Origin of the sequence: Paraburkholderia sp. C35 (assembly GCF_003121405.1) — a bacterium.
In the GTDB taxonomy this organism is placed as follows: Bacteria; Pseudomonadota; Gammaproteobacteria; order Burkholderiales; family Burkholderiaceae; genus Paraburkholderia.
This window is the reverse complement of record NZ_QBUY01000040.1, coordinates 1-46,594: the sequence shown is the minus strand read 5'-3', so window position 1 is coordinate 46,594 and position 46,594 is coordinate 1. Positions and strand designations below refer to the sequence as shown.

General features: G+C 61.6%; 38 protein-coding genes and 1 pseudogene. 16 read left to right on the top strand and 23 right to left on the bottom strand.

The genetic code is table 11. From position 1 onward, the window contains the following. The 4 genes and pseudogenes from DK391_RS22755 to DK391_RS22740 all read left to right on the top strand — a co-directional run. A pseudogene (locus tag DK391_RS22755) lies at nt 1-1,510 on the top strand (hypothetical protein); the annotation flags it as partial. Between the two features lie 634 nt (nt 1,511-2,144). Further along, entirely contained in the window at nt 2,145-3,722 is a 1,578-nt protein-coding gene (locus DK391_RS22750; RefSeq protein WP_239482921.1) for a ShlB/FhaC/HecB family hemolysin secretion/activation protein, read from the top strand. A 70-nt stretch (nt 3,723-3,792) separates the two neighbouring features. Next, on the top strand, nt 3,793-5,646 hold the full coding sequence (locus DK391_RS22745) for a peptide transporter (RefSeq protein ID WP_109480244.1): 1,854 nt from the start codon (nt 3,793-3,795) through the stop codon (nt 5,644-5,646). 7 nt (nt 5,647-5,653) lie between these two features. Continuing rightward, nucleotides 5,654-7,417 carry a methyltransferase domain-containing protein gene (locus DK391_RS22740; RefSeq protein WP_109480243.1) on the top strand — a complete coding sequence of 588 codons (1,764 nt, stop codon included), beginning with the start codon at nt 5,654-5,656 and terminating at the stop codon, nt 7,415-7,417. 6 nt (nt 7,418-7,423) lie between these two features. On the opposite strand, the gene DK391_RS22735 is transcribed toward DK391_RS22740, so the two are convergent. Both DK391_RS22735 and DK391_RS22730 read right to left on the bottom strand, forming a co-directional pair. Next, nucleotides 7,424-8,374 carry a GGDEF domain-containing protein gene (locus DK391_RS22735; protein WP_109480242.1) on the bottom strand — a complete coding sequence of 317 codons (951 nt, stop codon included), beginning with the start codon at nt 8,372-8,374 and terminating at the stop codon, nt 7,424-7,426. Between the two features lie 258 nt (nt 8,375-8,632). Continuing rightward, on the bottom strand, nt 8,633-10,243 hold the full coding sequence (locus tag DK391_RS22730) for a diguanylate cyclase (protein ID WP_109480241.1): 1,611 nt from the start codon (nt 10,241-10,243) through the stop codon (nt 8,633-8,635). 170 nt (nt 10,244-10,413) lie between these two features. On the opposite strand from DK391_RS22730, the gene DK391_RS22725 reads away from it, so the two are divergent. From DK391_RS22725 to DK391_RS22715, 3 genes are all read left to right on the top strand, one after another. Beyond that, a complete protein-coding gene (locus DK391_RS22725) occupies nt 10,414-11,706 on the top strand; it encodes a YbfB/YjiJ family MFS transporter (protein ID WP_109480240.1) in 1,293 nt (430 codons plus the stop codon). 264 nt (nt 11,707-11,970) lie between these two features. Then, the gene (locus DK391_RS22720) at nt 11,971-12,168 is read left to right on the top strand and encodes a hypothetical protein (protein WP_109480239.1); all 198 of its coding nucleotides are present in this window, start codon (nt 11,971-11,973) and stop codon (nt 12,166-12,168) included. Continuing rightward, nucleotides 12,165-12,431 carry a hypothetical protein gene (locus tag DK391_RS22715; protein WP_109480238.1) on the top strand — a complete coding sequence of 89 codons (267 nt, stop codon included), beginning with the start codon at nt 12,165-12,167 and terminating at the stop codon, nt 12,429-12,431. Before DK391_RS22720 ends, DK391_RS22715 begins: the two co-directional genes overlap by 4 nt. Before the next feature lie 78 nt (nt 12,432-12,509). Here the strand turns inward: DK391_RS22715 and DK391_RS22710 are convergent, their stop codons facing one another. Continuing rightward, nucleotides 12,510-13,457 (bottom strand): DMT family transporter, encoded by a 948-nt coding sequence (locus DK391_RS22710; RefSeq protein ID WP_109480237.1) that lies wholly within the window; start codon nt 13,455-13,457, stop codon nt 12,510-12,512. 344 nt (nt 13,458-13,801) lie between these two features. On the opposite strand from DK391_RS22710, the gene DK391_RS22705 reads away from it, so the two are divergent. Next, nucleotides 13,802-14,011 (top strand): hypothetical protein, encoded by a 210-nt coding sequence (locus tag DK391_RS22705; RefSeq protein ID WP_109480236.1) that lies wholly within the window; start codon nt 13,802-13,804, stop codon nt 14,009-14,011. A gap of 151 nt (nt 14,012-14,162) precedes the next feature. Here the strand turns inward: DK391_RS22705 and DK391_RS22700 are convergent, their stop codons facing one another. Then, nucleotides 14,163-14,450 (bottom strand): hypothetical protein, encoded by a 288-nt coding sequence (locus DK391_RS22700; protein ID WP_109480235.1) that lies wholly within the window; start codon nt 14,448-14,450, stop codon nt 14,163-14,165. A 98-nt stretch (nt 14,451-14,548) separates the two neighbouring features. Next, nucleotides 14,549-15,313 (bottom strand): Mut7-C RNAse domain-containing protein, encoded by a 765-nt coding sequence (locus DK391_RS22695; protein WP_109480234.1) that lies wholly within the window; start codon nt 15,311-15,313, stop codon nt 14,549-14,551. A gap of 102 nt (nt 15,314-15,415) precedes the next feature. Between DK391_RS22695 and DK391_RS22690 the strand changes: the two genes are divergently transcribed. Then, nucleotides 15,416-16,285 (top strand): NAD(P)-dependent oxidoreductase, encoded by an 870-nt coding sequence (locus DK391_RS22690; protein ID WP_109480233.1) that lies wholly within the window; start codon nt 15,416-15,418, stop codon nt 16,283-16,285. 127 nt (nt 16,286-16,412) lie between these two features. Further along, nucleotides 16,413-17,060, top strand: coding sequence for a LysE family translocator (locus DK391_RS22685; RefSeq protein ID WP_109480232.1), 648 nt, complete (start codon nt 16,413-16,415; stop codon nt 17,058-17,060). Nucleotides 17,061-17,334: 274 nt separating this feature from the next. Here DK391_RS22685 and DK391_RS22680 read toward each other — a convergent pair whose 3' ends face one another. From DK391_RS22680 to DK391_RS22655, 6 genes are all read right to left on the bottom strand, one after another. Further along, on the bottom strand, nt 17,335-18,219 hold the full coding sequence (locus DK391_RS22680) for an OmpW family outer membrane protein (RefSeq protein WP_109480231.1): 885 nt from the start codon (nt 18,217-18,219) through the stop codon (nt 17,335-17,337). 154 nt (nt 18,220-18,373) lie between these two features. Then, entirely contained in the window at nt 18,374-19,621 is a 1,248-nt protein-coding gene (locus tag DK391_RS22675; protein WP_109480230.1) for a DUF2957 domain-containing protein, read from the bottom strand. A gap of 146 nt (nt 19,622-19,767) precedes the next feature. Then, entirely contained in the window at nt 19,768-21,147 is a 1,380-nt protein-coding gene (locus DK391_RS22670) for a DUF2957 domain-containing protein (RefSeq protein ID WP_109480229.1), read from the bottom strand. 557 nt (nt 21,148-21,704) lie between these two features. Further along, entirely contained in the window at nt 21,705-22,652 is a 948-nt protein-coding gene (gene argC / locus DK391_RS22665) for an N-acetyl-gamma-glutamyl-phosphate reductase (RefSeq protein ID WP_109480228.1), read from the bottom strand. Between the two features lie 203 nt (nt 22,653-22,855). Next, the gene (locus DK391_RS22660; protein WP_109480227.1) at nt 22,856-23,431 is read right to left on the bottom strand and encodes a flavodoxin family protein; all 576 of its coding nucleotides are present in this window, start codon (nt 23,429-23,431) and stop codon (nt 22,856-22,858) included. 138 nt (nt 23,432-23,569) lie between these two features. Next, nucleotides 23,570-24,190, bottom strand: coding sequence for a YbhB/YbcL family Raf kinase inhibitor-like protein (locus DK391_RS22655; RefSeq protein ID WP_109480226.1), 621 nt, complete (start codon nt 24,188-24,190; stop codon nt 23,570-23,572). 271 nt (nt 24,191-24,461) lie between these two features. Between DK391_RS22655 and DK391_RS22650 the strand changes: the two genes are divergently transcribed. Continuing rightward, a complete protein-coding gene (locus DK391_RS22650; RefSeq protein ID WP_109480225.1) occupies nt 24,462-25,175 on the top strand; it encodes a response regulator in 714 nt (237 codons plus the stop codon). Nucleotides 25,176-25,301: 126 nt separating this feature from the next. Here the strand turns inward: DK391_RS22650 and DK391_RS22645 are convergent, their stop codons facing one another. Then, nucleotides 25,302-25,988 carry an orotate phosphoribosyltransferase gene (locus DK391_RS22645; RefSeq protein WP_109480224.1) on the bottom strand — a complete coding sequence of 229 codons (687 nt, stop codon included), beginning with the start codon at nt 25,986-25,988 and terminating at the stop codon, nt 25,302-25,304. 321 nt (nt 25,989-26,309) lie between these two features. Between DK391_RS22645 and DK391_RS22640 the strand changes: the two genes are divergently transcribed. Further along, complete coding sequence (locus tag DK391_RS22640) at nt 26,310-27,542, top strand: MFS transporter (RefSeq protein ID WP_109480223.1); 1,233 nt, start codon at nt 26,310-26,312, stop codon at nt 27,540-27,542. Between the two features lie 297 nt (nt 27,543-27,839). Continuing rightward, on the top strand, nt 27,840-30,125 hold the full coding sequence (locus tag DK391_RS22635; RefSeq protein ID WP_109480222.1) for an NADP-dependent malic enzyme: 2,286 nt from the start codon (nt 27,840-27,842) through the stop codon (nt 30,123-30,125). A 251-nt stretch (nt 30,126-30,376) separates the two neighbouring features. Here DK391_RS22635 and DK391_RS22630 read toward each other — a convergent pair whose 3' ends face one another. Both DK391_RS22630 and DK391_RS22625 read right to left on the bottom strand, forming a co-directional pair. Beyond that, nucleotides 30,377-31,882, bottom strand: a complete 1,506-nt coding sequence (locus DK391_RS22630; protein ID WP_109480221.1) for a Fic family protein — start codon at nt 31,880-31,882, stop codon at nt 30,377-30,379. 260 nt (nt 31,883-32,142) lie between these two features. Further along, nucleotides 32,143-35,748, bottom strand: a complete 3,606-nt coding sequence (locus tag DK391_RS22625; RefSeq protein WP_109480220.1) for an indolepyruvate ferredoxin oxidoreductase family protein — start codon at nt 35,746-35,748, stop codon at nt 32,143-32,145. A gap of 346 nt (nt 35,749-36,094) precedes the next feature. Between DK391_RS22625 and DK391_RS22620 the strand changes: the two genes are divergently transcribed. Beyond that, on the top strand, nt 36,095-36,280 hold the full coding sequence (locus DK391_RS22620) for a hypothetical protein (RefSeq protein WP_109480219.1): 186 nt from the start codon (nt 36,095-36,097) through the stop codon (nt 36,278-36,280). A 130-nt stretch (nt 36,281-36,410) separates the two neighbouring features. On the opposite strand, the gene hppD is transcribed toward DK391_RS22620, so the two are convergent. Then, entirely contained in the window at nt 36,411-37,508 is a 1,098-nt protein-coding gene (gene hppD / locus DK391_RS22615; protein WP_109480218.1) for a 4-hydroxyphenylpyruvate dioxygenase, read from the bottom strand. A gap of 153 nt (nt 37,509-37,661) precedes the next feature. On the opposite strand from hppD, the gene DK391_RS22610 reads away from it, so the two are divergent. Next, on the top strand, nt 37,662-38,177 hold the full coding sequence (locus tag DK391_RS22610) for an Lrp/AsnC family transcriptional regulator (protein ID WP_109480217.1): 516 nt from the start codon (nt 37,662-37,664) through the stop codon (nt 38,175-38,177). An 88-nt stretch (nt 38,178-38,265) separates the two neighbouring features. Here DK391_RS22610 and DK391_RS22605 read toward each other — a convergent pair whose 3' ends face one another. From DK391_RS22605 to paaA, 8 genes are all read right to left on the bottom strand, one after another. Further along, nucleotides 38,266-38,931, bottom strand: coding sequence for a GNAT family protein (locus DK391_RS22605; RefSeq protein WP_109480216.1), 666 nt, complete (start codon nt 38,929-38,931; stop codon nt 38,266-38,268). A gap of 261 nt (nt 38,932-39,192) precedes the next feature. Continuing rightward, nucleotides 39,193-39,807 carry a TetR/AcrR family transcriptional regulator gene (locus DK391_RS22600; RefSeq protein WP_109480215.1) on the bottom strand — a complete coding sequence of 205 codons (615 nt, stop codon included), beginning with the start codon at nt 39,805-39,807 and terminating at the stop codon, nt 39,193-39,195. 17 nt (nt 39,808-39,824) lie between these two features. Next, entirely contained in the window at nt 39,825-40,640 is an 816-nt protein-coding gene (locus DK391_RS22595; protein WP_109480214.1) for a DUF1835 domain-containing protein, read from the bottom strand. 222 nt (nt 40,641-40,862) lie between these two features. Further along, entirely contained in the window at nt 40,863-41,951 is a 1,089-nt protein-coding gene (paaE, locus tag DK391_RS22590) for a 1,2-phenylacetyl-CoA epoxidase subunit PaaE (protein WP_109480213.1), read from the bottom strand. 1 nt (nt 41,952) lies between these two features. Further along, nucleotides 41,953-42,510, bottom strand: a complete 558-nt coding sequence (gene paaD, locus DK391_RS22585) for a 1,2-phenylacetyl-CoA epoxidase subunit PaaD (protein ID WP_109480212.1) — start codon at nt 42,508-42,510, stop codon at nt 41,953-41,955. A 28-nt stretch (nt 42,511-42,538) separates the two neighbouring features. Beyond that, the gene (gene paaC / locus DK391_RS22580) at nt 42,539-43,342 is read right to left on the bottom strand and encodes a 1,2-phenylacetyl-CoA epoxidase subunit PaaC (protein WP_109480211.1); all 804 of its coding nucleotides are present in this window, start codon (nt 43,340-43,342) and stop codon (nt 42,539-42,541) included. Between the two features lie 9 nt (nt 43,343-43,351). Continuing rightward, a complete protein-coding gene (paaB, locus tag DK391_RS22575) occupies nt 43,352-43,636 on the bottom strand; it encodes a 1,2-phenylacetyl-CoA epoxidase subunit PaaB (RefSeq protein ID WP_109480210.1) in 285 nt (94 codons plus the stop codon). Nucleotides 43,637-43,675: 39 nt separating this feature from the next. Beyond that, on the bottom strand, nt 43,676-44,674 hold the full coding sequence (gene paaA / locus DK391_RS22570; RefSeq protein WP_109480209.1) for a 1,2-phenylacetyl-CoA epoxidase subunit PaaA: 999 nt from the start codon (nt 44,672-44,674) through the stop codon (nt 43,676-43,678). 170 nt (nt 44,675-44,844) lie between these two features. On the opposite strand from paaA, the gene DK391_RS22565 reads away from it, so the two are divergent. Beyond that, nucleotides 44,845-46,119 (top strand): SGNH/GDSL hydrolase family protein, encoded by a 1,275-nt coding sequence (locus DK391_RS22565; protein WP_109480208.1) that lies wholly within the window; start codon nt 44,845-44,847, stop codon nt 46,117-46,119. Nucleotides 46,120-46,594: the final 475 nt, after the last annotated feature.

The window sequence follows — 46,594 nt, the reverse complement described above, 5'->3', positions numbered from 1 at the left end:
CTCGGACAATGGCGATGGCATCGACAACAACGGTGCGATCAACACGTCGGGCAACGGTACGACGAACATGTCGGGCGATTCGACCAACGGTACGGGCGTTGACAACAACGGCACGATCGACACGACCGATAACGGCACGACCAACATCGACGGTAACTCGACCAATGGCTCGGGTGTGATCAACAACGGTTCGATCAACACCAGCGACAACGGCTCGACGAACATCGACGGTAACTCGACCAACGGTTCGGGCATCGACAACAACGGTTCGATCAACACGACCGACAATGGCACGACCAACATGTCGGGCGGCTCGGACAATGGCGATGGCATCGACAACAACGGTGCGATCAACACGTCGGGCAACGGTACGACGAACATGTCGGGTGACTCGACCAACGGCACGGGCGTTGACAACAACGGCACGATCGACACGACCGATAACGGTACGACCAACATCGACGGTAACTCGACCAACGGCTCGGGTGTGATCAACAACGGTTCGATCAACACCAGCGACAACGGCTCGACGAACATCGATGGCAACTCGACGAACGGCACGGGTATCGACAATAACGGTTCGATCAACACGACCGACAATGGCACGACCAACATGGCGGGCGGCTCGGACAATGGCGATGGCATCGACAACAACGGCACGATCAACACGTCCGATAACGGCACGACGTATATCGACGGTAACTCGACGAACGGTACGGGCATTGACAACAACGGCACGATCGATACGAACGACAACGGTTCGACGTATATCGACGGTAACTCGACCAATGGTTCGGGTGTGGTCGACAACGGCACGATCTACACGAACGACAACGGCACGACGTACATCGACAACAACGGCAACAGCACCGTCATCCATCCGAACACGACGGACAACGGCGGCGACAGCAACGGCACCGACAACGGTGGCGGCAGCAATAGCGCGGACAACGGCGGTGACAGCAATGGCACCGACGGCGGCAACGTCATCAACGGCGGTGGCAGCACGGACAACGGCGGTGGCTCGACCAACGCATCGTCCGGCGGCTCCGGCGGCGGTGCCGGCGCTGCGGCAGCGCTCGGCGCAGTCGGTGTCGGTGGCCTGGCGGCGTTCATCTGGGCTGATGTGTCGGCGCACTGGTACCTGGATCAGGCACAGCCGCTGACGCTGGAAGCCGGCGATGCAGCGTTCTGGGCGGATGCAACCGTCGAGCACGTGACGGTCGACACGCTGGTCCGTTCGGCTGACGTTCAGCTGCTCACCCACGAGGGCGTGTTGAACCGTCATCTGGCGTACCGCGACGGTGCCGACGGCGCGAAGCATTTCACGTACGAGGACGAGAAGTCGCAGACGAAGGCGGACCTGTCGGTGAACATGCAGACGCATGAGTTCTTCTACACGGAGAGCGGCGTCAAGGATGGGAAGGCGTACGTGGTCAAGTCGCACGGCTGGCTGAAGCAGGGTATGGGACCGGCGGTCGCGGATCAGTCCCCGGCAACCGAGCACTGATTCCCGCCCCGCGCAACTGGCGGTTACCTGCCAGTTGCGTGCGGTCGGCGGATCGCGGGAGTGATCGGCCGTTCACTGGACGATTTCCTCTCGCAAGTTTGCTTTGCTGATTGAAAGGCGGTGCAGTTCGCAAGAGCTGCACCGTTTTTTTACATGCTTTGGATATTGTTTTGGTTTGAAAAAATAGGAATGTTCCTATTCTGAAAATTCAAACCAAAATAAAAATCGTCGGAAATTTAGAAGAGAAGAGATTTTTGATTGAAATTTTCGGAGTTGTCTTATTTTCAAGCCGACTTCGAATCATAAAAACCGCAATATCAAAGCATCCTCCCCGTGACGGTCAGCTCAGGCACAGTCAGGGCTCGACCAAAAATCCGAAAATCCCAAACACTTTTTTGGAATAGTCCTATTCGCTTCGGATTATCAAACTTTTACTCTTTCTTATGTCGGCGGTACAAATCGCTGGGATGAGAATCCTCGATAAACGTAACGCCACCGTTTCTAATCAAAAGCAAGGATTGCTTCAATGTTGTGGCGTAGACGTGAAATAAACCGGCAGATCACTCAAGCAATGTGGATCTTGCCGGTGTTGGTGACGAGCGTGGCGCACGCCGAGTCTGTTGCGGCGACGAGCATGACGCTGACTGCACAGAATGCCGTCATCGAATTCAAGTTGCTCCCCGCGGGCGGACAAGACGAAGCTGCCATCGTGCAGTTGCTGCGCGCTCACGTGCAACAACTCGGCGCCGCGCCGCAAACGCTGGGCGACGTCAACCGCTGGTCTGACCGACTCACCGATGCCTTGCGTCAAGGCGGCTACCCGATCGGCCAGGTGCTGATGACCGACTCCGACTGGCGAGCCGCCAGGCAAGGCGCGAAAGCCGTCTTCACGGTCTTCCCCGGCCGGATCAGCCAGATCGAAATCCAGAACAAATCGCGTGTCGCGGATTCGCGTCTGCGCAAGGTGATCACGCACGCGCTGTGCGGCAGCGACACGCTTCCGGGCGCCTGCTATCTGAAGACCTCGCGTCTCGAGCGTTCGACGCAGCTTCTGCAGGACCTGCCCGGTGTTGCGCTCGAAACGGCGCCGCAGTTCGGACCCGGCGCGGGCGTGGGCGACATCAAGGTGGTCGTCGGCGTCGTGCAGAAGGGCAAGCCGGTATCTGCCAACCTGATCCTCGACAACCAGGGCGTTCCGTCCACGGGCGAGTATCGGATGGGCGTGAGCGTGTCGGCCAACAACTATTTCGGCGCGGGCGAAAGCTACGCATTCACGCTCACGGGCACCGACAAGAAGATGTGGACGGGGGAGCTGGATGCGAGCGTGCCGATCCTCAACGACGGACTGCGCCTGACGGGCGGCATCAGCCGCCAGCAATACACGACGAACACGGTCACGCCGATGGTTGGTATCGCGACGACGGCTTCGGGCGGCTTGCTGTATCCGTTCGCTCGCGGTCTCGACGCGAATGTCTGGGGCGGCGTTTCATATCTGCACAGCCAGACGTCGACCGACATGAAGGAATACGGCGTCTCCACACACAGCAAGATCGACTCGATCCGCTTTTCCGCGCAGGCCGACAACGGCGATCGCGCTCAGCAACTTCGCACGAACATCCTGAGCGGCCAGGCTGCGCTGACGCTTGGTCATCAGAGCAATGACTTTCCGTATGGAACGAACACAGAGGCGAACCCGGCCGGCAACTACGCGAAGCTGTCGGGCACCGGATACGGCACGTATGCGCTGACGCGTAGCGGCAACCTGTTCCTGTCGGGACGCGTGAACGCGCAGGTCGCAAACCGCAATCTCGATCCGAGCGAAAAGCTCGGCGCGGGTGGCCCTAACGCTGTGCGCGCCTACCGCTCGGACGAAGTCTCGTTTAACGACGGCGTCATCGTCAACGCAGGTCTCTATCAACGCGTACCGGTTGCGTCCGGTCATCAGTTGCAGTTCGGCATCTTCTCGGACTACGCGGTCGGCCGCATCAATCACAACCCGTGGGCAGGCTGGGACCAGAGCTATCCGGGTGTCTCCGATGTGACGAACACCCGCACGCTCGCCGGCTACGGCGCCAGCATCGATTGGCTCACGCCGATTGGCGCCACGGTTTCCGCCTCGGTTTCGAAACCTTATGGCTTCTCCTCGCCCTCGTGGGTCGAGCCAGGCAAGAAGCCGCTGCAGTACTGGCTGTCGGTGACCTGGAGCCACTAACACCACAGACACGTATCGCTCGCAACACTCAATCGCGCATTAACGACATTCACTTACCCGGAGATTCACCATGAAATTCAGCATCAACAAGTTCGAACACCTCTGCTATCGCCGCGAACACGAGCAGGCTGGCCGCATGCTTATCGAGTTGCTCAACAAGATCGACCAGAACTACGGCGTGTTGATGGATGTCGATACGTGGGCGCAGTCGGTCGAAGCACGCAACATCATGGACGATCACCTGCTCACGCGACTGACGGGTGCGATCACGGCGCTCATGACCGACCCGAATTTCAAGATATCCGACGTGTCGATGAAGCGCCTGATGCTGTTCCAGCGCTGGTTCGCCGCAATGTTCTCCGCAAGTCCGTTCCGCAATGCCGACCACATCCTGCGCTCGCTCGGCGTGAACGAAGAAGCGCGCAACTCGATCGAGCTTCGCAACAGCGAATTCCGCAAGTTCCAGTTGCTGTACCTGCCGGAATCCGAAGTGCGCCTGGATTGGGATGTGCTGTGGAAGCACAACAAGACGATGGCGGCGAGCATGGCGACTACGATCATGTCGTCGCGTTTCCTGGGCACACCGTCCGCGCACCAGAAGCGCGAAATGCTGCTGCGCTGGTTGCCTGAGCGCCTTGCCGAGATCGAAGAAATCGATGCGCTGCCGATGGGCGTGCTGCACGACATGTACATGCATTGCAGCTACGCGGACCTGCCGGGCAAGCACGACATCAAGAAGCCGATCAACACGCTGCTCCGCCGCAAGCTGGCGAGCCTCGGCATCCACGATGTGCAGCGCACCGCGGCGCAACCGGCAAAGGGCGAAAAGCCTGTGCTTCTCGTCGTGCTCGAATGGTTCTCGAAGAACCACTCGATCTATCGCACGCACTCGCAGACGATGGTCGCGATGCGCGACAAGTTCCATCTCATCGGAATGGGCTACAACGGCCGCGTCGATGACGTGGGCAAGGAAGTCTTCCACGAGTTCATCCCGCTTGAAGGCGCGAACCTGTGGGAAACCGCGCGTCATGTGCGTCAGACGAGCGAGGCGCGCAATGCGCAAATGATGTACATGCCGAGCGTCGGCATGTTCCCGATCACGATGGTGCTGGCATGCCTGCGCGTCGCGCCGCTGCAGATGATGGCGCTCGGCCATCCGGCGACGACGCACGGCCACGCAATGGACTACGTGGTCGTCGAAGAAGATTACGTTGGCGACGAAGCATGCTTCAGCGAGAAGCTGCTGAAGCTGCCTTCGGACGGCATGCCGTACCGCGCACCTGCTGCGCTGCTCGAACTGCAACTGCCTGAGAAGCAACCGTCGAACGGTGTCGTGAAGATCGCTGTGGCCGGCACCACGATCAAGCAGAACCCCGGTTTCCTGAATACATGTGCGCAGATCGCCAACGAATCGAAGGTGCCTGTCGAGTTCCACTTCCTGATGGGCCAGGCCAACGGCTTGATCTTCCCGCAGGTGCGTAACCTGGTTCGTCGTCTGATGGGTGACAAGGCCGTCGTTCACAAGCATCAGAACTACGGCAACTACATGAAGGTGATCGCGGGCTGCGACCTGTTCCTGAACCCGTTCCCGTTCGGCAATACCAACGGTATCGTCGATACGGTGTGGGCTGGTCTCGTAGGCGTGTGCAAGACCGGGCGCGAAGTGCACGAGCATATCGATGAAGGCATGTTCAAGCGTCTCGGCTTCCCCGAGTGGATGGTCGCGAAGACCAACGACGAGTACAAGGCGGCCGCGCTGCGTCTGATCGAAAATCCGGAAGAGCGCAATGCGCTGGCTGCAGAGCTGGCTGGTCCGCAGGCCATCGAGAAGCTGATTTTCAAGGGGCGTCCGGAAATTCTGGGCGAGCGTATCCAGGCGCTTTGGCAAGAACAGGCTGGCGCGGCAGCGTCGGCCGCGGCGTGAGACGGTCATGAACGAAACGAGCAAATCGGCACTGCGCCGCTCGCATGATCCCGCCTTCGTACAGTGTTACTTCGTAGGTGAGGGACTGGACATCAGCGCAAGCGGTGATCCGCTGAGCGCGCAAGCACATCTCTTTCCGCGTGTGCGTAACGTGAAGTCGTGGCGCGAAGGCGACGTAGTGCACATGAAGGGCATGCAGGAAGAGTCATTCGACTTCGTGCACGCCAGTCATCTTCTCGCCGACGTCGACAATCCGGGCAAGGCGCTGGCGAAATGGCTGGAGTTGCTGAAGCCGGGCGGCCATGCGGTCGTCACGGTGCCCGACGAAGATCTGTACGAGAAGGGCGCGTGGCCGAGCCGCTTCAACGGGCGGCACAAGGCGAGCTTCACGATCAGCAAGCCGCGCAAGCAGTTGCCGCACTCGGTCAATGTACTCGAGCTGGTGCAAATCTTGTCGCACGTCGCATCAGTCGAGCGCGTGAGCCTCGTGCGTGATCATTACGACGAATCGCGCAATGACGTGGACCAGACAGCACATGGTCTCGCCGAGTGTGCAATCGAGATCGTGCTGCGCAAGCGCGCCGTGCTGACAGCCGGACAGATGCTCGAAGCACTGAACCGCGCGAGCAGCGCGGAGGACAGCATCGAGGCCGGCCAGCGTGCGATTCGCACGTATCCGTATCTGTTCCATGTCTACCATCGCACGATGATGGAGTGGCTGCGCTGGGAGCGCGAAGAAGAGATCGATAGCGTGTGGGCGCAATGCGTGAACCGTCTGCCTGGTGAACATCTGCCGCGTCTGTATCGCTCGTTGCATGCGATCTCGCGCGGCAAGCTGCAGGAAGGATTTCAATGGCGCGAAGCGACGATGTCGGTCTTCGGCTGGCAGCGTCGCACGACGGCTCAGCCGCCAACGACGTTTCCGGAGTGGAAGGGCGAATCGCTGGCTGGCAAATCGATTGTTATCTGGAGCGAGTTCGGCCTTGGCGATGAGATTTTCTTTCTGCGCTTCGCGCGGACGCTCCGTGAACATTGTGGCGCGGAACGCGTGACGGTGATGTGCCAGTCGCCGCTCGTGAAGTTGTTCGAGGAGTCGCAGGAAGCCGATGCGGTGATCGATGTGAAGGATGCCGCGCAATTGCCTGCGCACGATTTCTGGGTCTTCCCGCACGCAATCCCTGCTCACATGCCGCTGGAACTCGAAGCATTGCCACCTGCGGTGCCGTTTTTGCGCGCGCCGTCGATCAAGGCGCCCGCAGCATTGCTGGCTGCGCCGTGCGATGCGTTGAAGGTTGGCGTTGTTTTCAAGGGCGCACCGACTCACGAAAACGACCGCGCGCGCTCACTGCCGTCGCTGTCGGTGCTCGACGAGCTGTTCAAGCTCAAAGGCGTCGAGTTTTTCAGCCTGCAAAAGGGTGCGGGTGCCGACGAAGCGGCGCAGTACGCCGAACGGTTGCCCAACTTCCACGATCTCGGCGCGGAAATCCGCAGCATGGAAGAGACGGCAAGCGCAATCGCCGAACTGGACCTCGTGCTGACTGTCGATACGTCGGTGTCGCACGTCGCGGGCGCGATGGGCAAGCCGACCTGGGTAATGCTGCCCGATTTCGGCGACTGGCGTTGGCATTACCGGCGCGAAGACAGCCCGTGGTATCCGACGGCGCGGCTCTTCCGCCGACGCGCCGGCGGCACCTGGGACGAAGTGGTTGCCCGCATTCGTGGCCATCTGCTCGTAAAGAGCACCGAGAAGAAGTTCGCCGAAGCGGCTTGACGCCGCTTATTGCAAGGGCGCCGACCACGCGACAGTGCGGTTGCGCCCTTCTCTTTTTGCCGAGTAGAGCGCGCTGTCGGCGCGCGCGAGCGTGGTGTTCAGATCGTCGCTGAATTCGACCTTGCACACACCCGCCGAGAACGAATAACGGATCGCACAATCGCTGGCGACCTGCACGCGACGGCTGATCACCTGGCGGCGCATGCGCTCGACGGCCGACACGCCGTGCTCGACCGACGTCGACGGGAACACCACCAGAAACTCCTCGCCACCGATCCGTCCTGCGATATCCGTTTGACGCGTCGCGTGCCGGCACACTTCGCCGAAATCACGCAGTACGGCGTCGCCGGCGGCGTGACCGTGCGAATCGTTGATCTGCTTGAAGTGATCGAGGTCAACGAGTGCGACGGTCAGCGGCGTTTCCGTGCCCGCTGCCGCAGTGATCGCCAGTTCGAGCGACGACATCGAATGGCGGCGGTTGGCAAGACCCGTCAGCACGTCGGTGCGTGCTTCCTGCACTGCGCGTTCATGCGCGCCGATCCAAGCCTGCTCGGTGGAACGCAACGCCGATATATCCGTGCCGATCAGCACGATCCAGTCGTTTTCGAACAGCGATTCCGTCATCCAGAACCAGCGCCCGTCGATCAGTTCCGTCGCGAAGCTGCGCTGTCCGGCGCGCTCGCGGCGCACGGCGATGGCTTCGGCAATGACGGCGGCAGCATTGTCGCCTTCGATACGCGTGCCGCATTGTCCGAGGATGCCGCGCATCACGAGATCGGCGAACGTGATTTCGCCGCGCTCGCGATTGAGGCGGAACGCGTGCTTGAATGCGCTGTTCGCGAACACGAGACGATCGCTCGTGTCGTAGATCGCGACCAGCTTGTTCTTGCCGTCGAGTGCGCCGAGCAACGCCTCACAGGCAATGTCGTCAGTGCACAGATCCTGAATCGATTTCATGGCTTAACGGGGCAGATGGGTCTCCGAGCGGTCCGCGTCGTCATGGCGCGCGGCCTGCGTCCCAGGTTCGCCGTGCCGCTGAAGAAACGCGCCACGGACACGGCCGTGGCGCCAGGCGTCCCAATGATTCCGACTGCGTGAAGAATCACGGAGAACGTGGAGACAGGATTCAGTCTACGTTGACGTAGCGCATGTCCATCGCATGAACAGTGAGCAAATTTGACCGCAATTCGACGCTCGGTAAGGTGGCGGAAATTCTTACGCGTGGCGTTCGGCCGGGTCGCCGTTGTGGCTGGCGCTGTCGTCGCCATGGCTGCTCAGGCTGCCCGGCTGAAGCTGCGTCCAGTCTATTGATTTCACGTTGTTGCGGCCGGCGCCTTTTGCTTCGTATAGCTGCGCATCGGCGGCGGCGATGAGTTCGGGCGCGTTGCGGCCATCGGCGGGCCGGCCGGTCGCGCAGCCGACGCTCACCGTCACGCTGGGCAATTGCCGGATGCGCAGCGCTTCCACCACGCGGCGGACTTTCTCGGCCGTATTCACGGCAGCCGCCGCGCCCATGTCGGGCAGCACGACCGCAAACTCCTCTCCACCGTAGCGCGCGACGACGTCGATCGACCGTCGTGCCACCGACGCAATGCAGTCAGCCACCGCCGTCAGCACTTCATCGCCGGCTGCGTGGCCATAGGTGTCGTTGAAACGCTTGAAATGGTCGATGTCGATGAACAGCACCGACAGCAGCGCACCGTTGCGGCGTGCGCGGCGCCATTCTTCGTCGAGATTCCGGTCGAGCGTGCGGCGGTTGCTGAGATGCGTGAGGGGATCGGTGGCCGCGAGTTCGGCGAGCCGCGTCTGCGCGCGCACCTTGTCGCGCAGCGTGAACGCGAGTGTCCAGCAGACCAGCACGACCACGGCGCCCAGCGTGAAGGTCAGGCCGCCCGCTATCGCGCTGCGTTTGCGCCACGGCGCGAGCACGTCGTCGAGCGCAGGCGCAACGATCACGACGAGCGGAGTGTCGGGCACATGGGCATAAGAGAAAATGCGCCGCACGTGATCGATGGGCGATTCGCTGATGTACGAGCCTGCCGTGCCGATATGGACCGTCGCGTAATCCTGAAACCGGTGCACGTCTTCGCCGATCACGCCTTCCGCGTAAGGTTTGCGCGCGAGCACCGTGCCGTCTTCGAGCAGGATCAGCGCGGTGCCGTCCCGGCCCGTGTTGACCTTATCGAGCAGCCGCTGAAGATAGGCGATGCGCACGGCGAGCAGCGCGACGCCGGCGAACGAGCCGTCGCGGGCGTCGATGCGGCGCGACAGCGCAAACGACAACTCGCGCTCGCGCAGCCTTGAACGAAACGGATGCGAGATGAACAGTCCCGCGTTTGGCCGTTGCTGATGCGCGAGGAAATAGTCGCGATCGCCGAAGCGCATCGTTTTGTCGATGGGGCCTTCCTGCGTGGCCTTCAGCACGCCATGTTCGTCGATCACATAGGCGCCGCCCAGATACGCGGCGAGCGTCGCGCGATCGAACAGCACGGTGCGGCGCAGTTCGTCGGGCAGGCGCCAGACGGTCGGCTCCTGCGAGCGATGCACGATTTCCTGCAGCGACAGATCGTAGATTTCGACGTTTCTGGCCAGATCGCTGGAAATCAGCGAAACCAGATTGGCTGAGGTTTCGCGTGCGTGATTGAGCGCGTCGGTGCGTCCCGAATACAGCGTGGCGAGCGTCAGGCCCGCCATCGCAGTGGCGATCAGCGTGCCCGCGATGCCCGTGAGAAACGGCCGGTTGCCGACCGCTTGCGACACGGCCGCGCCCCGCTGCCGTGCGATATGGCGAAACCGTTGCCGCAGGACGAGAAGCGGGTTCAACACGAGCGCGGTCTCCGTCGTGATTGTGCCGTTACGCTAGCAGTATTGCGGAGCGGGCGGCAAGCATCGGCTGGCGTGCCGCGCGTGCGAGGTGACGTGAACCGCTGGATTGGCGGTGCACTGCATGCCCGCGATGTACAGTGATAGTCCAATCGATCGACACAAACAATCACATGACGACTGGTATCGCCCGCCACGACGTTTCCTCCGACAGCCCCGCGAACCCGCTCGCCGATGCCGCCGAAGCATCTGGTCGATGGCCCGCGCTCTGGCTTGCCGTGAGCCTGTCGATGGGCAGTGCGATTGCGCTGGGACTCGCGCGTTTCTCCTACGCGCTGCTTTTGCCGCCGATGAAAGCCGATCTGGGCTGGAGTTTCGCGCAGGCAGGCGCGATGAATACGGCCAACGCGCTGGGTTATCTGCTCGGTGCGCTTGCGTTCCCGCGGCTGTCGCGCCGCTGGCCGGCGTCGTCGCTGTTCATCGGTGGATGCGTGGGGACGGCCTTGCTCATGGCCATCACCGGCGTGCTGGAGAACACGCATGCATTGTTCGTGCAGCGTGTCGCGACGGGTATCGCGAGCGCGTTCATTTTCGTGAGCGGCGGCGTGCTGGCCGCGCGGCTCGCGACTTCGAGGCCGCGCGACGCCGGTCTCGTGCTCGGTCTGTATTACGGCGGGACGGGTTGGGGGATCGTCGCGTCGGCTTTGCTGGTGCCGGCTTCGTTTGCTTCCTTTGCACTCGTGCAGCGCGCGCATGGCTGGCAGATCGCGTGGTTCGCGCTCGCTGCGGCTTGCGTCGTGTTGTCGATCGTCGCGGCGCGGGCGGCGCGGCGCATCGAACGGCAGCATGTGCTCGACTCGGGTGCAGCGGGCGCCGCCGATACTTCGCAGCAAGCGGCGCCGATGCGGCGTTATGCATTTGCGCTGGCCGGTTATGGCCTGTTCGGTGTCGGCTATATCGGCTACATGACGTTTATCGTCGCGCTGCTGCGCAACGGCGGGATGAGCGAAGGCGTCGTGACGGGCTTCTATCTGCTGCTGGGCGTTGCGACCGTCGTGTCGGCGCGTATCTGGTCGACACTGCTCGACCGCATGCGCGGCGGCCAGGCGCTCGCACTCCTCAATGCGTTGCTCGCGTTGGCGACGCTGTTGCCCGCCGTGGTCGCGCATCCCGTGGTCGCGTTTGCATCGAGCTTGCTGTTCGGCGCGACGTTTCTCTCCGCTGTCGCATCGACGACAGCCTTCGTGCGCCACAACCTCCCCGCCGCGCACTGGGGACGCGGGATCAGCGCGTTCACGATCGTGTTCGCATTCGGACAGATCGTCGGGCCGACCATCATCGGCTGGGTGTCGGACGGCGTCGGTCTCGGGCGTGGACTCATCTATTCCGCATGCCTGCTCGCCGCGGGTGCGGTACTTGCTGCTTTACAGACAAGCCTGACGCCGCGCGCCTATCCGGTGAACTGATCGTTCTGGCAGGCGCATTGCACAACGTTCGACCGCATATCCGATGCCAACCCATGCGCTGCGCGGCCCTTGCATTTGCTGCGTTGCGGTTGCCAGCGCACAGAACGCGCGAGCGGGTGGGAGCAGGATGAAAACCGATGAAATACTCAGTCATCCAATTCGAATTTGACTGTTGCTATTTCGTCAAAACAACTAGAGAGACGAGAGATCAGCGCCTAAAGATAAAGTGCTTTCTCAAGTCTTTTGTGCGGTGCGGGGGTGCATATGAAACGCAGAAACGCGCGACATCTGGTCCGGATGCTATCGGACATACGGCACGCGGCAGATTGCAGGGCGCTGCGCGCGGCTGCAACGCAACGGGCGATCGAGCTCGCTGCACAAGAGGCGGCGGAAGCGGAGCAGGACAAGCCCGAGACGGCGCGCGAGAACATGCGCGACAAGCCGACGTGGAGAACGTCATGAGAAACGCTACCGAACAGTCGCTGCGTTTCCTGGTCGAGAAGTGGCTCGGGCCGGTGTCGGCGCCTGTGCATGTCACGCAGTTCGGCCGCACGAAATGGGACAACACGCGCTATGTGCGCGTCGAAACGTCCGCGCCGGATGGTCTGCGATCGCTGTTCTTCTTTCGTCATGGCGACGGCTGCTGGTGCGTGTTTCCACCGACGTCGAATCGTCGCCGCTCAGTGGAAAGCTGGCGTGACGCGGCTGCGCAGGCGGCTGCCTGAGACTTCAGTCTTTGCGGGCATAGCTACGCCGATGGCCGGCTATGCTTCGAGCTGCAACGCCACGGCGCACGGCCTGCTTCAGGCAGGCTCGGCTGAATCCGACGAAACGTCGCGCCGCGCCATCCACATCGGCATCACCTGACACACGATCAACCCCGCCATCATCAGCGCGCAACCGAGCAGCGCACGCGGTGCAAGTGTTTCGCCCAGTACGAGCCAACCTGCAAGCGCGGCAAACACACCTTCCATGCTGAAGATCACGGCTGCATGCGCGGGCGCAGCGTCCTTCTGCGCGACAACCTGAATCGTGTACGCGACGCCCACCGAAAGCGCACCGCCGTAAAGGATGGTCGGCGCCGCGCGGACGATGTCAGCGAGGCGCAGCGGATCGACGGCCAGCCCGATTGCAAGACTTACCAGTCCGCACACCACAAACTGCACGAGTGCGAGCGCAAGCGGATCGTGACGGCGCGCAAAGCGGCTGACGAGCACGACCTGCGCCGAGATGACGATCGACCCTGCCAGTTGCAGCCAGTCGCCATAGAGAATCGAAAAATGCTCGTCGACGCTCAGGAAGTACATGCCGAGCGCCGCCAGCAGCGCGCCGAGCCATACGCCGACGCCCGTCTGATGGCGCAGCAGCACGCCGATCAGCGGCACGATCACGACGTACAGCGAACTGATAAAGCCCGCGTTCGCCACCTTCGTGTATTGCAGGCCGATCTGCTGACACGAGATCGATACGGCGACCAGCAGTCCGAGCACTGCGCCATCGCGCCATAGCTTTGCCGAACGGGCAGGGTACAGCGAAGCGGGCGCGTCGTCGGAATGCGAAGTGCGCCGCCGCGCCACGGACCACACGATCAGCACAATCAGTGCGCCGAGCAGAAAGCGCAGGCCGGTGAAGAGAAACGGTCCGATGGCATCGAGGCTGAGGCGTTGCGCGACGAACGCGCTGCCCCAGATCATCGCGGCGACGAGCATGAGCAGATTCGCGCGCAGGTGTTGGCGGGTGGCGGTTTTCAAGCGGAGATTCCTGACGGGACGGGCCGTTTCTCGTGACGCGCTGCAGAGCGCGCGCGGGCGCCTCACGCGCCTCTGTTCATACGAAACAACCCGTATTCAATGGCAGCCGACATGATACCCGCGTGCGCGCATGTGTCGTCGGCGAAGCGTTGACCGCATGAAAGCATTCAGTAAGACGGCTGTCTCCCGGAAAATACATATCGAGCTTTATCGGATGACAAACCGCCTACGCTGCGTGATACTCGCCGCGGGGAGCCGCAAGGCGCTGAGCGCCCGGCTGGCTTCGCCATCATGCTGTTCAATTCAACATTGACTTAAAGTCGTCAGGTTTGGGGATAACACATATGAAGAAGATCATCGCCTCGCTCGTCACCGCCTCGCTCGCGCTGGTGTCCGTTCAAGCTTTCGCACAGGCATCCGACGCAGCGCCGGCAGCAGCTGCAACGGCCAAGCCGAAGCACGCTCACAAGCAACTGAAGACGCACGGCAAGCGCGCTGGCGTGTCGTCGGCGGCTTCGGCTGCAGGCACGAACGACAAGGGCACGCAGAACTAAGCAGCCCCGTTCGCAGCGTCGGCCGCTTTATCGCGGCGCGGGCGCAGCAACAAGAAAGGCCGAAGCATTGCTTCGGCCTTTTGCATTTCCGGCGCAATCCGCCGATGCGCGCCATGTAGACGCGCGGCACGCGTGCGGCTCATGCCGCCGCTCAAACGCCCGCTGCCAGTCCGTTGACGAGCAATTCGGCGATCAGTCCGTTCATGCCTTCGGGATGTGTTGCGGCGCGCTCTTTCAACTGCGCGACGAGCGAATCCGGCAGCTTGCACGCGAACGGCACGAGCCCCTTGGCCTGGTCGAGCTTGCGTTGCTCGCGACGATCGAGTTGCGGTTGCAGCGACGACGTCTTGCCGAAGCGGTCGGCGGAAAGCGCCTGTTTCATGTCGTTGCCGAGCTTCAGCGCCTTGTTTTTCTCAAGGTCGAATTTCTTCATTGCCATACGGAAAGGCCTCTAACAGGTAAGCAATCCAGCATTGTACGCAGCGCGCGGCGGGGTATCGCGGGATGCGCGGTGAATCGCCGGTGCGCATCGGGCCACTATTTCACGGGCGTTTCGGCCCTTTCAGTGCCTGTCACGCTGTCCATCAGCGCGCGCATGCGCCGCCAGTGCGTGCCTTCCCAGAACACGCGCCTGCATGTGTCGCAGGTGACGAACTGGGTATGCCTGTCGAGCACGCCTTCGGGCGCACGCCCGACTGCTTCGTTTCTGGCAATGCGCCGCAACGGCACGTTGCACGTCAGGCACAGGCGAAAAGGCCGTGCGCTGCGCGCCAGATCGAGCCGGTCGAAGATTTCGCGCAATTGCACTTTGGGTTTCAGCGCGCGCACGTAGCAACCGTGCGTGATGGTGCGGCGCTTGAGCAGTTCGCGGTCGCGCGTGAGGACAATGCGTCCTTCGGCAGATGCAATCGATTCAATATGCGAATCTGCGTAGTGATTGTCGTAAAGTGTGTCGAAGCCGGCGAGCCGCAGCAGTTGCGCGCGTCCGCCGAGATGCGCGGCGGCGACGAAGCGCACGACGCGCAGCGGTTGCTCGCGCACGCGTAGCAGCGGCTGGATGTCGAGCGCTTCGAATTTAGGATAAACGGCGACGCGGTCGCCTTCGTGCAGTGGATGATCGAAACCGACCGATTCGCCGTTCACGAGTATCAGTTCGACTTCGGTGTGCGGCACGCCGAGCGCTTCGATCATGTGCTTCGCACTGGCGCCGCGCGCGCATTCCCAACTGAACGACTGGCGGCGCAGCGGCCGCGCCAGGAAGTCGTTCAATTCTTCATAGAAGCGAAAAGTGGCCGTGACCATGACAGCAGTATCGCACCGCCCGTCGCGCTGTGCCGATGGCCAATTTCCTGCACGAGGCGCGCGGCTGTGCTCTACTTCGGGTTCTTGAACTAGGAGCAACTGATGGACATCGGTTTTATCGGTCTCGGCGAAATGGGCGCCGCGATGGTCGCAAATATGCTGAAAGCCGGGCATAGCGTGCGCGTCTGGAACCGTTCGCTGGACAAGGCCCAGCCGCTCGCCGAACTGGGTGCGCGGGTAGTCGCGACGCCCGCCGAGGCTTTCACGGGCGACGCCGTCTTCTCGATGCTCGCCGACGATACCGCCCTGCGCGAGGTCATCAGCGCCACGCTGCTCGAGCACGCGCCGCGCGGCCTGATTCACGTGAACATGGCGACGATTTCCGTCGCGCTGGCCGAAGAACTGGCCACGGCCCACGCCGGCCGCGGCTTGAACTATGTGTCGGCACCCGTGATGGGGCGCCCGGACGTGGCAGCCGCCGCGAAGCTGACCATCGTCGCCGCCGGACCCGCCGAGGCAATCGATCGCGTTCAGCCGGTTTTCGATTCGATTGGCCAGAAAACGTGGCGCATCGGCTCGCTGCCGCAGCAGGCCAATGTCGTCAAGCTGGCGGCGAATTTCATGCTGGCGTCGGCGGTGGAATCGCTGGGTGAGGCGTCGGCGTTGCTCGGCGGCCACGGAGTCGCGATGCAGGACTTCCTCGACGTGATCACGAGCAGCGCGTTCCCCGGCCCCGTTTATCAGGGCTACGGCAAGATGATTGCCGAGCAGCGCTACGAGCCGGCGCTGTTCAAGGCACGTCTCGGCCTGAAGGACGTGCGTCTCGCGCTGGCTGCGGCGGAATCGGTGATGACGCCGCTGCCGGTGGCGAGTGTCGTGCGCGACAGTCTGATCGAAGCCGTCGCGCATGGCGACGGCGAGAAAGATTTTGCCGTGCTGGGTCAGGTCGCCGCACGCCGCGCGGGACGTTGACGGCGCGGCGCTTGCCGGTTCTTGCGCTTATTGAAGCTGAAGCACAGGGCAAGCGGGATTAAGAACGGGCGGGGCGGGCATAATGTCCGTCCCGCCCGTTTTCCATTTCTGTCGAGCACTACGGATCATGAGTTTGCATACCTGGTGGCTTTACGTGGCCACGATCTTCGTCGTTTGTGCGATTCCCGGCCCGAACATGCTGTTGATGATGACGCACGGCGCCCGCTACGGCATGCGTCACACGGCGTCTACGATGGCCGGCTGTCTGTTGTCGCTGATGCTGATGCTGGCCGTTTCCGTCGCCGGGCTTGGCGTGCTGCTGAAGGCATGGCCGGCGACGTTCAATACGCTGCGCCTGCTCGGCGCGGCCTATCTGGTGTGGCTCGGCGTGAAAGCGTGGCGTGCACCCGTCAGCGAGGTTGCGGCGGCGCAAGTCGATGCGGCCGCCGATGACCTGATTGGCAAGCGTGCTCCCTCGCGTGGTGCGCTGATGCGCAACGGCTTTCTGGTCGGCAGCAGCAATCCGAAGGCGATTCTGTTTTCTGCCGCGCTATTGCCGCAATTCATCGACGCCACGCGCGCGACGCTGCCGCAGTTTGCCGTGCTCGTCGTGACGACGGCAGTGATGGAAGTGAGCTGGTACATCGTCTACGCGGGTTGCGGCACGCAGATTGGCGCGAAGCTGAAGAGCAGCAGTGTCGCGAAGGCGTTCAACCGGCTGACGGGCGGCGTGTTCGTCGGATTCGGCGCGATGATGGCGCTGGTCAGGCACTGACCCGCTTTTGCACCCGGCGGCAGCGTTCTTTGCAGGACAGCCGGGCGACTTCGCGAAAATGATGCAGAGCACAAAAATATACCCGAAAAACTCGGGTGCGACGTTTTGTCACCCTTTTGAAGCATAGAAGAGCCGCTCTAGCGCAACATGTTGCAACGCACCAAGTGATTTGCTATAGTCGTTCTTGTCTCCTCCATGTCTCCTCTGATATGGATTCAGCCCGCCACCATGGCGGGCTTTTTTTTCGCCCATCGCAGCCGATAGACGCAAATCCTCAGAACCGGTACGAAACCGCCAGGTACGTGATGATCGGATCCGCCTTCAGCTCTGCCTTCGAAACGGCGAGTTCGGTCCCATCGGCGGCCTTGATGATCGTCGACGACGTCGTCTTCAGCGGAATGTAGGTCACGGACGCCGTGATCCCCCACTTGTCGGTGATGTTGTAGATCGCGCCCGCATTGAAAACCGGCTGCCACGACGACGACGCCTTCGCTTCCACGGTCGTTTTCCCCGGCTTGCCCGCGCCCGCAGCCAGAATCGCCCCGAGATTGTCTTGCGTCGACGTCACGAAGTTATTGTTCAGCTGAATATCGCTGAACCAGTTATACGACACGCCGAGACCGAGAAATGGCCGGAACTTCGCGTCGGACTTGCCGAAGTAGTACTGGAAGATCAGCGCCGGACTCCATTGCCGCACGCTTTTCACGATCGGATTGACGGCTGGATCGCCGATATCCTGTTTGCCAAGCGCGCCCGCCGGGCCAGGCGGCTGGATCGTGCCGTGTCCGTAGAGCTTGAACTTCGGCGGCACGCCTGCCACTGACGTCACCGCGATGTGGTCGGTGACGAAGTGCGAAAACACGAGGCCGAGCGTGTCGGCGCTATTGGTCGACAGGCCCGTGCCCGCCGATGTGAACGAGTTCGGCAGACGCAGCGGCGTATTGATCGGCACGGGCGCCACGTTCGTCGTGAGTGGCGTGCTCGAATCCTGCGGCATCACGTGAAACCAGCCGAGCGACACGAGGTCGTCGCCGGCCTTTTGCGCGTAGGCATTGGGCGTCGTGAGCAGGATCAATGCAGCGGCCAGTGCGCCGGCTATCACACCGGCGCGCGCAGCTGCAGAGGCATTCGGCAATGCCGCTTCCAAGCGCTTTTTCATTGTGTTCCTCCTGAGCGGGCGTCCTGCCTCGCGCGCGACGGTGCATCTGCACCGTGCGCTGCGCTTCCCGGTTGCCGGCTCCTCTGCGCGCAGGCAGAGGAGCGGCCGGGCGGCGGTCGCCTCGTTGCGTTCTATGCGGGAGACCTTTCGTCCATCACTGGACGAAGGCGCCAATCGTGAAGTACGGCGACGACGCGTTCGACAGGTCCAGGAAGCCGAACACGCCTCCCGTGAAAATGAACTTGCCGGTCGGCGCGCTGCCTGCCGCCGCGCTCGTGTACGTCGATGTCACGACGCCGGGCACGGTCTGCGTGAAGTCGAGATTGAGCGCCTTGGTCAGCGATGCCTGCGACGCGTTGAACGGATCGAGCAGCGTCGCCTGCGTGCCGGAGAGGGCATTGGTGCGGTAGTTGAAGTCGCTGTCGCCGCCGATGTACTCGCCGTTCTGCGAGTTGACGGCGATGTTCGTCTGCGGCGCGAGGATCGAGATGCCCGATTCGTCGTCGGCGACAGGGAGGATCACGCCGCCCAGCGGGTTCGACGCCACCGTCGAGGTCGCGTAGCCCGTGCGGATCAGGATCGGCACGTTCTGGTTGCGCAGGTTCCCGACGATCATGTAGCCCTTGCCCGCCGGCGCCGATGCCTGGGTCGGTTTGCCCTGGCCCTGGAAGTTATCGGTTTCGAACGCGCCGCTGCCATCGGCCGATTGCACCCAGTTCGTCCCCGGCTGCTGGCACTTACCGGCGTTGACGCCCGCGTTGTCGCACTCGGTCCAGGTACCGTCTGCATTGATCGTGATCTTGGTATCGACGACGGTCGGCGCGAAGTTCTGCGACGGAATCTGATGATAGCCAAGCTGGTTGTACGTACCGACGACATTCGCCAGATTCGTCTCAATCGACGAGAAACCGATGAACGGGTAGTACGGGAATTTCGTATCGGGCACCGCGCCCTGGCCGAGAATGCCGCCGAACGAAATCTCGGCGCCCGGAATCGTGCCGCCCGCGACGCCTTCGCCGACGAAGATCCGCGCCGGACGGTTCGGGTCGAGGCTCGCGCCATTCAGTCGGAACGCGCACTGGTTGAGCTTGGTAGTGGGAAGCAGGGTTTCCTGGGTCAGCGTGCCGGAGGCCGTCTGTCCTGCGCGCGTCGGCGATACCGTGCCCGTCGTGGCGGGGATCGGCGATTCGACGTAGGTGACCTGCCAGGTCATCTTCGTCGTATCGAGTTTCAGCTTGACGAGTTCACCGTCGCCGCCGCCGCCCGTGAAGGTCGTGTTGTAGTCGAGCGATGCCGGGCACAGGCGCGCTTCCACGGGTGGTGCACCTTCACTGCCCGCACCGCCGCACGCGCCGAGCAAGGGCGCTGCCAAGGCCAGCGCCAAAAGGATCTTCCAGTTCATCGTGCCTCCAGTCTTGTTATGGGCGGCCAGCTCCCAGTCCAGCCGCCTCTAGGTCTTGTGATTTACCGATGCTGCTTTTTCGATGCTTTGCTGCGGGTGCCTCCTCCTGCTGCACGGCCGGTTCGCTTCGTTGCTCGCGGTTGCTGTCACTTGCTGATCTGTGCACCGACGCTGAAGTACGGCGAGCCGACGGTCTGTGCGTTGGCCGAACTCGCCGTGACGCCGCCGTTTTCGGTGCCGTTGATGAAGACCGCGTAGAGTCCGCCGCCCGCGATCGCCTTGCCGGTGTTGCCCTGCTGATCGGTGACGTCGACTACGCCTGCCGTGTCGGCGCCGTAAGTCAGCGTGAAGCCGCTTTCGGCCGCCTGCGTGGTCGGATTGATGAACGTGCCGGTGCCGCTCGTGATCAGCGACGCGGTGTACTTGAAGTTCGAGTCCGCGCCGACATAGCCACCGTTGAAACCGCCCGACGCGAGCGACGTAGCGTTTTCGAGCAGCGCGATGCCGGATTCGTCGTCGATTTGCAGCGCCGTGGTGCTGACGTTGCCCGTGCGCACCACGACGGGAACGGTCGCGCCGTTGAGCTGGCCGAGGATCAGGTGGGTCTTCGCCGACTTGATCGGCGGCAGGATGATAGGAATCGTGTACTGGTCTTCGATCTGCGGCGCAGTCGTGCTGTCGAAGTAGCCGTTGGCGTTCAGCGTGTACGGGTCACCCGAGCTCAGGCAGCCGGCGGTGCTCGCCGAGCCGGGCGGCGTCACCGACGCGCCCGTGCCGCTGCATGAGCCATCGGCGGCGAACGTTTCAACGGTGTTGATCGCACGCGCGCCGAAACTCTTGGTCGGCTGGATGTGATACAGCATCGTGTTATACGTGCCGGCGAGCTTCGACAGATCGGTCGACGTGCTGGCGAAGCCAAGGAACGGGTAGAAATCGAAAGTGCGGTAATTGACCACGCCAATTCCGGCTATCCCCGCAAACGAAATCGTCGCGCCCGGAATGCCGCCGCCCGCCACGCCCTTGCCGACGAACACGATAGGCGGATTGGTCTGCGAGAACGGCGTCGTGTAGGTCGTGCCTGTCGAAGCCGCAATGCCCGAGCCGGGCGTTAGCATGAACGCGCAGCGCGTCTGCTCGGCGCTGGGCAACGTGCCCGTTGGCGGATGCAGGACGGCGCCCGTGACGGTCGTGTCATGGCGCGTGTTGTCGACCTGGCCTGCCGAGACGGGAATCGGCGAGTCGAAGAACTTCAGCGTGTAGGTCATCTTCACGGCGTCGATGTTCAGCGACACGACTTCGCCGCTACCGGCGCCGCCCAGATACGTGCTGTTGACGATGTCGGCGTTGGCGGGGCAGAGCGAGCCGTCCGCAACCGTCGATGGCGGCGGCCCTTGTACGCCGCAGCTCGAACCTGAGCACTGGTTCGTGTTGATGGAACCGGGATCGCTCGCGTTTCCTCCTCCGCAGGCGATCAAAAACGGCGCGCTGGCAATGGCACATGCCAGCCACTTTGAATTGGCGTACATGCAGCTGTCTCCCTGTTCGACCGGCGTTGACGCTTGTTGCGCCTTGGTCCGGTTTCATGCAATTTATTTGCGATCGTCTAATTTGCGAGCTAATGTCGCCGCGCGATTTAAGGCTGTCAATTGAACGAACCGTCTAAAAAACCCGATTCAAACAGCGCATTTTTCGCGAAGAGTCGCATGGCGCGTGCGACACGCACCTTTTTAAACAAAACGATATTTGCATCGCCCGACCGGTTTCGCCGCTTTGCCGCTCAGCCTTGTTGGGCGGGCGGTGCAGCAAAACGCGTCTATCATCTTCGAACGCTCGTTCGTAAAAAAATCGGGTATATCCCTATGCGGTAATTGATGCGCTGGCGCGAAAAGAGGCAGCAGTAAATACCTTCAATCAGGACTGCTGGAGATGGAGGGAAAATCGAAAGATGTTACGCCGCGTTTGAATGCGGTGTTTTAAATCACGGATTGATAAGCATAAAAAGAAAAAGCCGGCGTTTGAATGCCGGCTTGTTTCGCTTGCGGAAGTACGCTTCCGAACGGCGGGCGCCGTTCGGTTTTGTGGATCAGCCCTTGAGGCCCAACGCTTCGTCCGCGCCGATGGCGAGATTCATACACTGGATGGCCGCACCCGACGCGCCCTTGCCGAGGTTGTCCAGACGCGCGACGGTAACGAAGCGCTCTTCGTTGCCGAACACGAACAGGTCGACGCGGTTCGTGTCGTTGTTCGCCTGGACGTCGAAGAAGCCGCTGTCGAGGTTCTCGTCGGCATTGAACGGCGCGACGCGCACGAACTGCTCGCCGCTGTAGTACTCGGAGAACAGCGCCAGCACGTCTTGCGGCGTGGTCGGCTTGGACAACTGGCCAGGCGTGAAGTACGTCGTCACGGCCAGACCCTTGAAGAAGTTGCCGACGATCGGCGTGAACACGGGCGCGTTCTTCAGGCCCGTGTGCGCCGCCATTTCCGGCAGATGCTTGTGCGTGAGGCCGAGCGCGTACGGACGCGGGCTGTCGAGCTTCGCGTTGCCGCCGGCTTCGTAGTCGGCAATCATCTTCTTGCCGCCGCCGCTGTAGCCGGTGATCGAGTAGCTGTGCGCAGCGAAATCCGCCGACACGACGCCTGCTTCGACCAGCGGCCGCATGGCCAGCACGAACGCCGACGCGTGGCAGCCCGGCACGGCGATACGCTTCGCGGTGCGCAGGCGCTCGCGCTGCGAGCGGGCCAGTTCGGGCAGGCCATAGGCCCAGTCGGCGCTGGTGCGGAACGCCGTGCTCGCATCGATCAGCACCGTGCGGTCGTTGTCGACCAGCGACGCCGACTCGCGCGACGCGACGTCCGGCAGGCACAGGAAGGTGACGTCCGAAGCATTGATGAGACGACGGCGCTCGTCGAGATCCTTGCGCTTCGATTCTTCGATGCGGAGGATTTCAACGTCTGCGCGCTCCGACAGGTATTCAAAAATCTTCAGGCCGGTGGTGCCTTCCTGTCCGTCGACAAAAACTTTCGTGCTCATCTTGATCTCGCTGGCTGATAAAACGGCGGAAAAACGCGGCGCTGCCCGCGCCGGAACGATATTTTAAGACTCCACGGCGGCGCGTGCGCGAAACTGCCCGAAAAACACGTTGCGCTGCAACAGTGACGGCAGCGTGACAGTGAGCGTTCCCGCTCGATTGCTGCGGATACGGCTGCAGGACTCTCGCAGCCGCGCTCCGACGCTCAGGTCGGCTGGCCCGCCTTCCAGCGTGCCGTGACGGCGGCGATGCGCGCGCCGAATACTTTCGCCGTATCGAGGTCGCCGGGCAGCGGGGCTTCGTCAGGCGTGGCGTCAGCCGGCGACTGCGACAGCAGCCCGGTAAATCCTCCGACGAAATTCAGGTCGTTGCGCGTCGCCGCCTTCGTGTTGGCCGGCATCATCCCCGTGCCCGCCCAGATCATGCCGTGCTGCATGGCGAGCGTGACGAAATACTGGATGGTCGAGAACTTGTCGCCGTTCATCGTCGCCGAGTTGGTGAAGCCCGCGGCCACCTTGTCCTTCCACTTTTGTCCGAACCACGGCTTCGAGCTGGCATCGGCGAATTTCTTGAAGTCGGCGGACGGGCCGCCCATGTAGGTCGGCGCGCCGAAGATGATGGCGTCGGCGGTGTCGAGTTCGGCCCAGCCGGCATCGTCCAGTTCGCCCACCGCGACGAGCTTCGCATCGGCGCCGCCGTCGAGCGTGCCGGCGAGCACGGCTTCGGCGAGCTTCTTCGTGTGACCGTAGCCGCTGTGATACACGATGATGATTTTTGACATAGTCCGCTCCCTCGTTTCAAAGAATGATGTCAATCGGATTAGACGAGCCTACGCCGTGTTCATTCTGTCATCGCGCCCGGACCCTTTTGGACGCGATGAGAAAAGTGCGGCGTTGCGCCTAAGCGCCGATGCGCAACACTAGCGGCCGTACGTGACGGTCATGCGTGCATAGCCGAGCGTCGCCGTGCTGATCTCGTGGTCGAACATCAACGACGGTCTGCCTTGCGCAAGACGGAGATTGGCCGTACTCAGCGCGTACACGGTGATCACGTAGCGATGTGGTTTGCCCGGTGGCGGGCAAGGGCCGCCATAGCCGTCGATGTCGAAGTCGTTGCGAGCTTCGACGGCGCCGAGTTTCTTGAGAAAGCCGGATGCGCTTGCGTTCTCCGGCAGCCGGTCGACGGTGGCGGGAATGCCGGCCACGGCCCAATGCCACCAGCCGCGTCCGGGCGAATCGGGGTCGAAGATGGTGACGGCGAAGCTGCGCGTGCCGTCGGGCGGGTTATGCCAGCTCAGTTGTGGCGAACGGTTCAGGCCTTTGCAGTCGTCGCGGTCGAACACTTGCGCGTTGTCGACCATGCCGCCCGTGTGGAGGTTGGTGCTCGCGACGGTGAACGCGCTGTCGGCAGCGAAGAGGGGTGAGGCATGAAGCGCGAACGCGACGGCAGCGAGCGACGCAAGGTGCGATCGCGCGGCGCGCAGAAACGGCAGAAACGAACGGGACGAAGCAGGTGGAACGACCGGGCAACGCAAGCGCATGTGCCGAATCTCCTGTCAGGCTCGTAAAGAATCGTCCTTACGAGGGATTATTGTCCTTTTTTGTACCCAAACGACAAATCGAGTCTAACATTACATCTTAAGCAGGCATTTGTGCTCGACGAGAGGCCGATGTTGCGCGAAATCAGCTATAGTCGTTGCAATCGTCTGAGATGTTAGCAAGCAGACAAGTCCTGGAAATTTAGAACTCAGAATTAAGAACGGTTGCATGACTGAAGTTTCGGAGCGTGGATTGTCAGTTGAAGGGAGGGCCATGCAAGATCCCATCAGGGTCGTGGTCGCCGATGACCATCCAGTAATTCTTTTTGGTGCCGAACAGGCGTTGCTCAAGTTCCAGGGCATTCGTGTGGTCGCGCGCGCAAAGCAGTCCACCGAACTGGTGAAGATCTTGCAGACGACGCCGTGCGACGTGCTCGTCACCGATCTCGCTATGCCAGGTGGACAATACGGCGACGGCTTACCGTTGATTGGCTATCTGCGTCGGAATTTTCCCGACTTGCCTATCGTCGTCCTAACCATGCTCGAAAACGCTGCGCTGCTGAAGCGGCTCAGCGAGTTGGGCGTGATTTCGGTCGTCAATAAATCGGATGACCTGAGTCATATCGGCCTTGCAGTGCAGCACGTCAGCCGACATATCGAGTACATGAGTCCGTCGGTGAAGGCGGCGCTCGATACGTTGCGCATGAACGCCGGCGGCAAGAGCGACGAGGTGATTCTCTCGAAGCGCGAACTAGAAGTGGTGCGGCTCTTTGTTTCAGGCATGACCATCAAGGAAATTTCTGAGCAACTAAACCGCAGCATTAAGACGATAAGCACGCAGAAGAATACGGCGATGCGCAAACTGGGACTCGAAAGGGACTCCGAACTATTTCAGTATGCGCAGAGTAATGGCTTGATGAACCTGTCCTCGTACGCGCCGGGTGAGGCCGATACGGGCAGTCCACCGCAGCCGCGGGAAGGTTCTTAAGAACTGTTTCTGATCTGCTCCCGGATGCTTGAGTCGGATCGAACGAGGTGAATGAAAAACGCCGCCTGTCTTGTGGACAGGCGGCGTTTTCGTATGCGCTCGAAACGCTAGTGCAGTGCGACGCGCTTATTGCGGTGCAGACGTCGCGCCGCCGTGCGCTGCCGACCATTCAGCCGGTGCATGCAGGAATTTCTCGACTTCGTCGAGGGTCTTCGTTTCGAAGTAGCCCTGTTCCTTCGCGACGCGCAGCACATCCCACCACGTGGCAAGCGCGTGCAGATCGACGTCGATGTCTTTCAGCACCGACACGCTTTCCTTGAAGATGTTGTAGTGGAACAGCACGAAGCAGTGGTTCACCTGCGCGCCCGCCGTGCGCAGCGCGTTGATGAAGTTGATCTTGCTGCGGCTGTCGGTGGTCAGGTCTTCGACCAGCAGCACGCGCTGGCCTTCCGTCAGCAGACCTTCGATCTGCGCGTTACGGCCGAAACCCTTCGGCTTCTTGCGCACGTACTGCATCGGCACCATCAGGCGGTCCGACAGCCATGCAGCGAACGGAATACCCGCCGTTTCGCCACCGGCGACGGCGTCGATTTGTTCGTAGCCGACGTCGCGCAGGATCGTCGCTTCTGCCATTTCCATCAGGCCGCGGCGCACGCGCGGATACGAGATCAGCTTGCGGCAGTCGATATACACCGGGCTCGCCCAGCCGGACGTGAAGATGTACGGTTTTTCCGCGTTGAAGTGCACTGCCTGGACTTCCAGCAGCATTTTTGCGGTCGTGTCGGAGATCGTCTGGCGATCGAAGCCTGTCATGGGCGAATCCTTCGGTGTGGTGAGCTGGGAGGCGGGCGCGTGGCCCGATGGCGCAGCAGGCGTAACGTTTCGCGCCCTGATGGGCGAAACATGCCGGACGAGTTGAGAAACCGGTCGATTTGCTGCGCGCGTAGCCCGATATTTTACCCGATTCGGACTGTTCCCAGGGCGCTGCAAGGCGAAACGGGGTAGGCGCGACGGCTGGCTGTGCATTTTGCCTATGCATTCTGGCCAGGTTGTGACGCCAATCTGGCGCCTTTACACTCTCGCCAAATTTCCTCTCACGCGGCTTCGGTTCGCGTCCGTATCAGGTTACTGCTCATGAATACCGCTCCTTCTTCCGTCCAGACCGCGCCGGAGCACCGTCCCGGCTATGCAGCGCGAGCGCTGCTCGCGTCGGTGCTCGGTTACGCGATGGACGGCTTCGACCTGCTGATACTCGGCTTCATGCTTCCCGCGATCGCGGCCGATCTGCACCTTTCATCGACGCAAGCTGGCTCACTGGTCACATGGACGCTGGTCGGCGCGGTGGCTGGCGGTCTGATTTTCGGCCTGTTGAGCGACTATTTCGGCCGCGTACGCATGCTCACGTGGACCATTCTGATCTTCGCGATCTTCACCGGCCTGTGTGCGTTGGCGCAAGGCTACGGCGATCTGCTCGTGTACCGGACCATCGCGGGTATCGGCCTTGGCGGCGAGTTCGGCATCGGCATGGCGCTCGTCGCCGAGGCGTGGCCGGCGGCGCTGCGGGCGCGGGCGTCGTCGTATGTCGGGCTGGGCTGGCAACTTGGCGTGCTGGCGGCGGCGCTGCTTACGCCATTGTTGCTGCCTGTGATCGGCTGGCGCGGGATGTGCGCGATCGGGTTGTTGCCTGCCGGCGCATCGTTTTTCGGGCGACGGCGCGTCGAGGAGCCCGCTTTATTCACCGAGCGCGTCGCGCGCGGCATGCGCAAGCTACCACTTAAACTGCTGGTCGCCGATGCCCGCACGACTCGCGCAAGCCTCGGAGTGGCGATTCTCTGCTCGGTGCAGAACTTCGGCTACTACGGGCTGATGATCTGGCTGCCGACGTATCTGTCGAAAACCTTCGGCTACTCGCTGACGCGCTCGGGCCTGTGGACAGCGGTCACGGTGCTCGGCATGGCGGCCGGCATCTGGCTGTTCGGCGTCGCCGCCGACCGCTTCGGCCGCAAGCCCGCGTTTCTCTTCTATCAGGCGGGTGCGGTGGTGATGGTGTTCGTCTATTCGGAATTGAGCACACCGTACGCGCTGCTGATCGGCGGCGCGGTGATGGGCATGTTCGTGAACGGGATGATCGGCGGTTATGGCGCGCTGATCTCCGAGCTGTATCCAACCGATGCGCGCGCTACCGCCCAAAACGTGCTGTTCAACATCGGTCGCGCGGTGGGCGGTTTCGGACCGGTTGCGGTCGGTGCGCTGGCGGCGCAATTCTCGTTCGCGGCGGCGCTCGGTGCGCTCGCATCCATCTATATTCTCGATATTCTCGCCACGCTTTTCCTGATCCCGGAACGCCGCGGCGCAGCGCTCGAATAAGGCCTTGCGGGCACACATAGTTGGGTGAAGTGGAAGTGCTTTCATGTCGCGCTGCAGCAAGCACTGGCGCGGCTCCGGCTTATCCATCCGGTACAAAACCTGTCCCGAAATGCCACATCCGGGGTGTACACTGATCGACCCGAAAAAGCTCAGCGCCGCCCGCTTTCCGCTGAGGTTTGACGCCGCGCCTAACCGGCGCACGCGAGAATCGCCGCCGTCGAGCATCCCGTCGACATTGGCCAGCGCAGCACGTGACATTGAGCCGGGCCCAATTATCAACGTCTCGCAGGTTAGAAAATGGACGAACAACTGAAGCAAAGCGCTCTCGCATACCACCAGAATCCCCGGCCCGGCAAGATTTCGGTCACGCCGACCAAGCCGCTTTCGAACCAGCTCGACCTGTCGCTGGCGTATTCGCCGGGCGTCGCCGCCGCGTGTATGGCGATCTTCGACGAACCGCTCGACGCGCAGAAGTACACGTCGCGCGGCAACCTCGTCGGCGTGATCACGAATGGCACGGCCGTGCTGGGCCTCGGCAACATCGGGCCGCTCGCCGCCAAACCGGTGATGGAAGGCAAGGGTTGTCTGTTCAAGAAGTTCGCCGGCATCGACGTGTTCGATATCGAGTTGAGCGAGTCCGATCCCGACAAGCTGGTCGAAGCGATCGCGATGCTGGAGCCGACGCTCGGCGGCATCAATCTCGAAGACATCAAGGCGCCCGAATGCTTCTACATCGAGAAGAAGCTGCGCGAGCGCATGAAGATTCCCGTTTTCCACGACGATCAGCACGGTACGGCGATCATCGCGTCGGCGGCAATTCTCAACGGCCTGAAAGTGGTCGGCAAGAAGCTCGAAGAAGTGAAGCTGGTGTGCTCGGGTGCGGGTGCAGCGGCGATTGCGTGTCTGGATCTGCTCGTCCACCTGGGCCTGAAAAAGTCGAACACGCTGGTGATCGACTCGAAAGGCGTGATTTACGAAGGGCGCGGCAATCTGGATGCGTCGAAAGAGCGCTATCAGGCGAGCACCGACGCGCGCACGCTCGGCGACGCGATGCACGGCTGCGACGTGTTCCTCGGCTGCTCGAGCGCGGGCGTGCTGAAGCCGGAAATGGTCGCGACCATGGCCGACAAGCCGCTGATCCTCGCGCTGGCCAACCCGGAACCGGAAATCCGCCCGGAAGAAGCGAAGAAGGTACGCCCGGACTGTATCGTCGCGACGGGCCGTTCGGACTATCCGAACCAGGTCAACAACGTGCTGTGCTTCCCGTTCATCTTCCGCGGCGCGCTGGATGTCGGCGCGACGACGATCACGGAAGAAATGAAGCTCGCGTGCGTGCGTGCGATCGCTGAACTCGCGGAAGAAACCGATCAGGGCGATGAAGTCGCGAAAGCCTACGAAGGCCACTCGCTGGAATTCGGCCCGGACTACCTGATTCCGAAGCCTTTCGATCCGCGTCTGATCATCAAGATCGCGCCGGCTGTTGCGCAGGCTGCGATGGATTCGGGCGTCGCCACGCGTCCGATTCAGGACATGGACGCGTACCGCGAGCAACTCGGTGCAACCGTCTATCGCACGGGCATGGTCATGCGTCCCGTGTTCGCGGCGGCGAAGGCGCAACCGGCGCGCATCGTGTTCGCGGAAGGTGAAGACGAGCGCGTGCTGCGCGCCGCGCAATTCGTGCTGCTCGAAAAGATCGCCAAGCCGATTCTGGTCGGCCGTCCGAGCGTGATCGAGATGCGTCTGAAGAAGATGGGTTCGAAGCTCAAGTGCGGCGAAGACGTCGAGATCGTCAATCCGGAAGACGATCCGCGTTATCAGAAGAGCTGGCAGGCGTATCACGAGATCGGCGCGCGCGAAGGCGTCACGCCGGAAGTCGCGAAGGCTGCGATGCGCAAGTTCAACACGCTGATCGGCGCAATCCTCGTGCATCTCGGCGACGCCGACGGCATGATCTGCGGTCTGATCGACACGTATCACGAGCATCTGAAGTTCGTCGAACAGGTGCTGGGCAAGGCGGCAAGCGTCGATAACTTCGCCGCGATGAACCTGCTGATGCTGCCGGGCCGCAACCTGTTCATCAGCGACACCTACGTGAACGAAGTGCCGACGGCCGAGCAACTCGCCGAGATGACGATTCTCGCCGCGCGCGAAATCGAGAAGTTCGGCATCGTGCCGAAGGTCGCGCTGCTGTCGAATTCGAACTTCGGCAGCGTGCCGTCGTCCTCGTCGGCTCGCATGGCTGCAGCACGCAAGCTGATCGCGGAGCGTGCACCGCAACTCGAAGTGGACGGTGAAATGCACGGCGACGCGGCGTTGTCCGAGGCGGTGCGCAAGGCAGCTTTCCCCGGCACGACGCTCGCGGGCGAAGCGAACCTGCTGATCATGCCGAACGTCGAAGCGGCGAACATCACGTACAACCTGCTGAAGATGATCGGCGGCGAAGGCGTGACGGTCGGTCCGTTCCTGCTGGGCGCGGCGAAGCCGGTGCACATTCTGACGCCGGCTGCGACGGTGCGTCGGATCATTAACATGACGGCGGTGGCGTCGGCGAATGCCAATGTGGAGCGCAACGCGGCGAAGTGAGTTTCGTGTGCTGAGGCGGTGAGAACAGGCTGCGTAGCACTTGTCGCCAGCTTCGACAGTTGAAGCGCCTTTTTTGGTTTGTCAAAGAGCCTCTGGCGATTACGTCGGAGGCTCTTTTTTGTCTGGTGGTTGCGGATTCGTCGGGCACAATCGAAAACCAGTCAGAAAGAGCCACGCACCTCGAAATCGGCATAGCGCTTTCGAAATCGGCTCACTTTTTGTTCAAATTTCGCTGCTGAATCGAAATCGGGTTACCTTTGGACACTATTTCCTGACTCAGAGTCGGCATGGCCTTGCGGGTTGAATACCTCTCGAACGACCTGTTCGATGCGATCAAGCACATGCTTAGGTATGTGGTTGTATTGTTTGCGCCGGTGTTCCGACAAAACTCCGCTATTCGAGTGCGTCATTCGGATGAGCGCCGACAAATCCTTGTTGGGAACATCAAGCTCTGCATCGAGCAGCGCGAACGCCTTTTCGTAGCCGCCTAACCACGCTAGTTCTCGCGGGATTTCATCTTCGACCGCCAGTCGAATCATCCGGTAGAGAAAGGCCACCTCCGCCGTCGCGTCAATGAACCGATATGCACGGGCGCCCGGCGAGTGGACAACTACGGGTGTGACGTCGCCGCGTTGATATTGCCAAAGTTGTGTGACCGGACGGGAGAAGTCGCTCAACACACTGAGATACTCGGGGATATTCTTCAGAATTACCGCCGAGACCGGCACCAGTGCGCCGCCCTTAAGCGGTGACGACGGCGCAAGGACATGCTGGATGAGAAAGCGGTGCAGTCGGCCATTTCCATCAAGGAACGGGTGAAGGTACACAAAACCGAATGCAGCGCACGCCGCCTTCACCAGAGTATCGTCGCATCGGCTGGCGTCGTTCACGAATGTTTCCCATCCAGCCATCGCGCGACGCAGATCTTCCGGCGGCGGCGGAAAAAAGGTGACACGGCCCGCAGCATCTTCAAGCCAGTTTTGAGTGGTTCTGTACGAGGCCTCCTGGCTGAAGACGTCGCGCACAATCGCATTCTGCAAACTGACCAGCCAGTCTTCGTTGACTGCAGTCGACTCGCCGACGCGGCGAAGCAACTGGACAAATCGTTCCTGCTTGTCGGAGCTCAGTGTCTCGCGTTCAATCGCGTAGCTACTCCGGGTCTCGGACAGATACAGGTAGTTGACCGCCCGTTCGTAGAGAACGGGATCTGCAAGCGCTTCGAGGGTGCGTTTCGCTTGTTCCATCAGGTCGGCGAGACTGGGCGACCCGGTTACTTCACCGCAGCGGACAATGGGGCAAAAGTCTGCGTTGCCTAACGCGTTGTTGCGAACCCGAAATTTCTGGTTATTTGTCGGCTTTGTCGCGGTGACATAGATGTCCTGCGGGAACAGATCGACATAGCCCGCGTTCAGCGTCGTGGCAACTGAAAGCGACTGACCTGTTAGCCATTCCCAGAGAAAGCAGGCTCGGCGGACAGTCGCCCGATTGGGCGCGGCGGTCAGCGCGTCGACGAGTTCGTCCGGTGAGATGTGTTCAAAGGCCGCATCGATAACTTCGAGGTTGACTCCTTCGTGTCGTAACGCGAATTCAAGGTGTCCGACGGGAGAATCCTCAAAGGCGACGCTTTTCGGGAACAGTATCTGATTGGGCGCGTCGACGCGGCGATTGACGGAGCCACTCGTGATTGCTGGCGCCTTTAGCGGAAGAACGTTCAGGGAAAAACGTCTGATGAGATGTTCATAGCCGATCGCTGCCATGCAAGGACTCGAAATCTGTTAATCCGATTCGAAATATATCAACTGGATCCGTATTGTGCGGAAATTTTTCGAAATTCATCAATTTCTCGTTCATTGCTGTTTCGCCCATGCCAGAGCGTCGTCTGCTCCCTGCGGAACAGAAACATGAAAAACCCCTGCGATTCATCGAAAGGCAGGGGTTTTTAAACAACCAGGTCAGCACTCGGGCGGCATAGCGGAACAGCTCCATTCAACCGCCAGAACGTAAATGAAAGGCTGCGTCACGCCACGTGCCGCTCCACACCGCCCGACGGCGCGCGCCACTTCGCCAGCAGCGTCACCCACTTCGCCCGCACGCCCTTCAGGTTGTTCTCCTTCACGTGGCCATAGCCGCGAATGCCATCCGGCAGATTGGCAAGCTCGACGGCCAGCGCACGCTTCTCAGCCGTCAATCCGCCGATCAACTCACGAACCAGCGTCTCATACTCGCCGATCAGCGCCCGTTCCGTGCGACGCTCTTCCGTCTTGCCGAACACATCGAGCGCAGTGCCGCGCAGGAATTTCATCTTCGCGAGCACGTGCATGGCGTTGAGCATCCACGGGCCGTACTGCTTCTTCACCAGATGCCCCTGCGCGTCCTTCGCTGACGTAGCCGGCGGCGCAAGATGGAACTTGAGCTTCCAGTCGCCTTCGAAATTCGCCTTCAGCTTCTCGACAAAGGCCGGGTCCGAGTACAGCCGCGCCACTTCGTACTCGTCCTTGTACGCCATCAGCTTGTGCAGATTCTTCACGACGGCTTCCGTCAACAGCATCTGACTATCAACCGCATCGAGCTTCGATTCGGCGGCGCGCACTTCTTCGACGAGCTTGCGATAACGCGTCGCGTACGCTTCATTCTGATAAGCGGCCAGATACTGCGCGCGCTTGTCGATGAGCGTATCGAGCGCCTTCGGCGTGTGCAGCGACACGATCTTGCTGCTTGCGGCGGTCGCCGTGTTGCCATCGTCGATACGGTCCTGAATGTTCGCGAGCTTGCGCACAGCAGCCAGATCGTGCGCGGCGCGGCGGCCCCATTCGAAGGCCGCGCGATTCTTCTCGACCTGCACCGCGTTCAACTCGATCGCGCGCGTCAGCGATTCGTGCGTGAGCGGCAGCCAGCCTTTTTGCCACGCATAGCCGAGCACGAACGGATTCGTGTAGATCGCATCGCCGAGCAGGGCAACCGCGAAGTGATTGGCATCGACGGTCGCGACGCACTCGTCGCCCGCGGCGGCACGCACATCGGCATCGGCGTTGGCGCCGGGGAAGCGCCAGTTCGGGTTCTTGATGAACTCGGCCGTCGGCGTCGGCGCGCTGTTCAGCACGACGTGCGTTCTGCCCGTCTGCATCCGCGACACGCATTCGTCGCTGGCCGTCACGAGCGAATCGCAGCCGATCACGAGACTCGCGTCGCCCATGGCGATACGCGTCGCATGGATGTCGGCGGGCTGGTTCGCGATCTGCACGTGGCTCATCACGGCGCCGCCTTTTTGCGCGAGACCCGTGACGTCGAGCACCGTGACGCCCTTGCTTTCAAGGTGCGCCGCCATGCCGAGCAACGCGCCGATCGTCACGACGCCCGTGCCGCCCACGCCCGTCACCAGCACGCCGTACGGCCGGGTGATCGCGGGGACTTCAGGATCGGGAACAGCCGGCATCGCGTCGCTTGCAACGCCCGACGCCTTCGGCTTGCGCAACTGTCCGCCTTCAACCGTTACGAAGCTCGGGCAGAAACCCTTCAGGCACGAGTAATCCTTGTTGCAGGTCGACTGGTTGATCTGCCGCTTCGTGCCGTACTCGGTTTCGAGCGGTTCGACGGACAGACAATTCGATTGCACCGAGCAGTCGCCGCAACCTTCGCAGACCGCTTCGTTGATCACCACGCGTTTCGCCGGATCGGGATACGCGCCGCGTTTGCGGCGGCGGCGCTTCTCGGTCGCGCAGGTCTGGTCGTAGATCAGAATGGTCGTGCCTTCGATCTCGCGCAGTTCGCGCTGCACATCGTCGAGCTTGTCGCGATGATGAATGTCGATGCCCGGCGCGAGGCCGACATTCGCGTTGTACTTCTCCGGCTCATCCGTGACGATCACGATTTTCTTCGCGCCTTCGGCGGCGAGCTGATGCGTGATCTGCGGCACGGTCAGCACGCCGTCGACAGGCTGGCCGCCCGTCATCGCGACAGCGTCGTTGTACAGAATCTTGTACGTGATGTTCGCCTTCGACGCGATTGCCGCGCGAATCGCGAGCAGGCCGGAATGGAAGTAGGTGCCATCGCCGAGATTGGCGAACACGTGCTTGTCGTTCGTGAACGGCGCCTGGCCGACCCACGCAACCCCTTCGCCGCCCATCTGGCTGAACGTGCTGGTGCTGCGGTCCATCCACACGGTCATGTAATGGCAGCCGATGCCCGCCATCGCGCGCGAGCCTTCGGGCACGTTGGTCGATGTGTTGTGCGGGCAACCCGAGCAGAACCACGGCTTGCGTTCAGCATGAACACGCGGGCGCGCGAGCGCTTTTTCCTTCGCTTCGATCACCGCGATGCGCGTGGCGATACGTGCACGCACGTCGGACGGCAAATCGAACTTGTCGAGACGCGTGGCGATCGCCTTCGCGATCAGCGCCGGCGACAGCTCATAGTGCGCGGGCAGCAGCCAGTTGCCCATAGGCACCGACCATTCGCCGCCTGCACCGTCCTTCTCGTCGAATTTGCCGAACACGCGCGGACGCTGCGCATCCGGCCAGTTATACAGTTCTTCCTTGATCGCGTATTCGAGAATCTGGCGCTTCTCTTCGACCACCAGAATCTCTTCGAGACCACGCGCGAAACCGTGTGCGCCTTGCGCTTCGAGCGGCCACACGCAGCCCACCTTATATAGACGGATGCCGATGCGCGAGCAGGTTTCGTCGTCGAGACCGAGGTCGGTCAGCGCCTGGCGTACATCGAGATACGCCTTGCCGCCCGTCATGATGCCGAAGCGTGCATGCGGTGAATCGATTTCGATGCGATCGAGCTTGTTCGCGCGCACATAGGCGAGCGCGGCGTACCACTTGTAGTCGAGCAGACGCGCTTCCTGCACGAGCGGCGGATCGGGCCAGCGAATGTTCAGCCCGCCTTCGGGCATCGCGAAGTCGTCGGGAAGGATGATCTGCGTGCGGTGCGGATCGATATCGACAGAAGCCGACGATTCGACCACGTCGGTGACGCACTTCATCGCGACCCACAGGCCGGAGTATCGCGACATCGCCCAGCCGTGCAGACCGAAGTCGAGATATTCCTGCACGTTCGACGGGAACAGCACGGGCAGGCCGCACGCCTTGAACAGGTGTTCGGACTGATGAGCGAGCGTCGATGACTTGGCGGCGTGATCGTCACCGGCCAGCACGAGGACGCCGCCGTGACGCGACGAACCCGCCGAGTTGCCGTGCTTGAACACGTCGCCGGAACGGTCGACACCCGGACCCTTGCCGTACCACATCGAAAACACGCCGTCGTATTTGGCGCTGGGATAGAGATTGACCTGCTGCGAGCCCCACACGGCGGTGGCGGCGAGGTCTTCGTTGACGCCTGGCTGGAACACGACCTGGTGCGCGGCGAGATGCTTCTTCGCCTTCCACAGCGACAGGTCGAGACCGCCGAGCGGCGATCCACGATAGCCGGAGATGAACCCGGCTGTATTGAGCCCGGCGGCCCGGTCGCGTTCCTGTTGCAGCATCGGCAGGCGGACCAGCGCCTGGATGCCGCTCATGTACGCGCGGCCGCGTTCAAGCGTGTATTTGTCGTCGAGCGTGACGGACGTTAGCGCGGCTTCGAGCGAGGCTCGCTGACCGGCGTCTAGCGGGGCATTCATTATGTGTACTCCTCCACCCAGTTTGGGATCACCAAAACCTGCTTGGCCTCGGCATCTTGTGAATGCTTCGGCCGGGGTCGCCATGTTGACGGCTTTTTTTCGATACTAGCACTGGTGAAAACCCGCCGCCTATCGCTGAAAACACCACAATGCGGGATGGATCACGAACGAAAATGTTATGTCTGTGACTTCGCGCGAACTATTTCGTGTGTCGCTGTTACGAGGTGTAAAAGCTTGCAACGTGTGGAACTGACCTTGAAATGGCGGTCTAAACTCGCCTACTTGCACGAATCGCAACGTTCCACATGCAGTGGAGCTTCGCTGTGCAGTCGAAAAAGGAGTACGCATGAACACGAAACACATCCAGACCTTCCTGATGGTCTCGGCAGCATTCTTCGCGATGAGCGGCCCGATCCGCGCCAATAGCGCCAATGCGCTCGCGAATGCCGTCACACGCACGACCCAGGCTGCGGCGACGACCGCGGCTGTAGACCAACGCCGCAAATCCGAAGACACGGAGCAGCGTGGCTGACCCGCTCGAGCGGATGATCCGCGGCGTGTGAATACATGAGAGCCGGCTGAGCCGGTTCGGAAATGCAAAAGGCGAGGAATCGGATGATTCCTCGCCTTTTCTTATTTGCCTCTAGCCGTTAGAGCATTGCTTAGGCTTTGTCCTGCACGACACCGCGTCGAATCTGATCCAGTTCGATCGATTCGAACAACGCCTTGAAGTTACCTTCGCCGAATCCCTGATTGCCCTTGCGCTGGATGATCTCGAAGAAGATCGGCCCGATCTGGTTCTCGGTGAAAATCTGCAGCAGCAGGTCGTCCTGCTCGCCGTCGATCAGGATCTTGCGCTTGCGCAGTTCGTCGAGCGGTTCGCCGTGGTTCGGCACGCGGCGGTCGACCAGTTCGTAATACGTGTCGATGGTGTCGAGCAGCGAGATGTTCGACGCGCGCAGACCATCGACGGTCCGATAGATATCGTCCGAACCCAGCGCGATATGCTGGATGCCTTCGCCGCGATACGCGTCGAGATATTCCTGGATTTGTCCTGCCGTTTCCGATCCTTCTTCGTTGATCGGAATGCGGATCTTGCCGCACGGCGACGTCATCGCCTTCGACTTGACGCCCGTTACCTTGCCTTCGATATCGAAATAGCGCACTTCGCGGAAGTTGAACAGGCGCTCGTAGAACTCGGCCCATTCCTGCATGCGGCCGCGATGGACGTTGTGCGTCAGGTGATCGATATAGGTGAGGCCGTTGCCGACAGGGTTCGGGTTCGCGCCCGGAATCGGCTCGAAGTCGACGTCATAAATGCCAATATCGCCGATGCTGTTCGGCGTTGCGCCGTTCTTGCCGCGCCAGCGGTCGACGAAATAGATCAGCGAGTCGCCGATCCCCTTGATGGCGGGAATGTTCAGTTCCATCGGGCCGGTCTTGTTGTCGAAGCCCCACGCGCCGAGTTCGAGCGCACGCTGATAGGCCTTCGCGGCGTCCTGCACGCGAAACGCGATGGCGCAGATCGACGGGCCGTGCAGACGTGCAAAGCGCTGCGCGAACGAATCTGGCTCACCGTTGACGATGAAGTTGATCTCGCCCTGGCGATACAACGTCACATCCTTGTGACGATGCTTCGCAATTGCCGTGAAGCCCATCTGCTCGAACAGTTTGCCGAGCGCGACGGGATCCGGCGCGGTGTATTCGATGAATTCGAAGCCGTCCGTGCCGACGGGATTTTCCCAGGTTGAAACCTTCATGTCTGTCTCCTTAGATCCGGTGTGCGGCGCGCTGTGCGCGACCCGATGAAGAACAGTGTAGTTGCTGGTTTGGGAAGAAAACTTGCGAATTTAATCGCTCGATACTAGGCTTCGGCTATTTTCTGCCACTCAAACTGAATCGGATAGCAGAACATGGCTGAAATTGAGATAGACGCGATCGACCGGCGCATCCTGGCAATCCTTCAGGAGAATGGCCGTTTGTCCAATCAGGAGATCGCCGAGCGGGTGAATCTGTCGCCGAGTCCATGTCTGCGGCGCATCCGGCGGCTGGAGGAAATCGGCGTGATTCGCGGCTATGTTGCGCTGCTCGATTCGCAAATGCTCGGTCTCGATCTGCTCGCTTACGTGAACGTGCGGCTCGAAAAGCGCGGCGGTCCCGCGCTGAGTGCACGTGCCGACGGCACGCCGGGCCGTGCTGGCGCGACGCACTCGGAGCTGTTCCGCGTGGCAGTGCAGGGCTGGCCGGAAGTGGTGGCGTGCTACGCGATGACGGGCGACATGGATTATCTGCTGCGCGTGCAGGTACGCGATATGGCGCATTTTTCGCGCTTCGTGCAGGACCAGTTGCTGAGACATCCGTCGGTGATCGACGTGAAGTCGAGTTTCTCGCTGGAGAAATTCAAGGAGACGACCGCGTTGCCGCTCTGAGCGGCGGAAGTGGTGAGCAAATGCGGCGAGCAAAAGAAAAGGGCGGCTCGATTGCGAGCCGCCCTTTGATGTTCTTTGGCGCTGAGTCTTACGCCGCGATCGCCGTCGGGATAAACGACTCGATCAGCTTCGACGTGTTGCGCGCCTGGCGCTTGAGCACATAGTCGAACACGGCGGCCTGTTCCTGCAGCATTTCCGAGATGATGCTGTTCTGATCTGCCGGTGCGAGCGTCAGATATGCATCGGCTTCGCCGTACGCATATTCGATCTTCATGCCGGCCTTCTTGGCGATATGCATCATCGTCGTGTTGCGCGACAGGCAGTGGATGTACAGCGTGGTGACGTGCGTGTTGCGGCTGCGGATCGCAGCGCGCTCGAACAGGCGCGTGCCGATGCCCTGACCGCGCACGCTTTCCGACACCGACACGCCGAACTCAGCCGTACGCGTGTCGCCATCGACGGGCAGATAGGCCAGATGACCGACGCCGACCAGTCGCAGCTGACGGTCGAACACGCCAAACACGGTGTCGCGGCCGAAATCCAGCGTGCGAACGTAGTTTTCGATGACGTGATCCGGCGTGACCTGACCGAAGCGCAGCAGGCGATCGTCTTCGTCGAGTTGGAGGAAGTGGTTGAGCAGGCGCTCGCGGTCTTTCTCGCCGAGTTCCCGGACCAGAACCGGCGCGCGGCCGGCGACGTTCAGCAGGCGATCGACAGCGATCGGCTCGGCGGCGCGGACAGTTTGCAGTTTCATGGTGGGTTCTCCTATAGCTAAGCGGCATGACGCGCCGCAATAAGCATTCTAATGGAAAACCCGAATTCTCCCTAGGGAAAACCCTGAAACGTGCCGAGCGTGCAGTCTAAAATTATGCGCGCAATTATTTATCTTATTGTTTTTAATGAATAAATTTGCGAATGATCGTGCGCGACCGCTGCGTCGCCTTGTCGCAACGGCGGCATGGTAATTGCTGTGATACAGCATCGCTATCGCGCGTGACAGCGTTCGAGACGGGCGTTAACTGGGCAGCGTACCGTTGGCCAGACCATGGTCCACCATCGCGACCACCTGTTCCGCGAACTCGCGATAACCCATCTTCCCACCCGGTTTCAGCCACGTGAAAGTCCAGTTGATCATCCCGAACACCATCATCGTGAGCGCAGTCTGGTTATCGCGCGACACGCGGTCCGGATAAGCGCGTTCCAGTTGACGCGCGAACGCGGCGACCACGTCGCGCTGCCGGTTCAACACGATCTCGCGCTGCGACTCGACCAGATATTTGACGTCGTTCAGCAGCGCGACATGCCGGCTGTGCGAAGTCTCGTACTCGGACAGAAACTCGCGGATCAGTTCGGCGAACGTTTCACGTTCGGTCAGCCCGCGCCGCTGGCTCGCGCCTTCCACCTCGGCGATGATCAGCATCAGCCGTTTCGTGTAGCGGTCGAGCAGGTCGAAGAGAATCGCTTCCTTGCTCTCGTAATAGTGATAGAGACGCGCTTTCGAGGTGCCGCTCGCCGCGGCCAGGTCGGCCATCGACGTACTCGGATAACTCGTCTGGGCGAATTTCGCGGCGGCCAGTTCCAGGATCTGGTCGCGCTGGCTCTCGTGGTCTGGGGCTCGTGTACGGGCCATGATTGTTGTGATTGGTCTTAAACGGGAGAAAGGGTGGCGTGCGTGACGTTCATTTCCTGCGAGCGCCAATTCTGCATGTCGCCGCGCAACTGCACGACGCCGCTGGCGGCAAGCTCGCGCAGGCGCCACAGCACGAGGCTGTCGCTGACCAGCAAGCCGTTATCGGCGGCCATCAAGTGAGCCGCGACGCGTCCTGCGGGTTGCCAGCCGTCAACGGCGTGTTCGAGGATCCGTCCGTCCAGTTCGGCGAATGTGGCGCTCGTGAAAGTGTTGTCGCGCCAGCGACGCAGTTCGGCGTTGGCCTGTTTCACTTCCTGCCATTCGAGCGCGAGCCTGCCGATACGCAGCACCGAGATCGGCGCGGCGGAAGGCAGTCGCTTTCGCAGCAGCTCAGGTGCGAACATGCCGACGGAAGTCGCCTGATCGGGACGGCGCAGCGGTGCGCTGGCATCGTCTGTGAGATCGTCGATGGACAGCCGCACTTCGTTGAGCCGCTGCGGCATTTCTCGCAGATGGAAGCAGACGCGCCGCAGCGTCAGTTGATCGGCGGCGCTCTGGCCGTGCCACACGACCACGTGTTCCGTACCGTCGATGACGGCATTCAGTTCGCGCGCCTGTGCATCGAATCCGGCGACGAAATCACGCGTCGCGTCGCCAGCCACGCTTTGCCAGAACGCGGCGCGCCCGGACGGCGCGTCATCCACGCCAGTTAATGGCCCGACGGCCAGATCGTCGCGCAGCGCCAGCACAGTGTCGCTGCGGCGCGCATCGCGGAGCGCCGTGCGCAGGGAATCGGCAGCAACATCGCCATTGGTGATGTGAATCGTGCTCATGGTCCTTTTGATGTGGCGGTTCCGGCGCCGCTCGATGGCACTTCAAGGCGTGGTTCAGTCCGGTCACGGACAAAACCAAAAGGCCGCTCGCCGAAGGAGTGACACTCCTGTGACGGGCGGCCCCTAGTGTAAGCGGATCGCGTGCGTGCCGAAAGCGACCATGCGCACAGTCGGTGCACGGCGCGCGGATATAACCAGCTCGGGCCGCGCGCCCGGCGAACCTCAACGTTCGTCGTAACTGACCACGACCTTGTCGCTGATGGGATGACACTGGCAGGTCAACACGAAGCCGTCGCGGATTTCGTGTTCTTCCAGCGTGTAGTTCTTTTCCATCTTCACTTCGCCTTCGATCACCTTCGCGCGACAAGTGCAGCAGACGCCGCCCTTGCACGCATACGGCAGCGCCAACCCGGCACGCAGGCCGACGTCGAGCACGCTCAAGCCCTGATACGGCAGACGCAGCTTGCGCTTTTTGCCGTCGAGCACGATTTCGAGATCGGCTGTCGGCGTGTCGTCGGTGATTTCGGCGATGGGTACGCCTGCCTGCGGCAGCGGTGTGCCGAAACGCTCGACGTGCACTTGCGCTTGCGGCACGTCGGCGGCCTTCAGCGCGGCCTCGGCTGCATCCATCATCGGCGCAGGGCCGCAGATGAACGCTTCGTCGATTGAATCCGCCGGCACCAGCGTTTCGAGGAACGACGCGCATTTCGCCTGATCGAGCACGCCGTTGAACAGCTCGACGTCCTGGATATCGTCCGACAGCACGTGATACAGCACGAAGCGGTTCATGAAGCGGTTCTTCAGATCTTCGAGTTCTTCCGCGAACATGATCTGGTCGACGCTGCGGTTGCCGTAGATCAGCGTGAAGGTGCTGCGCGGTTCGAGTTCGAGCGTCGACTTGACGATCGCCAGCACAGGCGTGATGCCCGAGCCGCCCGAGAAGGCGACATATTGCTTGCCGTGGTCAGCGTTCAGGTGCGTGAAGAAGCGGCCATCCGGCGTCATGACTTCGATGGTGTGGCCGGGTTGCAGCGTATCGAACGCGAAATTCGAGAAACGGCCGCCGCGCACGCGCTTGATGCCGATGCGCAGTTCGCCGTCGCGGTCATAATCGGTGACGCCGACGCAGATCGAATACGAACGGCGGGTTTCCTCACCGTCGATATGCGTCTTCAGCGTGACGAACTGGCCCTGCGTGAAGCGATACTGCTCGCGCAGTTCGACGGGGACTTCGAAGGCGACGGAAACCGCGTCGGCGGTTTCGGGCCGCACTTCCCGGATGCGCAGCGGATGAAATTGCGGGGTGGCCATATCAGTACGGTTTGAAGTAGTCGAAGGGTTCGCGGCAGTCGATGCAGCGGTACAGCGCCTTGCAGGCAGTCGAGCCGAATTGCGCGAGGCGTTCCGTGTGTTTCGAGCCGCAGCGCGGGCAGGCGGGCGCGGGCAGCGAGCGCGGCACGAAGCGGATCACTTTCTCTTTCGATCCGGCTTGTTGCTCGCCGCTACCGCAGTTGCCCGTCGGCGGCGCAATGCCGTAGGCGCGCAGTTTTTCGCGGGCGTCGTCGGTGATCCAGTCGGTGGTCCACGCGGGCGCGAGCACGGTTTCGACGCGATGCGGGCCAAAACCGGCCGCGTCGAGCGCAAGGCCGATGTCTTCCGCAATCTGCGACATAGCCGGGCAACCCGAGTACGTCGGCGTAATGACGACTTCGAGCGCGCCGTCGGCAGCATGGCGCACGTCGCGCAGAATGCCCAGCTCGCGGATCGACACGACGGGGATTTCCGGATCGGGCACTGCCTCGAGCACGGCCCACGCCTGAGCAAGCGCGTGGTTCGATACGGCGGTGGCGGTTTGAGCGGTCGAAGTCATCGTGGAATTCACCTGTTGAACCGACGGATTACCAGCTTGCGCCCGGATGCTGGCGCGCGAGGCTCTGCATTTCGGCGAGCAGGAAGCCCATGTGCTCCGAATGCTCGCCGTGCTTGCCTGTAGTGACGTGCTTGACGGGTTCGGGCAGCGTGAGGGTCGCTTCGTCGAGCGCGGCGCGCACGTCTTCGAGCCACAGCGCTTCCAGTTCCGATGTCTTCGGACCGATGCCGGCGGCCGCGATGGCGTCTTCCGTCGCGTCGGCGCTGAAGAACTCGCGGGTGTACGGGATCAGATAATCCAGTGCAGCCTGCGCGCGGCGATGCGATTCCTCCGTGCCGTCGCCGAAACGCACCAGCCATTCACGCGAGTGGTGAACGTGGTATTGCGTTTCCTTGATCGACTTGGCGGCGATTGCAGCGAGTTGCTCGTCCGACGAACCCGTCAGCGCCGACCAGACATGCAGCATCAGCGTCGAGTACAGGAAATTACGCACGATCGTGACGGCGTAATCCTTGTCCGTCTTCGCTGTGCCGGCGAGCGGCCCGACATGCGGCAGTTCCGACAGCGTGTAGTTCGCGAACTCGCGCTCGGCGCGGAAAAACGCGTAGTCGTCTTCCGTGCGGCTTGTGCCCGTCAGCGTCTTTTCGAGATCAGCGGCGTGGCCGTACAGCAAACGCGCCTGACCGATCAGATCGAGGCTCATGTTCGACAGCGCGATGTCTTCTTCGAGAATCGGGCCGTGACCGCACCATTCGGCATTGCGCTGACCGAGGATCAGCGCGGTATCGGCGAGTCGCAGCACGTAGGCGAGATGTTGGGGCGTGGTAGTCATGACGCGCGCTTACATGTGGTTGACTTCGTCGGGCAGCTGATAGAACGTCGGGTGGCGATAGATCTTGTCGCCAGCCGGTTCGAACAGTTCTGCCTTGTCTTCCGGCGCCGAGGCCGTGATCGCCGACGACGGCACCACCCAGATGCTCACGCCTTCCTGGCGGCGCGTGTAGACATCGCGCGCCATGCGCAGCGCCATCGACGCGTCCGACGCGTGCAGGCTACCGCAATGCTTGTGATCGAGTCCCTGCTTGCTGCGCACGAAGACTTCCCAGATCGGCCATTCCTTGTTCATCGCTATCTCCTTCCGTCCTTCCAGATTCGGGGATGCCGCTCAGGCGGCGTGTTGCTGCGCGCGCTGGCGCTGTTTTTCGGCATGGGCGAGGGCGGCTTCGCGGACCCAGGCGCCGTCGTTGTGTGCTTTCACGCGGGTGGCGAGGCGTTCCTTGTTGCACGGGCCGTCGCCGGTGACGCCGCGCCAGAATTCATCCCAATCGAGGGCGCTGTAGTCGTAGTGGCCGCGTGCCTCGTTCCACTTGAGGTTTTCGTCGGGCAACGTCACGCCGAGCACCTTGGCCTGTTCGACGGTTGCATCGACGAATTTCTGACGCAGGTCGTCGTTCGTGATGCGTTTGATGCCCCACTTCGCCGACTGGTTGCTGTGCACGGAATCCTTGTCGCTCGGGCCGAACATCATCAGCACGGGATACCACCAGCGGTTCACCGCCTGCTGGACGAGTTCGCGCTGGGCGTCGGTGCCTTTCATCATCGCGAGCAATGCGTCGAAGCCCTGGCGCTGATGGAACGACTCTTCCTTGCAGATCCGGATCATCGCGCGTGCGTACGGACCGTACGTGCACCGGCACAGCGGAATCTGGTTCATGATCGCCGCGCCGTCGACCAGCCAGCCGATCACGCCCACGTCCGCCCAGGTCGGCGTCGGGTAATTGAAGATGCTCGAGTACTTCGCCTTGCCCGAATGCAGCGCGTCGATCATCTGGTCGCGCGTGACGCCGAGCGTTTCGGCCGCGCTATACAGATAGAGACCGTGACCGCCTTCGTCTTGCACCTTCGCCAGCAGGATCGCCTTGCGCTTGAGGCTCGGCGCGCGCGTGATCCAGTTTCCTTCCGGCAGCATGCCGACGATTTCGGAGTGCGCGTGCTGGGAGATCTGACGCACCAGCGTCTTGCGATACGCGTCAGGCATCCAGTCTTGTGCCTCGATCTTGCCGTCTGCTTCCATGACTGCATCGAAACGGGCTTGATCGGGTGAACCGGCAGCTGCGTCGAGCGGGGCGACGTTGCCTGGAATGTCGAGGGATTGCGTGTACATGTCGAACGCTCTCGTCATGAGTAGTGTGTGTCCGGCAGTATAAACCAACCGTCCGGTCGGTTAATAAATTTTTCGAGATGGATTGGTAGGGGTTTGCACTATGCAATCGTGCACAATGGGCGGCTTCGGTTCTCAACCTTTTTCCACCGTCCTTTTACCGATCAGTCGCAATGACCACTCGTTCTCTCGCCGTCGCGTGTGGCGCGGTTTTGTCTTCTATCAGTCTGTTGTCGGTTCCTGCGTTCGCTGCGGAAAGCTCATCGCCGTGGGTAACGGCCTGGGCGACCGCACTTCAGCCGATTCCGCAAATCTCCAATCCGCCTCCGCTGTACCGGACGCCTGAAGTCGCGGGGCGCACGGTTCGTCAGATTGTGTATCCGACGCTGTCGGGTGAGGTCGTGCGTCTCCATATAAGTAATGCGTACGGGAAGTCGCCGCTCGTTATCGAGGATCTGCGGATCGCGCGTTCAGCCACAGGCGCGAGCGCGGCCGCGCAGCCGGGAACCGAGGCGCGGGTGACGTTCGGCGGAAAAGCGGGAGTGAGCGTGCCGGCGGGTGGTGAGATCGATAGCGATCCCGTACACATGCAGGTTTCCGCGGGCGCGCCGTACGCCGTGAGCAGTTATATGGGGCGCGAGCAGGAGCTGGCGGCGTGGCATCGCGTCTCGAATCAGGTTAACTATGTGTCGTCACCGGGCAATCATGCTGGCGATGCTTCCGCCGACGCTTACCGGCAGCGGTTCACGCAATTCGCATGGATAACGGGTTTGCAGGTTGAGGCGAGTTCGTCGGCGACGGTGGCGGCGATCGGCGACTCCATCACCGACGGCATGCGCTCGAGCCTGAACCAGAATCGCCGCTGGCCGGATGCGCTGGCGCGACGGGTCGGGCAAAGCGGCGACAGGTCGATTGGCGTGGTCAATCTCGGCATCAGCGGAAACCGGCTGCTATCGGATTCGCCTTGCTACGGCGACGCGCTCGCGTCGAGATTCGGACGGGACGTGCTGGCGCAGCCGGGCGTGAAGACAGTGATCCTGCTGATCGGCATTAACGACATCAATTTCGCTGCCATGCCGACGCGCGCCGGACTGGATTGCGATGCGCCGCACACGCAGGTGACGGCGGATAGTCTGATCAGCGGATACAAGCGCGTGATTGCGGCGGCGCATGCTCGCGGCGTAAAGATCTATGGCGCGACCCTGACGCCTGCGGCGTTGCCACCGCAGCGCGAGGCGATCCGGACAGAGATCAATCAATGGATCCGGACAGGCCATGCCTTCGACGGCGTCGTCGATTTCGACGCAGCGCTGCGCGATCCCGCCGATCCGACCCGCCTGCGCCGGACGTTCGACAGCGGCGACCAGATCCATCCAAGCGACGCCGGCTACACGGCGATGGCGGACGCGATCTCATTGCAAGCAGTGGTTGGCGCAGCGAAGAAGTGATGGTTTGAAAAATCTTTGCGTCACACCCTTGTCACGGGGCGCGGGATGGCCTAAGATTCGCGTCCTCGTTCGGTAGCGCAGTGGTTGGGCGCAGCGGAGCGGGGCCGCGGCAGAAACGGCGCGGTCGTGAGTCAGCAAGGTTTTTCAGGCGATGCTAAAAAAACCGGTTGACGAAACGAAAAAGGTTCTTCATAATCTCGTTTCTCTGCTGCTGACGCAGCAACGCGGTGAAAGCAAGGCGCTTCTCGCGAATGTTCTTTAAAAATCAACAGCCGATAAGTGTGGGTGCTCGATGGCGACGCACGGTGATCTTCGGGTCGCCGATATAGCGAAAGTAATCGAGTCTCACGCAGAAGTAATTGAGGAAGGTTCGTTAGGGTTGAGAAACTCGATCGAAACTTTCGTCAGTGATTTTGAGTGAGCGACCGGTTTCTAACGAAACCGAAAAACAGTAACAGGTTTGAACTGAAGAGTT

Bases quoted from the DNA above. Each gene is read 5' to 3' on its own strand.
- DK391_RS22600 (WP_109480215.1), bottom strand. From the start codon at position 39,807: ATGGCCCGTACACGAGCCCCAGACCACGAGAGCCAGCGCGACCAGATC.
- DK391_RS22715 (WP_109480238.1), top strand. From the start codon at position 12,165: ATGAGAAACGCTACCGAACAGTCGCTGCGTTTCCTGGTCGAGAAGTGG.
- paaE (WP_109480213.1), bottom strand. From the start codon at position 41,951: ATGGCCACCCCGCAATTTCATCCGCTGCGCATCCGGGAAGTGCGGCCC.
- paaC (WP_109480211.1), bottom strand. From the start codon at position 43,342: ATGACTACCACGCCCCAACATCTCGCCTACGTGCTGCGACTCGCCGAT.
- DK391_RS22655 (WP_109480226.1), bottom strand. From the start codon at position 24,190: ATGCGCTTGCGTTGCCCGGTCGTTCCACCTGCTTCGTCCCGTTCGTTT.
- paaD (WP_109480212.1), bottom strand. From the start codon at position 42,510: ATGACTTCGACCGCTCAAACCGCCACCGCCGTATCGAACCACGCGCTT.
- paaB (WP_109480210.1), bottom strand. From the start codon at position 43,636: ATGAACAAGGAATGGCCGATCTGGGAAGTCTTCGTGCGCAGCAAGCAG.
- DK391_RS22625 (WP_109480220.1), bottom strand. From the start codon at position 35,748: ATGAATGCCCCGCTAGACGCCGGTCAGCGAGCCTCGCTCGAAGCCGCG.
- DK391_RS22660 (WP_109480227.1), bottom strand. From the start codon at position 23,431: ATGTCAAAAATCATCATCGTGTATCACAGCGGCTACGGTCACACGAAG.
- DK391_RS22735 (WP_109480242.1), bottom strand. From the start codon at position 8,374: ATGAAATCGATTCAGGATCTGTGCACTGACGACATTGCCTGTGAGGCG.
- DK391_RS22610 (WP_109480217.1), top strand. From the start codon at position 37,662: ATGGCTGAAATTGAGATAGACGCGATCGACCGGCGCATCCTGGCAATC.
- DK391_RS22650 (WP_109480225.1), top strand. From the start codon at position 24,462: ATGCAAGATCCCATCAGGGTCGTGGTCGCCGATGACCATCCAGTAATT.
- DK391_RS22605 (WP_109480216.1), bottom strand. From the start codon at position 38,931: ATGAAACTGCAAACTGTCCGCGCCGCCGAGCCGATCGCTGTCGATCGC.
- DK391_RS22725 (WP_109480240.1), top strand. From the start codon at position 10,414: ATGACGACTGGTATCGCCCGCCACGACGTTTCCTCCGACAGCCCCGCG.
- DK391_RS22745 (WP_109480244.1), top strand. From the start codon at position 3,793: ATGAAATTCAGCATCAACAAGTTCGAACACCTCTGCTATCGCCGCGAA.
- DK391_RS22635 (WP_109480222.1), top strand. From the start codon at position 27,840: ATGGACGAACAACTGAAGCAAAGCGCTCTCGCATACCACCAGAATCCC.
- DK391_RS22695 (WP_109480234.1), bottom strand. From the start codon at position 15,313: ATGGTCACGGCCACTTTTCGCTTCTATGAAGAATTGAACGACTTCCTG.
- DK391_RS22705 (WP_109480236.1), top strand. From the start codon at position 13,802: ATGAAGAAGATCATCGCCTCGCTCGTCACCGCCTCGCTCGCGCTGGTG.
- DK391_RS22645 (WP_109480224.1), bottom strand. From the start codon at position 25,988: ATGACAGGCTTCGATCGCCAGACGATCTCCGACACGACCGCAAAAATG.
- DK391_RS22675 (WP_109480230.1), bottom strand. From the start codon at position 19,621: ATGAACTGGAAGATCCTTTTGGCGCTGGCCTTGGCAGCGCCCTTGCTC.
- DK391_RS22685 (WP_109480232.1), top strand. From the start codon at position 16,413: ATGAGTTTGCATACCTGGTGGCTTTACGTGGCCACGATCTTCGTCGTT.
- argC (WP_109480228.1), bottom strand. From the start codon at position 22,652: ATGAGCACGAAAGTTTTTGTCGACGGACAGGAAGGCACCACCGGCCTG.
- DK391_RS22700 (WP_109480235.1), bottom strand. From the start codon at position 14,450: ATGGCAATGAAGAAATTCGACCTTGAGAAAAACAAGGCGCTGAAGCTC.
- paaA (WP_109480209.1), bottom strand. From the start codon at position 44,674: ATGTACACGCAATCCCTCGACATTCCAGGCAACGTCGCCCCGCTCGAC.
- DK391_RS22690 (WP_109480233.1), top strand. From the start codon at position 15,416: ATGGACATCGGTTTTATCGGTCTCGGCGAAATGGGCGCCGCGATGGTC.
- DK391_RS22720 (WP_109480239.1), top strand. From the start codon at position 11,971: ATGAAACGCAGAAACGCGCGACATCTGGTCCGGATGCTATCGGACATA.
- DK391_RS22750 (WP_239482921.1), top strand. From the start codon at position 2,145: ATGACGCTGACTGCACAGAATGCCGTCATCGAATTCAAGTTGCTCCCC.
- DK391_RS22740 (WP_109480243.1), top strand. From the start codon at position 5,654: ATGAACGAAACGAGCAAATCGGCACTGCGCCGCTCGCATGATCCCGCC.
- hppD (WP_109480218.1), bottom strand. From the start codon at position 37,508: ATGAAGGTTTCAACCTGGGAAAATCCCGTCGGCACGGACGGCTTCGAA.
- DK391_RS22630 (WP_109480221.1), bottom strand. From the start codon at position 31,882: ATGGCAGCGATCGGCTATGAACATCTCATCAGACGTTTTTCCCTGAAC.
- DK391_RS22620 (WP_109480219.1), top strand. From the start codon at position 36,095: ATGAACACGAAACACATCCAGACCTTCCTGATGGTCTCGGCAGCATTC.
- DK391_RS22595 (WP_109480214.1), bottom strand. From the start codon at position 40,640: ATGAGCACGATTCACATCACCAATGGCGATGTTGCTGCCGATTCCCTG.
- DK391_RS22565 (WP_109480208.1), top strand. From the start codon at position 44,845: ATGACCACTCGTTCTCTCGCCGTCGCGTGTGGCGCGGTTTTGTCTTCT.
- DK391_RS22640 (WP_109480223.1), top strand. From the start codon at position 26,310: ATGAATACCGCTCCTTCTTCCGTCCAGACCGCGCCGGAGCACCGTCCC.
- DK391_RS22670 (WP_109480229.1), bottom strand. From the start codon at position 21,147: ATGTACGCCAATTCAAAGTGGCTGGCATGTGCCATTGCCAGCGCGCCG.
- DK391_RS22680 (WP_109480231.1), bottom strand. From the start codon at position 18,219: ATGAAAAAGCGCTTGGAAGCGGCATTGCCGAATGCCTCTGCAGCTGCG.